This is a genomic window from Intrasporangium calvum (genome assembly GCF_028446585.1).
GTDB classification, from domain to species: Bacteria; Actinomycetota; Actinomycetes; order Actinomycetales; family Dermatophilaceae; genus Intrasporangium; species Intrasporangium calvum_A.
On record NZ_JAPFQL010000013.1, the window covers coordinates 1 to 43,245 of the forward strand.

The 43,245-nt window shown below is 71.2% G+C and carries 35 protein-coding genes and 3 tRNA genes; 20 read left to right on the top strand and 18 right to left on the bottom strand.

The features are described from left to right. Positions 1-30: 30 nt before the first annotated feature. The 3 genes from OO014_RS04845 to OO014_RS04855 all read right to left on the bottom strand — a co-directional run bounded on the left by OO014_RS04845 (position 31) and on the right by OO014_RS04855 (position 2,396). The gene (locus OO014_RS04845) at positions 31-1,146 is read right to left on the bottom strand and encodes a PP2C family protein-serine/threonine phosphatase (RefSeq protein WP_272461151.1); all 1,116 of its coding nucleotides are present in this window, start codon (positions 1,144-1,146) and stop codon (positions 31-33) included. 105 nt (positions 1,147-1,251) lie between these two features. Then, the gene (locus tag OO014_RS04850; protein WP_272461152.1) at positions 1,252-1,731 is read right to left on the bottom strand and encodes a ribose-5-phosphate isomerase; all 480 of its coding nucleotides are present in this window, start codon (positions 1,729-1,731) and stop codon (positions 1,252-1,254) included. 41 nt (positions 1,732-1,772) lie between these two features. Next, entirely contained in the window at positions 1,773-2,396 is a 624-nt protein-coding gene (locus tag OO014_RS04855) for a DsbA family protein (RefSeq protein ID WP_272461153.1), read from the bottom strand. Positions 2,397-2,546: 150 nt separating this feature from the next. Here OO014_RS04855 and pepN point away from each other — a divergent pair, with 150 nt between their 5' ends. From pepN to OO014_RS04885, 6 genes are all read left to right on the top strand, one after another. Further along, complete coding sequence (gene pepN, locus OO014_RS04860; RefSeq protein ID WP_272461182.1) at positions 2,547-5,111, top strand: aminopeptidase N; 2,565 nt, start codon at positions 2,547-2,549, stop codon at positions 5,109-5,111. 89 nt (positions 5,112-5,200) lie between these two features. Beyond that, positions 5,201-6,130: a mechanosensitive ion channel family protein gene (locus OO014_RS04865; RefSeq protein WP_272461183.1), complete on the top strand. Its 930-nt coding sequence runs from the start codon at positions 5,201-5,203 to the stop codon at positions 6,128-6,130. 30 nt (positions 6,131-6,160) lie between these two features. Further along, positions 6,161-6,547: a globin gene (locus OO014_RS04870; protein WP_272461154.1), complete on the top strand. Its 387-nt coding sequence runs from the start codon at positions 6,161-6,163 to the stop codon at positions 6,545-6,547. 133 nt (positions 6,548-6,680) lie between these two features. Next, positions 6,681-7,349 (top strand): hypothetical protein, encoded by a 669-nt coding sequence (locus OO014_RS04875; RefSeq protein ID WP_272461155.1) that lies wholly within the window; start codon positions 6,681-6,683, stop codon positions 7,347-7,349. A gap of 263 nt (positions 7,350-7,612) precedes the next feature. Beyond that, positions 7,613-9,394 carry a glycoside hydrolase family 13 protein gene (locus OO014_RS04880; protein WP_420485475.1) on the top strand — a complete coding sequence of 594 codons (1,782 nt, stop codon included), beginning with the start codon at positions 7,613-7,615 and terminating at the stop codon, positions 9,392-9,394. Positions 9,395-9,434: 40 nt separating this feature from the next. After that, positions 9,435-10,223, top strand: coding sequence for a glycerophosphodiester phosphodiesterase (locus OO014_RS04885; protein WP_272461156.1), 789 nt, complete (start codon positions 9,435-9,437; stop codon positions 10,221-10,223). A 40-nt stretch (positions 10,224-10,263) separates the two neighbouring features. Here the strand turns inward: OO014_RS04885 and OO014_RS04890 are convergent, their stop codons facing one another. Next, on the bottom strand, positions 10,264-10,902 hold the full coding sequence (locus tag OO014_RS04890; RefSeq protein ID WP_272461157.1) for a hypothetical protein: 639 nt from the start codon (positions 10,900-10,902) through the stop codon (positions 10,264-10,266). Between the two features lie 8 nt (positions 10,903-10,910). Next, positions 10,911-11,375 (bottom strand): acyl-CoA thioesterase, encoded by a 465-nt coding sequence (locus OO014_RS04895; protein WP_272461158.1) that lies wholly within the window; start codon positions 11,373-11,375, stop codon positions 10,911-10,913. Between the two features lie 107 nt (positions 11,376-11,482). On the opposite strand from OO014_RS04895, the gene OO014_RS04900 reads away from it, so the two are divergent. Further along, entirely contained in the window at positions 11,483-13,729 is a 2,247-nt protein-coding gene (locus OO014_RS04900) for a RecQ family ATP-dependent DNA helicase (protein WP_272461159.1), read from the top strand. A 163-nt stretch (positions 13,730-13,892) separates the two neighbouring features. Beyond that, positions 13,893-14,846, top strand: coding sequence for an acyl-CoA thioesterase (locus tag OO014_RS04905; RefSeq protein WP_272461160.1), 954 nt, complete (start codon positions 13,893-13,895; stop codon positions 14,844-14,846). 18 nt (positions 14,847-14,864) lie between these two features. Here OO014_RS04905 and treZ read toward each other — a convergent pair whose 3' ends face one another. From treZ to OO014_RS04925, 4 genes are all read right to left on the bottom strand, one after another. Next, the gene (treZ, locus tag OO014_RS04910; RefSeq protein ID WP_272461161.1) at positions 14,865-16,658 is read right to left on the bottom strand and encodes a malto-oligosyltrehalose trehalohydrolase; all 1,794 of its coding nucleotides are present in this window, start codon (positions 16,656-16,658) and stop codon (positions 14,865-14,867) included. A gap of 1 nt (position 16,659) precedes the next feature. Next, positions 16,660-19,107 (bottom strand): malto-oligosyltrehalose synthase, encoded by a 2,448-nt coding sequence (gene treY, locus OO014_RS04915; protein ID WP_272461162.1) that lies wholly within the window; start codon positions 19,105-19,107, stop codon positions 16,660-16,662. Then, positions 19,104-21,239: a glycogen debranching protein GlgX gene (gene glgX / locus OO014_RS04920; protein WP_272461163.1), complete on the bottom strand. Its 2,136-nt coding sequence runs from the start codon at positions 21,237-21,239 to the stop codon at positions 19,104-19,106. Before glgX ends, treY begins: the two co-directional genes overlap by 4 nt. A gap of 148 nt (positions 21,240-21,387) precedes the next feature. Beyond that, positions 21,388-22,092: a siderophore-interacting protein gene (locus OO014_RS04925; RefSeq protein ID WP_272461164.1), complete on the bottom strand. Its 705-nt coding sequence runs from the start codon at positions 22,090-22,092 to the stop codon at positions 21,388-21,390. 282 nt (positions 22,093-22,374) lie between these two features. Between OO014_RS04925 and OO014_RS04930 the strand changes: the two genes are divergently transcribed. After that, a complete protein-coding gene (locus OO014_RS04930; protein ID WP_272461165.1) occupies positions 22,375-23,526 on the top strand; it encodes a cell wall-binding repeat-containing protein in 1,152 nt (383 codons plus the stop codon). An 83-nt stretch (positions 23,527-23,609) separates the two neighbouring features. Here the strand turns inward: OO014_RS04930 and OO014_RS04935 are convergent, their stop codons facing one another. Both OO014_RS04935 and OO014_RS04940 read right to left on the bottom strand, forming a co-directional pair. Then, positions 23,610-24,368, bottom strand: a complete 759-nt coding sequence (locus tag OO014_RS04935) for an SDR family oxidoreductase (RefSeq protein ID WP_272461166.1) — start codon at positions 24,366-24,368, stop codon at positions 23,610-23,612. Beyond that, positions 24,368-25,513 carry an acyl-CoA dehydrogenase family protein gene (locus OO014_RS04940; RefSeq protein WP_272461167.1) on the bottom strand — a complete coding sequence of 382 codons (1,146 nt, stop codon included), beginning with the start codon at positions 25,511-25,513 and terminating at the stop codon, positions 24,368-24,370. The genes OO014_RS04935 and OO014_RS04940 overlap by 1 nt, the downstream gene beginning before the upstream one ends. A gap of 74 nt (positions 25,514-25,587) precedes the next feature. On the opposite strand from OO014_RS04940, the gene OO014_RS04945 reads away from it, so the two are divergent. Both OO014_RS04945 and OO014_RS04950 read left to right on the top strand, forming a co-directional pair. After that, the gene (locus OO014_RS04945; RefSeq protein WP_272461168.1) at positions 25,588-26,205 is read left to right on the top strand and encodes a TetR/AcrR family transcriptional regulator; all 618 of its coding nucleotides are present in this window, start codon (positions 25,588-25,590) and stop codon (positions 26,203-26,205) included. Beyond that, positions 26,202-26,741: a 2'-5' RNA ligase family protein gene (locus OO014_RS04950; protein ID WP_272461169.1), complete on the top strand. Its 540-nt coding sequence runs from the start codon at positions 26,202-26,204 to the stop codon at positions 26,739-26,741. The genes OO014_RS04945 and OO014_RS04950 overlap by 4 nt, the downstream gene beginning before the upstream one ends. A 30-nt stretch (positions 26,742-26,771) precedes the next feature. Here OO014_RS04950 and OO014_RS04955 read toward each other — a convergent pair whose 3' ends face one another. Continuing rightward, positions 26,772-27,470, bottom strand: a complete 699-nt coding sequence (locus OO014_RS04955) for a YczE/YyaS/YitT family protein (protein ID WP_272461170.1) — start codon at positions 27,468-27,470, stop codon at positions 26,772-26,774. Between the two features lie 61 nt (positions 27,471-27,531). On the opposite strand from OO014_RS04955, the gene OO014_RS04960 reads away from it, so the two are divergent. The 4 genes from OO014_RS04960 to OO014_RS04975 all read left to right on the top strand — a co-directional run bounded on the left by OO014_RS04960 (position 27,532) and on the right by OO014_RS04975 (position 33,560). Next, the gene (locus OO014_RS04960) at positions 27,532-28,965 is read left to right on the top strand and encodes a PLP-dependent aminotransferase family protein (protein WP_272461171.1); all 1,434 of its coding nucleotides are present in this window, start codon (positions 27,532-27,534) and stop codon (positions 28,963-28,965) included. A gap of 122 nt (positions 28,966-29,087) precedes the next feature. Next, complete coding sequence (locus tag OO014_RS04965; RefSeq protein WP_272461172.1) at positions 29,088-30,875, top strand: FAD-dependent oxidoreductase; 1,788 nt, start codon at positions 29,088-29,090, stop codon at positions 30,873-30,875. Continuing rightward, positions 30,868-32,259, top strand: coding sequence for an adenylate/guanylate cyclase domain-containing protein (locus tag OO014_RS04970; RefSeq protein WP_272461173.1), 1,392 nt, complete (start codon positions 30,868-30,870; stop codon positions 32,257-32,259). Before OO014_RS04965 ends, OO014_RS04970 begins: the two co-directional genes overlap by 8 nt. A gap of 167 nt (positions 32,260-32,426) precedes the next feature. After that, positions 32,427-33,560, top strand: coding sequence for an NAD(P)-binding domain-containing protein (locus OO014_RS04975; RefSeq protein ID WP_272461174.1), 1,134 nt, complete (start codon positions 32,427-32,429; stop codon positions 33,558-33,560). On the opposite strand, the gene ettA is transcribed toward OO014_RS04975, so the two are convergent. From ettA to OO014_RS04995, 4 genes are all read right to left on the bottom strand, one after another. Continuing rightward, positions 33,536-35,218 (bottom strand): energy-dependent translational throttle protein EttA, encoded by a 1,683-nt coding sequence (gene ettA / locus OO014_RS04980; protein ID WP_272461175.1) that lies wholly within the window; start codon positions 35,216-35,218, stop codon positions 33,536-33,538. The genes OO014_RS04975 and ettA overlap by 25 nt on opposite strands. Positions 35,219-35,336: 118 nt before the next feature. Next, complete coding sequence (locus OO014_RS04985; protein ID WP_272461176.1) at positions 35,337-35,966, bottom strand: single-stranded DNA-binding protein; 630 nt, start codon at positions 35,964-35,966, stop codon at positions 35,337-35,339. Positions 35,967-36,138: 172 nt separating this feature from the next. After that, positions 36,139-37,983 (bottom strand): dynamin family protein, encoded by a 1,845-nt coding sequence (locus tag OO014_RS04990; RefSeq protein WP_272461177.1) that lies wholly within the window; start codon positions 37,981-37,983, stop codon positions 36,139-36,141. After that, the gene (locus tag OO014_RS04995) at positions 37,980-39,695 is read right to left on the bottom strand and encodes a dynamin family protein (RefSeq protein WP_272461178.1); all 1,716 of its coding nucleotides are present in this window, start codon (positions 39,693-39,695) and stop codon (positions 37,980-37,982) included. Before OO014_RS04995 ends, OO014_RS04990 begins: the two co-directional genes overlap by 4 nt. 164 nt (positions 39,696-39,859) lie before the next feature. Between OO014_RS04995 and OO014_RS05000 the strand changes: the two genes are divergently transcribed. Continuing rightward, positions 39,860-39,935: transfer RNA gene (locus tag OO014_RS05000), tRNA-Arg, on the top strand. 11 nt (positions 39,936-39,946) lie between these two features. On the opposite strand, the gene OO014_RS05005 is transcribed toward OO014_RS05000, so the two are convergent. Next, entirely contained in the window at positions 39,947-41,125 is a 1,179-nt protein-coding gene (locus OO014_RS05005) for a PrsW family intramembrane metalloprotease (RefSeq protein ID WP_272461179.1), read from the bottom strand. A 120-nt stretch (positions 41,126-41,245) separates the two neighbouring features. Between OO014_RS05005 and orn the strand changes: the two genes are divergently transcribed. From orn to OO014_RS05025, 4 genes are all read left to right on the top strand, one after another. Continuing rightward, positions 41,246-41,812, top strand: coding sequence for an oligoribonuclease (gene orn / locus OO014_RS05010; protein ID WP_420485476.1), 567 nt, complete (start codon positions 41,246-41,248; stop codon positions 41,810-41,812). Positions 41,813-41,884: 72 nt separating this feature from the next. After that, positions 41,885-41,960 (top strand) — tRNA-His (locus OO014_RS05015). Positions 41,961-42,075: 115 nt separating this feature from the next. After that, positions 42,076-42,486, top strand: coding sequence for a hypothetical protein (locus OO014_RS05020; protein ID WP_272461181.1), 411 nt, complete (start codon positions 42,076-42,078; stop codon positions 42,484-42,486). 25 nt (positions 42,487-42,511) lie between these two features. Next, positions 42,512-42,584: transfer RNA gene (locus OO014_RS05025), tRNA-Lys, on the top strand. 336 nt (positions 42,585-42,920) lie between these two features. Here OO014_RS05025 and OO014_RS05030 read toward each other — a convergent pair. After that, positions 42,921-43,214, bottom strand: a complete 294-nt coding sequence (locus OO014_RS05030) for a co-chaperone GroES (protein ID WP_334685030.1) — start codon at positions 43,212-43,214, stop codon at positions 42,921-42,923. Positions 43,215-43,245 lie beyond the last annotated feature (31 nt).

Genomic DNA, 43,245 nt, shown 5'->3' on the forward strand with positions numbered 1-43,245 from the left:
CCCCGGCTCCGTTCGTTGGGACCGGGACGGTCAGCGACGCCAGATGGTGACCACGGCTCGGTCGTCGCCGTGGCCGGCGAGCGCGTGGTCGCAGAGCCGCTGGGCCAGGCCCTCGAAGCCCTTCGTGACGAACGACTCCGCCCGGCCGAGCATCCGGTCGATGCCGTCGACGAGGGTCTTGTCCCTGGCCTCGATGACCCCGTCGCTGTAGAGGACCAGAGCATCGCCCCGTCGCAGGGTGCCGACCTCTCGCGGGTAGTCGGCGTTCTCGATCACGCCGAGCAGTGGTCCTCGGCCGCCGGAGAGCATCCGCCACCGGCCTGACCCGGCTGCGAACTGGGCCGCGGCCGGATGACCGGCGTAGCCGATCGAGAACTCCCCCGTCTCGAGGTTGATCGCCACGTGGACAGCAGTGGCGAAACCCTCCGGCCAACGCAGTCGCAGCAGGTGGTTGTTGGCGGCGTGGAGGAAGCCGTGCTCGCTCATCTCGCCGAGCAGTCCCCCGAGCGCGCCGGACAGGAGCAGGGACCTGGTGCCCGCCTGACGGCCCTTCCCGGAGACGTCGACGAGCGCGATCTCGAGCGTCGCTCCGTCCGTGGACCGGCCCGCGACGACGAAGTCACCGGCGAAGCTGTCCCCGTAGGCCGACTCGAGCGCCACCTCGGCCGACCAGTCGGGCGGCAGCTCGGGGAGCTCGCCCTGGGCCCGGAGCCGGTCGCGCATGTCGACGAGCATCGACTCGCCGCTGACGCCGACGACACCAACCTGCGCGCGGGCGTGGGCGAGCCAGATCATCAGCAGCATCGTCGCCAGGGTGACGAGCTCGGTGCCCAGGGTCGCCCCCTTGCGCTCCCCCAGGGACGCACCGACGATGGCCATCGTCGAGAACAGCGCCACGTAGACGACGACGAGGTGACGCGGCTCGAGGAACAGCCCGCCGATCACGACGAGGAACGCGAACACGCCCCAGGGCACGTGCTGGGGCCAGTTGGCAATGGACCAGCCGGCCGCCAGGCCGAGCAGGACGAGGCCGAGGACGAGCAGCCACGGCGCACGTGACATCCACGGGACCATCATCCGGGCACGCCGGATCGGCCCGGCGGCAAAGGTCGGGCGGCGTGAGACGTACGTCTCGTTGAGGGCCACAGGCCTCCATCCCTGGATCGAAGGGGCCGTGGAGGGTCCGGCAGGCAGCGATCCTCGTAGCGTCAGTGAGGGGTCAGTCGGTGATGACGTCGTCGGGCGATGAAGTCAGCTGGCCGAGTCCGGCAGCGACGGCAGGGCGCGGTCGGACTCGTACGCCGAAACCATACCTATGCGACGGCTGTGTCGCTCATCATCGGAGAATTCCGTGACCAAGAAGGTATCGACGATCTGCTTGGCCAGGTCCTCGGAGGTGAAGCGGGCGCCGATCGAGACGATCTGCGCATCGTTGTGCTCCCGCGCGAGCGAGGCCAGCTCGGTCGAGTACGCCAGGGCGGCCCGGATGCCGGCGACCTTGTTGGCCGCCATCTGCTCGCCGTTGCCGGAGCCGCCGAGGACGACGCCGCGCGAGCCAGGCTCGGCCGCCACGGCCTCGGCGGCACGCAGGACGAAGACGGGGTAGTCGTCCTTGGCGTCGTAGGCGAAGGGACCGTGGTTGACGACGTCGTGGCCGGCGCCCTCGAGGTGCGCCATGAGGGCCTGCTGGAGCTCGTAGGAGGCGTGGTCGCCGCCGATGTGGATACGCATGTCCGTCCTTGTTGCGGTGGGTGGGGAGATGGGGGTGCAGCTCAGGTGAAGATGGGGTGCTCGGTGCGGGTGCGCTTCAGCTCGTAGAAGCCCGGCGTCCCGGCCACGAGGACGCAGCCGTCCCAGAGCCGGGCGGCGTCCTCGCCCTTGGGGGCCGGGGTGACGACGGGCCCGAAGAAGGCGACCCCCTCGACGGCGATGATGGGGGTGCCGACGTCGGTGCCCACGAGGGAGATGCCGCGCTTGTGGCTGCGGCGCAGGGCCGCGTCGTGGGTCTTGTGGTGCGCCGCACCAGCCAGTGTCGCCGGGAGGCCCACCTCGTCGAGTGCCTCACGGACCACCCGGTCGAGGTCCGTCATGCGGCCGGGGTGGATCCGGGTGCCCATCGCGTCGTAGAGCGGCTTGACGACCTCGGGCCCGTGCTCCTCGGCCGCCGCGACGATGACCCGCACGGGCCCCCAGGCGCTGTCCAGCAGGGAGCGGTACGCCGCGTCCAGGTCCCGGTGCTCGTTGAGGACCGCGAGGCTCATCACCGACCAGGTGACGTCGAGGTCGCGCAGACGCTCGGCCTCCATGAGCCAGCGCGAGGTCATCCAGGCCCAGGGACAGATGGGGTCGAACCACATCTCCACGGGCGTGCGTGCAGTCGTGCCGTCGGTCGCCATGGCCTCATCCTTGCATCCCGCGATCCCTGGCCCGCTCCGCCCGAGCGGTCCCTGGGCCTCTCCGCATCCGTGCGAGGATGTCCCGCGACGAGGCCGTCCCCACCCCTGGACAGGTCTCCCCACGAAACCTGTCCCATGAGGAGGACTTCCGTGCCCGGCAAGAACCTGACCCGCGACGAAGCGGCGCTGCGCGCCAGCCTGCTGCGGGTCGAGACGTACGACGTGACGCTCGACCTGACCACGGGCCCCGAGACCTTCCGCACCGTCTCCTCCGTCCGGTTCACCTGCTCGGAGCCCGGCGCCGAGAGCTTCATCGACCTCATCGCCGACTCCGTCGAGCGGGTCACCCTCAACGGGGTTGAGCTCGACCCGGCCGCGGTCTTCGCGGACTCCCGCGTCACGCTGCCGGGCCTGGCCGCGGACAACGAGCTGACCGTGGCTGCCACGGGCCGCTACACCAACACCGGCGAGGGCCTGCACCGCTTCGTCGACCCGGTGGACAACGAGGTCTACCTCTACACGCAGTTCGAGGTCCCGGACTCGCGGCGGATGTTCGCTGTGTTCGAGCAGCCCGACCTCAAGGCGTCGTTCCACTTCACGGTCACCGCCCCGGCGCACTGGAAGGTGATCTCCAACTCCCCCACGCCCCCGCCGGTCCCGGGCGGCGTCGTCGATCACACCGAGGTCGCCACGTGGGACTTCCCGCCGACGAAGCGCATCTCCTCCTACATCACGGCCCTCATCGCCGGCCCCTACGACGAGGTCCGCGACCAGGTCGCGACCCGCAACGGCGTCGTGCCGCTCGGGGTCTTCTGCCGCAAGTCGCTGACGCAGTACCTCGACGCGGACAACATCTTCGACTGCACCAAGCGCGGGTTCGCGTTCTTCGAGGAGCAGTTCGACCAGCCCTACCCGTTCGAGAAGTACGACCAGGTCTTCACCCCCGAGTACAACATGGGCGCGATGGAGAACGCCGGCGCCGTGACCTTCACCGAGGTCTACGTCTTCCGGTCCAAGGTCTCCGAGGCGAAGGTCGAGCGGCGCGCCCTGACGATCCTGCACGAGCTCGCCCACATGTGGTTCGGCAACCTCGTGACGATGAAGTGGTGGGACGACCTCTGGCTCAACGAGTCGTTCGCTGAGTGGGCGTCGACGACGTGCCAGGCCGAGGCGACGCAGTGGACGAGCGCGTGGACGACCTTCGGCACGGCGGAGAAGGCGTGGGCCTACGCCCAGGACCAGCTCACGTCGACGCACCCGATCGCCGCGGACATGCGCCACCTCGAGGACGTCGAGGTGAACTTCGACGGGATCACCTACGCCAAGGGTGCCTCCGTGCTCAAGCAGCTCGTCGCCTACGTCGGGCGCGAGCCGTTCGTCACCGCGCTGCGTGAGTACTTCGCCAAGCACGCCTGGGGCAACACGACCCTCGCCGACCTGCTCGGTGAGCTGGAGCGCGCCTCGGGCCGCGAGCTCACGTCGTGGTCGAAGCTGTGGCTCGAGACCGCGGGTGTCAACACCCTGCGGCCGGTCTTCGAGGTCGCGCCGGATGGCACGTACAGCTCCTTCGCCGTCGAGCAGACCGCCGCGGCCGACTACCCGACGCTGCGCCCCCACCGGCTCGGCATCGGCCTCTACAACCGCGAGGGCAGCTCGCTCGTCCGCGTCGGCTACCACGAGGTGGACGTGGACGGGGCACGCACCGAGCTCGCGGAGCTCGTCGGCGTCGCCCAGCCCGACCTGCTGCTCCTCAACGACGACGACCTCGCCTACGCGAAGATCCGCCTCGACCCGCGGTCGCTGCGCACGGCCCTCGACCTGCCGCGCGGCTTCCAGGACTCCCTGCCGCGCTCGCTCGTCCTCGGCGCGACGTGGGACATGACGCGCGACGCGGAGATGCCGGCGCGGGACTTCGTCCGCTTCGTCCTCGACTCCCTGCCCGGCGAGAGCGACTCCACGCTGCTGCGGGTCCTGCTCTCCCAGATCACCACGGCCGCGCGGCTCTACACCGCGCCCGGGCACCGCGCGGAGACGGCTGCCCTGCTCTCCTCGACCCTGCACGGGCTGGCCGAGACCGCCGAGCCCGGCAGCGACGCGCAGTTCCAGCTGCTGGAGGCCTGGGCCAACACGACCGTCGACCGCGCCGACGAGGAGCCGCTGCGAGCCCTGCTCAGCGGCACCGCCGCGCTGCCCGGCCTCACCATCGACACGGAGCTGCGCTGGACGCTGATCCGCGCCCTTGCAGCGCTCGGTGCCGCGGACGCGGCCGAGATCCAGGCCGAGCTCGACCGTGACCCGACCTCGACGGGCCGCGAGCGCGCCGCAGAGGCCCTGGCCGCCCGGCCGACCGCCGAGGCCAAGGCCGAGGCGTGGGCCAAGGCGGTCGAGCGCAACGACCTGTCCAACCAGATGGTCCAGGCCATCGGGAGCGGGTTCCGGCGCACCACCGACCTGTCGCTCCTCGAGCCCTACGTCGAGAAGTACCACGCGATGCTCCTCGAGGCCTGGGCGGCCCGGAGCGTCGCCATCGGCGAGCGGGTCGTCGGCGGCTTCTACCCGTTCGACCTCGCGGACTCGTCGCTCAAGGCGGCGTCCGACGCGTGGCTGGCCGCGCACCGCGACGCCCCGGCCGGGCTGGCCCGCACCGTCGCCGAGAACCGCGACACCATCACCCGTGCGCTCCTCGCGCAGGCCAGGGACGCCGAGCGCGACTGAGCCGTCGAGCGCCAGCGGGCTGAGCGGCATACGACAGCAACCAGAGGGGGGCCACCTGGCCTCCCGGAAGGATTGACAGGATGGACCGTATGCCGCTCAGCTCAGTTCCGCTCCTCACGTGGGCCCAGGTGGGTGACTGGCTCTTCGGAGTGCCGGTCCGGATCATCGTCACCATTGCCCTGGCGATCGTGGCCCGTTGGCTGCTCCTGCGGCTCATTGACCGAGTGGTCACCACCGCGACCAGCCGGCACGCCCAGCGGCTGGCCGAGCTGCCCGGGGGCGGCCGCTCGCTGGCCCAGGCCATCGGCCTGGCGCACGAGCGCCACGTCCAACGGACCCGGACGATGGGCTCACTCCTGCGCAGCGTCGTCACCGTCGTCGTCGCCACGGTGGCCGTCCTCACCGTCATGGCCCTGCTCGAGATCCCGCTCGCCCCGCTCCTCGCCTCGGCCGGCGTGGGGGGTGTCGCGCTCGGGTTCGGCGCCCAGAGCCTGGTCAAGGACTTCCTCTCCGGCATCTTCATGATCATCGAGGACCAGTACGGCGTCGGCGACGTCATCGACACGGGCGAGGCGGTCGGGACGGTGGAGAACGTCTCCCTGCGCGTCACGCAGCTGCGCGACGCGAGCGGCGTGACCTGGTATGTGCGCAACGGCGAGATCATCCGGATCGGCAACCGGTCCCAGGGGTGGTCCACCGCGATGGTCGACATCCCCGTCGCCTACGACGAGGACATCGAGCGGGCCCAGCGCGTCATCCGCGAGGTCGTCGAGACCATGGACCAGCACGCGCCCTGGGACGAGAAGCTGCTCGGGGCCCCCGAGGTCGTCGGCGTCGAGTCCATCGCCGGGGGGGCGGTCACGATCCGCATCCTCGCCAAGACCGTCGCGCAGGAGCACTTCGGCGTGCAGCGCGAGATCCGCGAGCGGGTCAAGGTCGCGTTCGACCGCGAGGGCATCCGCTCGCCCGTCCTGCTGCCCCCGGTTCCGCCCTTCAGCGGCAAGCCGTCAGGTGCCTGAGGTGTCGTGCAGGTCTGGGAGAATTCCCCGGTGACGTACTACGACGACTTCGGCGGCCACGAGACCTTCGCGCAGCTCGTGCGCGAGTTCTACCGAGGTGTCGCCCAGGACGAGGAGCTCCGGGCGCTCTACCCGGAAGAGGACCTCGGCCCCGCGGAGGACCGGCTGCGCATGTTCTTCGAGCAGTACTGGGGCGGCCCGACGACCTACTCCGACCAGCGCGGCCACCCACGTCTGCGGATGCGGCACGTGCCGTTCGCCGTCACGCCGGACATGCGGGACCGCTGGCTGCTGCACATGATGAACGCCGTCGACACCCTGGACCTCGAGCCGGAGCTCGAGGACCGGCTGCGTGACTACCTCACCCGGGCGGCCTACTCGCTCGTCAACGCGCCGGGCCCGGACGGCGCCTACTGAGACCCTGCCTCACAGGGAGTCACAGGTGGTTCAGAGGCTCCTGCTGGGTGGGGGGTGTTGTGTGGAGTCAAGAGAAACACACACCCCCCGATGCTCGCCGACACGGCGGGTCGCAGAAAGGACAAGGATCGCCATGATGCCGATCAACAAGAGAATGGCCGGGATCGCGACCGTGGGCGTGGCCGCCCTCGCGCTCGGACTCGGTTTCTCCAGCGTCGCCCAGGCGGAGGAGACCCCGGCGCCGACCACCACCCAGAGCGAGGACTCCACCGGCTTCGGTCGGATGGGCCACGGGATGGGCAACGGGATGGGCAACGGCGCTCGCGGCATGCACGCCGACCTGTCCGACCTCGCGACCGAGCTCGGCGTGGACGAGTCGAAGCTCAGCGACGCCATGGACGCCGCCCGCGATGGCCTGCGCGACCAGATGACGGACCTGCGGGACTCGGTCCAGAGTGGTGACCTCGACCGCGACGCCGTGCGGGAGCAGATGCACGACGCCATGGCCAAGGCCCTCGCCGACGCGCTCGACCTCGACGCCGCCAAGGTCGAGGCTGCGCTGGACAAGGTCCAGGCTGCCCACCAGGCCGAGCGCGAGCAGGCCCTCACGGACCGGCTCGACCAGGCCGTCAAGGACGGCAAGCTCACCCAGGCCGAGGCGGACGCCGTCAAGAAGGCCATCGACGCCGGTGCCATCGGCGGCGGCATGGGTGGCGGGATGCGCGGCGGCATGGGCCACATGGGTGGCGCCGGCATGGGCGCGGGCATGGGCGCCGGCATGGGCGCCGCCTCGAACACCTGACCGTTTCCCTTCCGCAGCACTCGGGCCCGCACGTCCCCGCCGGACGTGCGGGCCTTCTGCTACCGCTTAGAGCGCCTCCCAGGTGAGGACTCCGTCCCGACCCCGCCGCTCTCCCAGCTGAGCGAGATCGACGAAACTCAGCTCAGCGGCATACGGAACGACGACCCGCAGCAGCCCCCGACACCACCCCCAAACGCGTCGTCATGCAAGAAATTGCAGATCTTGCTTGGGTTTTCAGCGATCATGGTCAATCATTGACCCTCGTGACTCTGATCTCCCCCACCACCCGCATCGCCGACCTCGCCCGACCCAGCCTGCGGGTCGCCCCGAGCCCCGTGCATCCGGCCGAGCAGCCGGACTCGGCGTGGTGGCGCCATGCCGTCATCTACCAGGTCTACCCGCGGTCGTGGGCCGACTCGGACGGCGATGGGATCGGTGACCTCCCCGGCATCACGGCGCGCCTCGATCACCTGCGCGACCTCGGCGTCGACGCCCTGTGGCTCTCCCCCTTCTACACGAGCCCCCAGGCTGACGCGGGCTACGACGTCGCCGACTACCGCGACGTCGACCCGACCTTCGGCACCCTGGCCGACGCGGACGCGCTCGTCGGTCGCGCCCACGACCTCGGCCTGCGCGTCATCGTCGACCTCGTGCCCAACCACAGCTCGGACGCCCACCCCTGGTTCCAGGAGGCCCTCGCCGCGGGACCCGGCTCGCCGGAGCGCAACCGCTACCTCTTCCGCGACGGCCGCGGCGACCGTGGAGACCTGCCCCCGAACAACTGGGAGTCCGTCTTCGGCGGACCCGCCTGGACCCGCGTCAGCGAGCCCGACGGCACGCCCGGCCAGTGGTACCTGCACCTGTTCGACTCCCGGCAGCCCGACTTCAACTGGGAGAACCCCCTCGTGCGCGAGGAGTTCGAGTCGGTCCTGCGGTTCTGGCTCGACCGCGGCGTCGACGGCTTCCGGGTGGACGTGGCGCATGGGCTGATCAAGCGCGACGGGCTGCCGGACCACCAGGCGCGCACGCACATGCTCGGCGACACCGAGGAGGCCGCGGCCCACGTGCTCGACGGCGCCGAGCCGGAGCCGACCCACCACACGCCCTACTGGGACCAGGACGCCGTGCACGACGTCTACCGGGCCTGGCGTGCCGTGCTCGACTCCTACGGCACCCCCGACCGCATCCTCTGCGCGGAGGCATGGGTCGAGCCACAGGAGCGCGCGGTCCGCTACGTGCGACCCGACGAGATGCACCAGGCCTTCAACTTCGACTTCCTCGGCACCCCCTGGATCGCGGAGGACCTCGTCGCCGTCATCGAGCGGTCGCTGCGGGCCGCCGACTCGGTGGGCGCCCCGTCCACGTGGGTGCTCTCGAACCACGACGTCGTGCGGCACGCCACGCGCCTGGGCTACGCACCCGGCACCAAGCGGCCCAACGGCATCGGCGCCGAGGACCCCCAGCCCGACCGCGAGCTCGGCCTGCGCCGCGCCCGTGCCGCCACGACCCTGATGCTGGCTCTCCCCGGCAGCGCCTACCTCTACCAGGGCGAGGAGCTCGGCCTCCCCGACTCGACGGAACTGCCCGACGAGGTCCGCCAGGACCCGACGTTCCTGCGCAGCGCCGGCACGGAGAAGGGCCGCGACGGCTGCCGTGTCCCGATGCCCTGGGCCGCCGGTCAGGACGGCCTCGGCTTCGGCCCGTCCGAGCGCACGTGGCTGCCCCAGCCGGCCGTCTACTCCTCCTACGCCGTGGACCAGCAGGTCGGGGTGGACGGCTCGACGCTCGAGCTCTACCGCACGCTCCTCCGGCTGCGGCGCGCACACTCTGCCGGGAGTGGCTCGCTCTCCTTCGTCGAGGGATACGGCGCCGACGTCGTCGCGCTCGTCAACGACAGCGCCTCGGGTGAGCGACTGCTGGTCGTCGCGAACCTCGGCGCCGAGCCGGTGGCACTGCCCGAGGGGGCGCGCCTGCTCGTGTCGTCCAGTCCCCTCGAGGACGGTCTCGTGCCGACCGACACGTGCGCCTGGGCGCTGTGGTCCTGAGCCGTCGGGTGGCGGCGCCGATGGGGCTAGCCTCAGCCCCATGACCACGAGGCCATACCTCGCCCAGACGCCGATCGCCCTGGCGCACCGGGGCGGCGCGCTCTACGGGCCCAACCTGGGGCTCGAGAACACCATGACGGCGTTCCGGCACGCCGTCGCCCTGGGTTACACGCACATCGAGACGGACGTCCACGCCACGCGGGACGGCCGGCTCGTGGCGTTCCACGACGACCACCTGGACCGGGTGTCCGACATGCAGGGGCGGATCCGGACCCTGGACTGGGACCAGGTCAGGTGGGCGCGGGTCGGTCACGGCGAGCACGTGCCGCTCCTCACCGAGGTGATCGACACCTTCCCCGGGATCCGGCTCAACATCGACCTCAAGGGGCCCCGGACGGCCGAGCTGCTCTGGGAGCTCATCGAGGAGCGCGGGCTGCACGACGCGATCTGCGTCGGCTCCTTCTTCCAGCGGGAGATCAGCACGTTCCGCAAGGTGTCGGCCGGTCGGGTGGCGACCGCGGCGTCCCAGGCGGGCACGATCCTCATGCGGTTCGGTCCGCGAGCAGTCTCCCGGCTGCTCCGCACCCCCGCCGACGTCTTCCAGGTGCCGCCGACGCACGTGCTCGGCGGCCGGGAGGTCACGGTCGTCACCCGCAAGCTCCTCGAGGCCGCGCACCACTTCGGCAAGCAGGTCCACGTGTGGACCGTCGACGACGCGGCGGAGATGCACCGCCTGCTCGACCTCGGTGTCGACGGCCTCGTCAGCGACCGGATCGACGTCCTCAAGGACGTGCTGACCGAGCGTGGCCTCTGGACGGGCGTGCACTGAGGACGGGCGAACCAGCCCTCCCGGAGCGGCCCTGCGGACCTCAGCGCACGAGGACGTGACCGCGCGTCGTGCTGAGCCGGGTCCACCGCCCGCACGTCGCGACGGTTGCCGTCTCTCCGGACCGCAGGAAGCCGAGGACGTGGGCCCCGAACGCGAGCCCGGCCGCGATCGGGGGGGCCGTGTCGCTCATGGCTCCCCACACGCGACGGCGCAGCTCGGCGACGGCCGCGCCCCCGCCACCCTGGTGCGGCTGCTGCGCGACCTCGGCGATGCCCGCCTCGGCGACGCGCCGCACGGCGGCGCCATCCAGGAGCCCGACGCGCTCCCACCCCTGCCGGGGTGGCGTCAGTCCCGCCCACGAGGGGGACACGGTGGTGGCGGGCACGCTGAAGGTCGTGCCCTCGGAGCCGAGCCGCGCGAGCCGATCGGCGACCGACCTGAAGCTGACCGTCGCGTCCAGCCCGTGGTTCCGGTCGGGGATCGAGACGACACGCATCCCGAGGACCGTGCCCGCACCCATGAGGCCCGTGCCCTCGAGGACCGCCACCGTTGCGACGAGCAGGCCGGGGGCCGGCACCTGCAGTCGGACGGCGCCGTCTGGCACCGCCACCTTGGCCCGGCCGACGAAGGTCGCCAGGTCAGTCACGCCGCGCGGGTCGCCGAGCTCGATCTGCTCCATGGCGGCACTCACCGGCGTCGCCGGCGGAAGGGAGCCACCGCGCCGAGTTGTCGCTCGAGCGACGTCCGCTCGGAGGGCCGCATGCGTCGGGGCCTCGACCCCTCGAAGTCGTAGAGGGCCAGCTCGGTCTCGGCGACGGCGTAGACGGTCTCCCCTTCGCTGTCGCCCAGCGGCTTCGGGTCGGTGACGATGTAGGCGACGTCGAAGCCGGCGCCACCGATCCGGGAGACCCAGATGCGGATCTCCACCGGCTCGTGGCGGAAGCCGAGCGGCCGGCGGTACTCGATCTCGTGGCGGGACACGAGCACACCTTCGTCGAGGAGGCTGCGCCCGCCGTCCGGATTGTCGAACCAGTCCCGGAAGGCGATGACGCGCGCGTCCTCGAGCAGCCGGAGGAACTGGACGTTGTTGATGTGGGCGTAGGCGTCCATGTCGGACCAGCGCAGGGACACGTGAGCGGCGTACGGCTCCATGGCAGCATCCTTGCAGGGCCGTCCACATCCCCTCGCCCGGGTCTCACGTCGTCCACAGGTGCCGTATGCCGCTGAGCGCGGTCGGCGGGTCCACGTAGGTTGGGCACATGCCGAGCTCACCCGCCGCCCTCACCGGACTTGACCTTCGCGAGCGCGCGACCGCTGCGCTGCGGCGGCTCGTCGGGCGAGACGGGGCCGACTTCCGCGACGGTCAGTTCGAGGCGATCGAGGCGCTCGTGTCCGGGCGTCGCCGGGTGCTCGTCGTGCAGCGGACCGGGTGGGGCAAGTCGGCGGTCTACTTCGTCGCGACCGCGCTGCGGCGAGCGGAGGGGGCCGGCCCGACGGTCATCGTCTCGCCGCTCCTCGCGCTCATGCGCGACCAGATCGCCGCGGCGGAGCGCGCCGGTATCAGGGCCGTGACGCTCAACTCCACCAACGCCGACGAGTGGGCGGCGGTGACCGCGGCTCTGGCCCGCGGAGAGGTCGACGTGCTGCTCGTCAGCCCGGAGCGGCTCAACAACCCGCGGTTCCGTGAGGAGCAGCTGCCCGGCCTGGCACAGTCGTGTGGACTGCTCGTCGTCGACGAGGCCCACTGCATCAGCGACTGGGGGCACGACTTCCGGCCGGACTACCGCCGGATCCGGGACCTGCTCACGACGTTGCCCGACTCGACGCCCGTGCTCGCGACGACGGCGACCGCCAACGCGAGGGTCGTGACGGACGTGGTGGAGCAGCTGGGCGCCGGCGGGCGGGACGTGCTGACGCTGCGCGGTCCCCTGGCGCGCGAGTCACTGCGGCTCGGCGTGCTGCCCCTGGCCGCTCCTGAGCAGCGGCTGGCCTGGCTCATCGCCCACCTCGGCGAGCTGCCCGGGTCCGGGATCGTCTACGCGCTGACCGTCTCGGCCGCTGAGGACGTCGCCGTCGCGCTGCGCGACGCCGGGTTCGAGGTCGCTGCCTACACCGGCCGCACCGAGCCCAGCGAGCGGGTGCGGCTGGAGGAGGCCCTGCGCGACAACCGGCTCAAGGCTCTCGTCGCCACCTCGGCACTCGGCATGGGCTTCGACAAGCCGGACCTCGGCTTCGTGCTCCACCTGGGGGCCCCATCGTCGCCGGTGGCCTACTACCAGCAGGTGGGCCGGGCCGGCCGGGCCACCGAGCGGGCTGATGTCCTCCTCATGCCCGGTCCGGAGGACAAGGACATCTGGCGCTACTTCGCGTCGGCCTCGATGCCACGACAAGAGCAGGCAGATGCCGTGCTGCGCGCCCTCGCGCAGAGCGGTCGGCCGCTCTCGACCGTCGCCCTGGAGTCGATCGTTGACGTCCGTCGGACCCGGCTGGAGCTGCTCCTCAAGGTGCTCGATGTCGACGGGGCAGTGCAACGTGTCCAGGGCGGCTGGGCTGCGACCGGAGTCCCCTGGACCTATGACGCGGAGCGCTACGAGCGCGTGTCCCAGGCCCGGGACCGGGAGCAGCAGCTGATGGTGGACTACGAGCGGGGCGACGGATGTCGGATGGCCTTCCTGCAACGGTGCCTCGACGACGACACCGCGCGGGACTGCGGCCGGTGTGACCGGTGCGCCGGCGACTGGTTCGCCTCCGAGATCCCCGAGGCGGCGGTTCTCACCGCGCGGTCACGCCTCGAGCGACCCGGAGTGGTCCTGGAGCCGCGGGCGCAGTGGCCGTCCGGCATGGACCGGCTCGGCGTGCCCCTGAAGGGCAGGATCGCGCCGGCGGTGGCGCTGTCGGAGGGCCGCGCCGTCGCGCGGCTCAGCGACCTCGGCTGGGGGCAGCGGCTCCGTCAGCTGCTCCGGTCGGAGTCACCTGCCTCCGCGGGCTCGGCCGCCGCCTCCGCCGACGCGGCGCCGCCGGCTGCTGATCCAGCCGCCTTCGAGCAGTCACCCGACCTGATCGCCTCGAACCACGCGGCACCCTCGGACCGGCCCGCCCCGCCGGAGCTGCTCCGCGCGGTCGTCGACGTCCTCCGCGACTGGGACTGGGCCGAGCGGCCCGCGGCGATCGTGGCGGTGCCCTCGCGGCGCCGTCCACAGCTCGTGACGTCACTGGCCGCCGGACTCGGGGAGCTGGGACGACTCCCCTACCTCGGCACGCTGGATCTCGTCGACGGTGGACCCGTCGGTGAGCCGGGCGGCAACAGCGCTTTCCGACTGGCGAACATCTGGGGCCGCTTCGCCGTGGGCGCGGATCTCCGGGCGCGGCTCGAGGGCGTCCCCGGCCCGGTGCTGCTCGTGGACGATGTCGCCGACTCGCGGTGGACCCTCACCGTGGCTGGCGCCCTGCTGCGCGAGGCCGGGGCACCGGCCGTCCTGCCGCTCACCCTTGCCGTGGAGGGCTGAGCGCCACGACGGCGCACCGCCGCCGCTGCGCAGTCCACGTTCCCGCACGCGCGGGAAAGTGACGACCTTCCCCAACGCCCGCCGATCCCACGGACAGCCCGGGGCCGATCCGGGAACCGCGGTGGTGCTTGCCCTGCAGCGCGGGGGCACTAGGGTCGACGCTGTGACCGACGACGTCAAGCCGACCCTCACCCCGATCGAGGACCTCATCGACGTCCTCACCCTCGAGGAGCTGGGCACCGCCAAGATCTCCGTCACCGGCATCGAGGGCCAGGACGCCGCCTCGTCCATCGGGGCGACGGAGGCACGGGTCTTCGAGGGACGCAGCCAGCGGATGCCCCACAACCGCGTCTTCGGTGGCCAGGTCCTCGCCCAGTGCGTCATGGCGGCCGGACTGACGCTCCGTGCGGTCGAGGAGCGCGAAGGGCCCCGGCCGATCCACTCCCTGCACGGCTACTTCATGCGACCGGGTGACGACACCCTCCCCATCCGGTTCGCCGTCGAGGAGATGCGCGACGGCCGGTCCTTCTCCACGCGGCGGGTCCATGCCATCCAGAAAGGGGCGCCGATCATGTCGTTCACGGCGTCGTTCCAGGAGCAAGCGGCGGGCCTCGACCACCAGCTCACGATGCCGGACCTGCCCGGGCCCGACGGTCTCCGGTCGCTCGCCGACCTCCTGGGCCACATCGACCACCCGGCCGCCCGGCACATCGCGACGCAGCGCCCCATCGAGCAGCGGCCCATCGAAGAGGCCACCTTCCTGACGCCGGCCCCGGATTCCCCGGCGGAGCAGCAGGTCTGGATGCGCGCTGTCGACAGCCTGCCGGCGGACCCCCTGATCCACGCCGCCGTCCTGGCCTACGCGAGCGACTACTCGCTCCTCGACCCAGTGCTGCGCCGCCACGGACTGACCTGGGCGGACCCGCGCCTTCGCGTCGCCAGCCTCGACCACTCGATGTGGTTCCACCGCCCCGTGTCCGGTGACGACTGGTTCCTCTACACCCAGGAGTCTCCGTCCGCGTCGAGCGGTCGGGGCCTCGGGATCGGCCAGATGTTCCAGGGCGGCCAGCTCGTCGCCACCGTCGCCCAGGAGGGGATGGTCCGCGTCAAGGAGTGACGGCTCGCCGCGCTCGGGTCACCCGGCATCGCGGACGCACCGGACGACTGCCACGTCGTGACCGTCGAGATGCACCCCGTGCTCGTCGACGATGGGCGCCCGGCCCCAGGACACGAGGACCTTGTCGATGAGCCCGGCATCGAGCGGCACGGTGCGCGCCCTCTGTCCCAGGTTGCACACCACGTGCACCAGCCCCCGGTGCATGACGAGCCAGCCGTCGTCCTCGTCGAACTCGACCGTGGTCGCGCTCAGGTCGCCGGAGGAGAGATCCGGCTCGCGGCGGCGGGTCCCGATCAGCTCCCGATAGAAGTCGAGCATCGCGGTGTGGCCGGGCGTGTTGCACTCGGGCCAGTTGAGCACGCTGGCTCCCCGCGTCGCAGGGTCCTGGGGATCGGGAACGTCGTCGGCGGCCCACCCGTGTGACGCGAACTCCTGCCGGCGTCCCTGCCGCACCGCGTCGGCGAGCCACTGGTCGTCGAACGAGGTGAAGAACTGGAAGGGCGTGCTCGCCCGCCACTCCTCGCCCATGAAGATCATCGGGGTGAAGGGCGAGAGGAGGTAGAGCGCGGCGCCGATCGCTTGCTGTCCCGGCGAGATGGTCTCGCTGATCCGGTCGCCGAGAGCACGGTTGCCGACCTGGTCGTGGTTCTGCAGGTAGGCGAGGAAACGGTGTCCAGAGACTTCCCGGCGGTCGACCGGCGCGCCCCACGGTGCGCCCCGGAACGTCGACATCCGGCCATCGTGCAGGAACACTTCGGTCAGGGTCTTGGCCAGCACGCGTAGCGGCGTCCCGTCGGGCCACGCCTCGGTGCCGCCGGCGAAGTCGGCGTAGTAGCCCTGCCGCTCGCCCGTGAGGGTGACGTGGAGGGCGTGGTGCACGTCGTCGGCCCACTGCGCCGTCATGCCCCGGCCGCCCTCTGCGGTCGGGGTCACCATGACAGGGTCGTTGAGGTCGCTCTCCGCGATGAGCTCGAGCGGCCGCCCGAGCCGCACCGACAGGTCAGCCGTCTCGTCGCTCAGCTCGGCCAGGATGTGCCGACCCGAGTGGTCGTGGAGCGCGTGGACCGCGTCGAGGCGCAGCGCGTCGACGTGGAAGTCCCGGAACCAGCGCAGAGCGTTGTCCAGCACCCACCGGCGCACCTCCTCGCTGCCGGGACCGTCGAGGTTGACCGCCGGACCCCACGGCGTCGGGTGCTGGGTGGTGAAGTACGGCCCGAAGGTGGAGAGATAGTTGCCGACCGGCCCGAGGTGGTTGTAGACGACGTCGAGGCAGACCCCGAGCCCCCGGGCGTGGCAGGCGTCGACGAAGACCTGGAACGCCAACGGGCCGCCATAGGCCTGATGGACCGCGTAGGGCTGCACCCCGTCGTAGCCCCAGCCGTGGATGCCGCCGAACGCCGCCACCGGCATCACCTCGACGACGTCGACGCCGAGGTCGACGAGGTGGTCGAGGTGGGCGATCGCACTGACGAGCGTGCCCGGGCGGGTGAAGGTGCCCAGGTGCAGCTCGTAGAACACCCCACCGAGCGCGCCGCGCCCGTCCCGGGGACCGCGCCAGTCGTGGTCGGTCCAGTCGAAGGCCTGTGTGTCGAAGGTGCGGCTCGGGCCGTGCACCCCTCGGGGAAGCCAGGCGCTGCGCGGATCGGGCACCCCGTCGCCTCCGTCGACCGAGAAGAGGTAGTCGACCCGCCCATCGCCGTCGGGCGTCCACGACCACCACCCGGCCGGCTCCTGCTCCATGGGGTGACGCGCCGCTCCGACGACACACTCGACGACCCGTGCGTTGGGTGCCCACACCCTGATCGGTGCCATGTCAGCCGTTCCTTCCCTCGTCGCGAACGAGCAGCGCCACCGGCAGAGCCGAGAGCGGGACGAGCTGGTCCAGCGGCACGTCGCCGCCACGAACCACCTTGCCGTCCAACACGTCCCGCCAAGCCCCGGGGGGCAGCGACACGGTCGCCTCACCCCAGCCACCCCGGTCGCTGAGCTGGCCGGCCAGACGGGTCGCGACAACACAGACGTCCCCCTCGCCACCGTCGCCGCGGCGGAAGCCGACGGCATGCTCGCTCGTCGCCTCGAGCGACGCGTATCCGGCACGATCGCCCACGAAGGTCTCGGGCCGCTCGCGCCGCAGTCGCAGCGCGGCCGCAGTCACCAGGAGCTTCTCGTCGTTGAGGTCGGCCGGCGCAGCGCCGTCGTCGAGCCGGCCCAGGCGCCGAACCCGCTCGTGGATGTCCACCGGGCGGCGGTTGTCCGGGTCGACGAGGGAGAGGTCCACCAGCTCGGTGCCCTGGTAGACGTCTGGAACACCTGGCATGAGCAATTGGATCACCTTCTGCCCCAACGTCGCACAGCGAGTTTCGAGCCTGGTGGTCTCGAGCCACGCCACGACGTGCGCCCGCACCGTATCGTCCGACGTGAGCCCCGCCGCGAACCGTCGGACGGCGTCTTCGTAGGCGGGGTCACCGTCGACCCACGCCGTGTGGAGCTTGGCCTCGCGGACCGCCTTGGTCGCGTAGGCGGTGAGACGCTCGGCATCGAGCGGCCAGGCACCGACGACGTTCTGCCAGAGGAAGTACTCCGTCAAGGGGTCGACCGACTCCTGCCGGTGTGCAGCCCCCAGCTCCCGGGCCCGGCGCACCCAGTCCGCCCAGGCCCCCGGCCGCTCAGCGAGGACGGCGAGACGCGCCCGGACGTCCTCGGAGCGCTTGGTGTCGTGCGTCGACAGGGTCGTCATAGTCAGTGGCCACTCCTCGGCCAGCCGCGCGCAGAAGATGTGGAACTGCACGACCGGCACCCCGAAGTGCCCCGGGTCGCCACCGACCTCGTTGAGGGCCACGAGACGCACGAACCGGTAGAAGGTCGTGTCCTCCACGGCCTTGGCCATGACGGGCCCGCAGGTCTGCTGGAACCGCGTGACGAAGTCAGCCTCCGCTTCACGGGAGACCACCCCGAGGGCCCGGCCGAGCGCGAGGTCGACCACCTCGTCCAGCGTGGCACGGTCGACCCCGCCCAGCTCCGCCGCGCCCCGCCGCGCAGCCGCCTCGAGGACCTCGGCCCCTGCCGCCTCGGCCGGCTCGCCCGCCCGGACGTAGACGCGATAGCGGTCCATCCCGACCAGCAGCGCCTCCACCGCGCTCCGGGCCCGGGCGGCGTCCGCGTGCGGCAGCGCTCGAAGCAGCACGCGCAGCAGCCGTTCGACCTCGGCTGCGAGGACGGAGGCGACGACGTGCCGCTTCGCCGACAGACTCATCACCCCGAGGTCCTGGCGTTCACCGAGCAGCTCGGCCGCGAGGGCAGCGAGCGGCTCGGCCCCACTCGGATCGACGAACAGACCGCCGACTCGGGCGAGCGCGTCATAGCCGGTCGTCCCGGCGCAGGCCCAGTCCGCAGGTAGGCGCTCGTCGCCCTCGAGGATCTTCTCGACGACGGTCCAGGCCCCGCCCGTGACCGACGCCAGCCGGTCGAGGTAGCCGGCCGGGTCGGCCAACCCGTCGGGGTGGTCGATCCGCAGGCCGTCCACCTGCCCGCGGCGCACCGCCTCGACGATGACCTCGTGCGTCGCGTCGAACACCTCGGGGTCCTCGACGCGGACGCCGATGAGCGAGGTGACGTCGAAGAACCGGCGGTAGTTGAGCGCCGTGGCGCCCTCGCGCCAGGAGGCCAAGCGGTAGTGCTGCTGCTCGAGGAGCGAGCCCAGCGGCATACGGCCAAGATCGTCGGCGGACGCGGACGACGCCGTCAGCGGGAAGACGTGGTCGTAGTAGCGCACCACGTCCTCACCGCCCACGCGGTCGAGCGCCAGCTCGCCCGCGGCGAGCACCTCCTCCAACGAGTCGCCGAGAACCGGCCAGAGGATCCTGCCGTTCTCGGCGTCCCAGTCGACGTCGAACCAGCGGGCACAGGGCGACGACGGGCCGTCGCGCAGCAGCGACCAGAGGGGCGGAGCCAGCGTGAGCGGCACCGGGGTGGTCATGTGGTTGGGGACGACGTCGACGACGAGGCCCAGCCCGGCGTCGTGAGCGGCGGTCACGAGCCGGCCAAACCCGGTCTCGCCGCCCAACCCCTCCGCGATCCGGGTGTGGTCCACCACGTCGTAGCCGTGGGTCGAGCCTTCCGACGCCTGGAGGATCGGGGACAGGTAGAGGTGGGAGACGCCCAGGTCGGCGAGGAGGGGCACCTGCGCCGCCGCATCGTCGAACGAGAGGTCGGGCCCGAGCTGGAGCCGATAGGTCGAGACGATGCGGCGGTCGGCGGTCACTCGTCGGTCTCCCGGGGGGACCGCAGCACGACGATGCTCCGCGCGTCGACCTCGATCTGCCAGCCTGGCTCGAGCTCCTCGTCACTGACCTCCCGGGCGGCCGTGTCGACCTCGGGAATCCAGACGCGGCCGTACTCCTCGTCCGGCAGCGTGAAGGTGATCGGCTCGGAGTGCGCGTTGAACATCACGAGGAACGAGTCGTCAAGGATCTTCTCGCCCCGGCGGTCGGGCTCGGGGATCGCCGAGCCGTTGAGGAAGACCATCACCGACTTGGCCAGGGCGTTGTGCCAGGCCTGCTCGTCCATGTGCTCGGCGTTGGGCATGAACCACGCGATGTCGCCGAGGTCGCTCTCCCCGCCGTGGTCGGCACTGCCGGCGAAGAACCGCCGGCGCCGGAAGACGGGGTGGTCCTGACGCAGCCGGATGATCGACTGCGTGAACTCGAGCAGCCGTTGCTGGTCGCCCTCGAGGTCCCAGTGGACCCAGGTGACCTCGTTGTCCTGGCAGTAGCCGTTGTTGTTGCCGAGCTGGGTGCGCCCGATCTCGTCGCCGTGGCTGATCATCGGCACCCCCTGCGAGAGGAGCACGGTGGCGATGAAGTTGCGCTGCTGGCGGGCCCGCAGGTCGAGCACCTTGCGGTCCGTCGTCGGCCCCTCGACGCCGCAGTTCCACGACCGGTTGTGGCTCTCGCCGTCGAAGCCCCCTTCGCCGTTGGCCTCATTGTGCTTGTCGTTGTAGGAGACGAGGTCGCGCAGGGTGAAGCCGTCGTGGCAGGTGACGAAGTTGATCGAGGCGATCGGCTTGCGGCCGGAGTGTTCGTAGAGGTCGCTCGAGCCGGTGAACCGCGAGGCGAACTCGGCGAGGGCGCCGCCGGCGCCGCGCCAGTAGTCGCGCACCGTGTCGCGGTACTTGCCGTTCCACTCCGTCCACAGGGGTGGGAAGCCGCCGACCTGGTAGCCACCCTCTCCCACGTCCCACGGCTCCGCGATGAGCTTGACCTGGCTGACGACCGGGTCCTGCTGGATGAGGTCGAAGAAGGCCGAGAGCTTGTCGACCTCGTGGAACTGCCGGGCGAGGGTCGCGGCGAGGTCGAAGCGGAAACCGTCGACGTGCATCTCGGTCACCCAGTAGCGCAGCGAGTCCATGATCAGCTGGAGGACGTGCGGGCTGCGCATGAGGAGGGAGTTCCCCGTGCCGGTCGTGTCGTAGTAGTGCGCGAGGTCGTCGCTGACGAGCCGGTAGTAGCTGTTGTTGTCGAGACCGCGGAAGGCGAGCGTCGGGCCGAGGTGGTTCCCCTCGGCCGTGTGGTTGTAGACGACGTCGAGGATGACCTCGATGTTCGCCTCGTGCAGCGACTTGACCATCGCCTTGAACTCGAGGACCTGCTGCCCGCGCTGACCCCCGGCGGCGTAGCCGTTGTGCGGCGCGAGGAAGCCGATCGTGTTGTAGCCCCAGTAGTTCGAGAGCCCGCGGTCGAGCAGGTGCGCGTCCTGGACGAACTGGTGCACCGGCATCAGCTCGATGGCGGTCACCCCGAGGTTCGTCAGGTGGGCGATCATCGCGGGGTGGGCGATGCCGGCGTAGGTGCCGCGGATCGCCTCCGGGATGTCGGGGTGCAGCTCGGTCAGCCCCTTGACGTGCGCCTCGTAGATGACGGTGTCGTGGTACTCGTGCCGCGGCGGGCGGTCGTTGGCCCAGTCGAAGAAGGGGTTGGTGACGACCGAGAGCATGGTGTGGCCCAGGCTGTCCTGGGTGTTGAGGTCGGTCGTCGTCGCGGCCTCGGGGTCCCCGAAGGTGTAGGAGAAGAGCGACGGGTGGTTGTCGGTCTGTCCGTCGATCGCCTTGGCGTAGGGGTCGAGCAGCAGCTTGCTCGGGTTGCACCGGTGGCCGTTGGCCGGGTCGTAGGGCCCGTGGACCCGGAAGCCGTAGCGCTGGCCGGGCTGGATGTAGGGGATGTAGCCGTGCCAGACGAAGCCGTCGACCTCGGGCAGGTCGATCCGGGTCTCGACGAGGTCGTCGTCGATGAGACAGAGCTCGACCCGCTCCGCCACCTCGGAGAAGACGGCGAAGTTGACGCCCGTCCCGTCGTAGGTCGCCCCCAGCGGGTAGGACTGTCCGGGCCAGATCTCCATGGACCTTCTCTCGTCGAGCGTACGGGCGAGCGCCATTGTCCCCGGTCGGCCGGGTGGCCGCGCAAGGCGGGGTGTCGCGCCGGGAACCCATGGATCGTATGCCGCCGGGCTGGCTCCCAGCACGGCGGACCGTCCCGTGGCGTGTTCCTCAGGTGGACGCGCCGACCTTCCAGTAACCCATGAAGGCGACATGGTGTCGGGCCAGGCCGACCTCGCCGACGAGGATCCGGCGGATCGCCTTGACGGTGTCCGAGTCGCCGGCCACCCAAGCGTAGGTCTCGTCCGGGCCCACCTGGGGCGCGGCGGCCCGGTCCGGGAGGACGTGCTCCCCGGACGAGCTGTGGACGGCGGTCTCCCACACCTCGGCCTCGACCCGGTTGGCGGTGACGTCCGCGAGCGCCGCAGCGACCACCGTCGGGGCCAGCCCCCAGTGCGCGCGCACGGCGTCGATGGTGGCGCGGCCGCGGGGCTGGTTGCCCCGGACGAACCACTCGATGGTCATGCCGGCCGGGGCCCGGAGGTCGAGGATGTCGCCAGCCTCCGGGACCTCGGCGACGGCCTGTCCGCGTGCGCTGGACGGCAGCGCCTCGAGGATCGACGCGAGGGCGGGCACTGCAGTCTCGTCGGCGGTCAGGACGAGGCGCTGGGCCGCTCCCGGACAGAACTCGATGCCACCGTAGGCGGACTCCGCGTCGAAGCGGGTCGGTGCCGCTCCCCCGAACGTCGCGAGCTGCGCGTCGAGCCAGTCGGTCGACTGGTTCGCGTTGCCGCCCCAAGAGATCTTCGGCGCGTCCAACGGTGCCACGCCGAGCGCCGCCACGTGGTCGACGTCGGACCAGCCGAGGGTGACCACCCGCTGGCCGGCGGGGCCGGTCGTGCAGCCGGAGAGGAGCAGCGCGGCCGAGACGGCAGCGAATAGGGCAGTGCGCAGACGGGACGCTCAGCCTCCTTGAGCAGTATTAGGTGCGCCTCACCTTATTAAGGTGAACCTAACTGTCAACGTCGAGGTTGGGTGCACTGCGTCACATGGCAGGTGTAACCCAATCGCATCCAAAAGCCGCATCTCGCGCGCGACCAGCGTTCTAGGGTGAGGCCTGCACGGTGCCGCCGGCACCCCGCCCAAGGAAAGACTCACATGAAGAGGACCTTCGCCGTGGCCGCCGCAGCCACCGCCCTCGCCACGGCCTGCGCGGCGATCCCCGCCCAGGCCGCAGATGACGACCCATTCGACAAGGTCGCTCCGCGCCAGGCCCCCAGCCAGCTCAGTGAACGCCTCGGCTCGGAAGCCGGCACGTCTGCTGGCACAGCCGTCTACCGGTTGGCCGGCGACACCCGCATCACCACGGCCATCGCTGCCTCGCAGGACCGCTGGGGTGACTTCGGCACCGAGTTCGCCGCCGGTGCGGTCGTCCTCTCGCGCAGTGACGCCTACGCAGACGCTCTGGGGGGTTCGGCCCTCGCCGGTGCCGCGCAGGCCCCGCTCCTGCTGACGCCGGGCGCTTCCTTGGCCCCGGAGGTCGAAGCCGAGATCGTGCGGCTCCTCGGTCCTGCTGAGAGCGCCGGCCCGGTCTACGTCCTCGGCGGCCCCACAGCCGTCTCGACCCAGGTCACCGATCGCCTCGGGACGGGGAGCGACACCATCGAGGGCCTCGGCTACCAGGTCGTGCGCCTCCAGGGCCTCGACCGCTTCGAGACCTCCGTCGCCATCGCGAAGCAGACTGCGGCACTCATCCCGGACGGCGTCCCCCAGCTCGTCTTCGCGACGACAGGCCGCAACTTCCCGGACGGGCTCACCGCTGGGGCCACGGCCGGCGGCTACTGGAGCACCTTGGTGCTGACGCGCGACACGAGCGTCCCCCCGTCCGTCGCGACCTACGTCAACGAGATGCGGGGCCTCGACATTCCGCTCTTCACGGTCGGAGGCCAGGCGGCCGCCGCATTCACCGGCGACTACGAGCTCGTGGGGACCGACCGGTACCACACCGCACGCAAGGTCGCGAACCTCTTCTGGGGAGATCCCGCAACGCGTGGAGGTGAGCCGATCATCGTGGGGCTCGCGACCGGCGTCAACTGGCCGGACGCCCTCTCCGGCGGCGCCCATGTTGCTGGCGGAGGCCCGTTGCTCCTGACGCAGACGGACTCCATTCCCACAGCCACCGCGACCGCCGTCTCGACCATGGTGAGCGCGGTCGACACCAATCCGATCGAGTGGGGAGTCGTCTTCGGTGGCCAGGTCGCGGTGACGGACAAGGTTGTGGGGGAGTTCGACGCCCTGCTCAACCAGTGAGCCTGGCCTGAGACCCTGCTGGGCCGGGTGCGCGCGCGTCGCGCGGACCCGGCCCAGCGGCATACGGCCTGGGGTGAGACGTCCTAGAAGGCGCCGCCGAGCGTGACCCCGCCGTCAATCGTGAGCGTCTGGCCGGTGATCCAGGCCGCGTCGGCGCTGAGCAGGAAGCTCACCGCCCCGGCGACGTCCTCGGGCGTGCCGAGTCGCTTCATCGGGTAGGCGCGGCTCACCTTCTCCTCGCGACCCTCATAGAGGGCCTCCGCGAACCGGGTCTTCACCACGGCCGGCGCGACCGCGTTGACCCGGGTGTCGGGGCCCAGCTGGTAGCCCAGCTCCGTCGTCAGGTGGATGAGCGCAGCCTTGGAGACGCCGTACCAGCCGATGACCCCCGACGCGCCCTGCCCCGCAATGGAGGCGAGGTTGACGACCGCGCCCGGGTGCGCGGCGTCACCGAGACCGGCGGCGACCGCCTTCTTGATCCACGAGAAGGCAGCGACGACGTTGACGTCGAGGATCTTGCGGGCCACGTCGACGTCCGCGTCGAGCATCGGCCCGTAGACCGGGTTGATGCCCGTGTTGTTGACGAGGTAGTGCAGCCCACCGAAGGTCGACCGGGCCGCGGCGATGACCTCGTCCTGATGCGCCTCGTCAGCGGCGTTGCCGGCGATGCCGAGAGCATGGTCGGGGCCGCCCAGGGACTGCACCGCCTCCGCGAGCGCCTCCGGCTTGCGGGCCGTGATGACGACCCTGGCGCCCTCCGCGACGAGACGCTCGGCGATGCCGAGCCCGATGCCGCGACTCGCCCCGGTGACGATGGCGACCGCGCCGTCGTGCACGCCCATCAGAAGCCGAGGTCCCGGCCGATGAGCTCCTTCATGATCTCGTTGGAGCCGGCCCAGATCTTCGTCACGCGGGCGTCACGCCAGGCCCGCGCCACGCGGTACTCGTTCATGAAGCCGTAGCCGCCGTGCAGCTGGACACAGGAGTCGAGGACGTCGTTCTGGACCTGCGAGCTCCACCACTTCGCCTTGGCCGCGTCGATCGCGGTCAGCTCGCCCTTGGAGTGCGCGATGACGCAGTCGTCGATGTAGGCCTCGGCGACCTCGATCTGCGTCACGAGCTCGGCGAGCAGGAACTTGTTGTGCTGGAAGGCCCCGATGGACTGGCCGAAGGCCTTGCGGTCCTTCGCGTACTGGATCGTCTCCTCGAGGATCGCCTTGGCATGAGCGACGTTGGCGATGCCCGAGCCGATCCGCTCCTGCGGCAGGCGCTGCATCATCGCGATGAAGCCCATCCCCTCGGCGCCGAGGCGGTTCTCGTCGGGGACCCGGACGTTGTCGAAGAAGAGCTCGGCCGTGTCCGACTCGTCCATCCCGACCTTGTCGAGCTTGCGGCCGTTGACGAAGCCGTCCATGCCGCGCTCGACCATGAAGAGGGTGATGCCCTTGGCGCCCTTGGAGAGGTCGGTGCGCGCGGCGACGATGACGAGGTCGGCCTGGTAGCCGTTGGTGATGAAGGTCTTGGACCCGTTGAGGATCCAGTGGTCACCCTCACGAACCGCGGTCGTCTTGAGGGCGGCGAGGTCGGAGCCGCCCGACGGCTCGGTCATGCCGATGCCGATGATGAGGTCGCCGCTCGCGATGCCGGGGAGCCAGCGCTGCTTCTGCTCCTCCGTCCCGAGGTCGACGATGTAGGGCGGGCAGACGTCCGCGTGGATGCCGAAGCACGAGCTGGTCGCCATGTTGAAGTGGGCCCACTCCTCGGCGACGACGGCGTTGAAGCGGTAGTCGTCGACGCCGGCGCCGCCGTACTCCTCGGGGATGTCGAAGCCGAAGAAGCCCTGCTTGCCGGCCTCCTGCCAGATGTCGCGGGGGATGACCTTGTCGCGGATCATCTCCTCTGCCCGGGGTCGCATGACCCGGTCGATGAACTCGCGAGCCGAGGCGCGCAGTGCCTCGTGGTCGTCGTCGTAGATGTTGCGCGGCATGCGGGGCCTCCCAGGCTGACTCACGGGTAACTAAGCGCTTGCTTAGTGTTGCCCTTCTCGGGCATGCTGTCAACGTGCTGCCCCCGACCCCACCGCGCTATCCCGCCCGGGACGCGACCACCGTCGACCGGTTGATGCGCGCCGCCGCCCAGGCCTTCGCGGAGAAGGGCTTCCACGCGACGACGACCCGGGACATCGCGTCCGGGGCCGGCCTCTCGCCGGCCGGGGTCTACGTGCACTTCGGGTCCAAGGAGGAGCTGCTCTTCAACCTCAGCCGGAGCGGGCACCAGTCGGCGCTGCAGATGCTGCGGGCAGCGGTGGAGGGACTCGAGGCACCGACGGAACGGCTCGCCGCGGCGATGCAGCAGTTCTCCGCCTGGCATGCCGAGCAGCACCAGCTGGCCAAGGTCGTCCAGTACGAGCACCAGCACCTGACGCCCGAGCACCGGGCTGAGGTCCTGGGACTGCGCAAGGACATCGACGCGCTCGTCCGGCAGGTCCTCGAGTCCGGTGTGGCGGAGGGTGCGTTCGACGTGGAGGACATCGGCGACACCGCGTTGGCCCTGCTGTCGATGGCCGTCGACGTCGCCCGGTGGTACTCCCCCACCATCAAGCGGACCCCTCGGCAGATCGGCGCCACCAACGCGGCCCTGGCGCTCCGTCTGGTCGGCGCCCGACCAACCCCCGCGTGAGGTCCGGCCACACCGTCCTGCAGGTCCCGGTGCCGGCGCTGGAGCCCTTCGTCGTCGAGCGCCACCGGCACTACGACCTCGACTTCGTCTCGAGCGACCCCCGCTTCGTGCACGCCCACATCACGGCGCTCGGCCCCTTCCTGCCGCCCGAGCTCCTCGACGCGAGTGCCCTACGACAGATCAGCGACATCGCCTCTGCCGCCGGGCCCTTCACCTTCCGGCTCGCCGAGCTGGACACCTTCCCCAACGGGATCATCCATCTGGTCCCCGAGCCGGCGGATCCCTTCCGAGCGCTCACGGCGGCCCTGGTCGCAGCCTTCCCACAGACCCCGCCGTATGCCGCTGAGTTTCCTTCCGTCGCACCGCACCTGACGCTCGACGCCGTCTCAGACGTCGTGAGCGTCGAGTCCACGCGTGAGCTGCTCGGCGACATCGTCCCGGTCACCTGCCGCGCCGAGCGACTGGACCTCGCCTGGTGGGGCAACAGCACGTGCCGCGTGCTCGATTCATGGCCGCTGGGCATGGCCGCTGGGTGACGAGCCCGTCCACCGATCACGCCCAAGACGTCAGGGCGCGGTCGATGAGGTTGCCGCCTCGGTGGGGACGCCACGGTCGGGAGTCGAGGGGTGGGCCAGCCGGACCGTCACCCTGGGGAGGAAGAACTGGACGAGCGGGCCGATCGCCAGCGCATAGAGCACCGTCCCCAGCCCCACCGCGCCGCCGAGGAGCCAACCCACGGCGAGCACCGTCAGCTCGAGGGCGGTGCGGACGAGGCGCAGGCTGATCCCGGTGCGCCGAGCCAGGCCGGTCATGAGTCCGTCGCGCGGCCCCGGGCCGAGCTGGCTGCCGATGTAGAGACCGCCGGCCAGTCCGTTGAGCACGACGCCACTGACGAGAAGGGCCAGCTGGGCTCCCAGGTCGGGCGGGGTGGCGATGACCGCGAGCCCGGCGTCAGCCGCGAGGCCGATGACGACGACGTTGGCCACGGTTCCCAACCCCGGCCACTGCCGCAGCGGGATCCAGAGGAGGAGAACGAGCGCGCCGACCACGATGGTGACCTGGCCGAACGTCAGCGGCACCCGAAGCGCGAGGCCGGCGTGGAAGACGTCCCACGGGTCGAGACCGAGCGTGGCCCGCAGCAGCATCGCCATGGAGAGTCCATAGAGCGTGAGTCCGAAGAGCAGCTGCGCGACGCGTCGCGGGAGCCGCCCGGCCCGCAGCTGGTCACGGGTCGAGAGGTCGAGCAGGGGCACGGAACGGCGCATGACCCGACTCTCAGCCAAATTGGACTCTCTTTCCAGATCCAGTTGCGACAGACTGGACCGCATGCGCACCGTCTCCGCCCGCACCGTCGCCACCCTCCTCGGGCCGGAGCCGCTCGGGCGACCGGCCTACCGGAGCCTCGCGGCGGCCCTTCGTCGGCTCATCGCCGACGGGCGCATCCTCGTGGACACCCGTCTCCCGAGCGAGCGCGCGTTGATGTCGCAGCTGGGCCTGAGCCGCACCACGGTGGGCGGGGCGCTCGACCTGCTCCGCGACGAGGGCTTCATCGTGACCCGACGCGGCTCGGGCAGCGTCACCGCGTTGCCCGAGGGCGGCTCCGGGCTCGCCCTCTCGGGTGCGGGCGTCCTGCCCACCGACCTGCCGGAGGACGTCATCGACCTGACCTACGCGGCCCTGCCGGCTGCCGCGGGTCTGACGGCGGCGTACGAGCGAGCGCTGCACCACCTGCCCCGTCACCTCGCCACCTCCGGCTACCACCCCAGGGGACTCCCGGAGCTCCGTGAGGCGCTCGCCGGCTGGTATGCCACCCGGGGCCTGCCCACCGACCCGGGCGACATCGTGGTCACCGGTGGCGCCCATGCCGCGTTGTCCGCAGTGCTGCGTGCCCTCCTCGACCCGGGAGACCGGGTGCTGCTCGAGACGCCGACCTATCCCAACGCCATCGTGGGCGTGCGGCGCTCGAGCCTGCGCCCGATCGCCCTGCCGATCGACCCGTTGGGCTGGGAGCCCGAGCAGCTCGAGCTCGCCATCCGCCAGGGCGGCGCGCGACTGGCCTACTTGGTGCCCGACTTCCAGAACCCCACGGGCCGGCTGATGACCGGCGACGAACGCCGGGCAGTGTCCGGGGTGCTCCGCAGGACCAGGACCGTCCCGGTCATCGACGAGACGTTCGTCGAGCTCGGGCTCGACGCCACTCCCCCGGCACCGTTCGCCGCCAGCTCCCCCGACGCGATCACGCTCGGCAGTTCCGGGAAGGCCTGGTGGGGTGGCCTACGCGTGGGGTGGGTGCGCGCACCCCATGCCGTGGCCGGCCGGATCCTCGAAGCCCGGCACAGCCTGGACCTCGGCACCGCCGTGCTCGAGCAGCTTGTCCTCGTCGAGCTCCTGCGGGCCGGGCCGTCCCTCCTGGACGAGCGACGAGACGAGGCGCGACGCCGGAGGGACGCCATGGTGACGGCCCTCCGAACCCACGTCCCTGACTGGCGGTTCGGCGTGCCACCCGGCGGCCTCAACCTCTGGTGCGAGCTGCCGGTCGACCCCGGCGACGGACTGGTCCGCGCCGCTGAGGCGAGCGGGCTGCGCCTCGCTCGAGGCGCGCAGTTCGCGTCGCACGGGGGCATGGACCGGTTCGTCCGCATCCCGTTCAGCGTCCCGGCAGACGAGGCCGACGAGGTCGGTCGACGACTCGCCTCGGCCTGGGCGGGCGCGTTCGCCAGCCGGTCCGAGCGGGAGCTGTCGCAGCCACTCATCGCCTGAGGCCGGCTTGGTCAAAACCGGTCCCGCGTCGCGTGAGCGGGCGTACCGTCGGCGGAGAGGCGTGGTGATCTGGGCCACACACGCCCGCCCGACCCCGTCACCTCCACACCGCAGGAGTCGACATGAAGCGACCCCTTCTCCTGGCCGTCGACGCCGACCCGGGGAGCCTGGCCAGGATCGAGCACGAGCTGACCCGGCGGTTCGGCAGCGACTACCTCGTCCGCGGTGAGTCGAGCGGCGCCGCCGCCCAGGCCACGCTGGAGCAGGCCGCCACCCGAGGCGAGCCGGTCGCCCTCGTGCTCGCCGACCCGTGGCTCGACGACGTGCCCGGCACCGAGCTGCTGGCCGAGGTGCGCCTCCTCCACCCGGAGGCGGGCCGCGCCTTCCTCGTCCCCTGGGGTGCCTGGGCGCACCGCCAGACAGCGGAGGCGATCCTCCGGGCGATGTCCCGGGGCGAGATCAACTACTACGTCCTCAAGCCCTGGACCACCCCGGACGAGCTGTTTCTCCGGACGGTCTCGGAGTTCGTCCAGGCCTGGACGCGGACCGTGGTCGACGGCCGCCGCGAGGTCGTCGTCATCGGCGCCGCGCGGGACGGGCGAGGACACGAGGTACGAAGCCTGTTGAGCCGCAATGGGATTCCCCACGCCTACCTCGACCGCGGCACCGCCGAGGCCGTTCGCGTACTGCACGCCGTCGACGGTCCGGCCCCGGACGGGGCCAGCGGGCCACTCGTCGTGTGGCTCGCGGCACTGGGTGGCCAGGTCCTCGTCGATCCCACCGACACCGAGGTCCTCACGGCATGGGGCATCCGGACCTCCCTGGAGCCGGAGGACCGCGACGTCGACCTGCTCGTCATCGGTGCCGGACCAGCCGGCCTCGCGGCCTCCGTCTACGGGTCGTCGGAGGGTCTCAAGGTCCTCTGCCTGGAGGAGCACGCCCTGGGCGGACAGGCGGGCACCAGCTCGCTGATCCGCAACTACCTCGGCTTCTCCCGCGGCCTGAGCGGAGCCGATCTGGCCCAGCGGGGCTTCCAGCAGGCCTGGGTGTTCGGGGCGCGCTTCGTCCTGGGCCGGAAGGTGACCGGGCTCATGGCACACCACCCCGCCGGAAGCGGCTTCCGCGCTGAGATCGAGGGTGCCGGCTGGGTCGACGCGAAGGCCGTGGTCCTCGCCTCCGGAGTCGCCTACCGCCGGCTCGGCGTCCCGGCGCTGGAGGCCTTGACCGGCTCGGGCGTCTACTACGGCGCGAACGTGTCCGAGGCGCACGGACTCGCGGGGTCCCATGTCGTCATCGTCGGGGGTGGCAACTCGGCGGGTCAGGCGGCCCTGCACCTGCAGCGGTACGCCGCCGACGTCACCATCGTGATCCGGACACCGGACCTGTCCGAGACCATGTCGCAGTACCTGATCGACGAGATCGGAGCGAGCCCCCGCATCACCGTGGTCCCGAACGCCGAGGTCGTGGGCGGCGAGGGCGACGGCTGGCTCAGCCAGGTCGTGGTGGCCGATCGCGACAGCGGCAAGCAGACGACGCTGGACGCGGACGGCCTCTTCGTCATGATCGGGGCAGCGCCCCACACGCAGTGGCTGCCGGAGCCGGTGCTGCGCGACAAGTGGGGGTTCGTCGTCACGGGCGCCGACGTGGCCGAGGCAGGACCACCGGCCGCCACCTGGCCCCTCCCGCGACCACCATTGCCGCACGAGACGTCCGTACCAGGCCTCTTCGCCGTGGGCGACGTCCGGAGCGGCTCGGTGAAACGGGTCGCATCAGCAGTCGGCGAGGGATCGGTCGTCGTCTCCGAGGTGCACCGTTACCTCTCGCTGTCCCCCGCTCCCAGCCCCGGTCCGGCTCCCGCACCGACCCCCGCCCCAGGTCCCGGCCCGGCCCGGAGCCGGTCCGATGGCTGAGTCCCTCCCGGCCGCCGGCGCTCCACCACGCCCGACGGTCGGGCCTGTCGTCGGGGCCCTGCTGCTCGCGGCACCAATGGCGGGGCTGGGGCTGCTCCGGGCCAAGCCGGAGCTGGACTCGACCTTCCAGCACGACCCCGCCCACTTCTGGCTCGTTCTCGGCGCCGCCGCCCTGAGCGCGGTGACCGCCTACGGAACGGCCTCGGCGGCCGGCCGCCGGGGTGACGCGCGGGTGATGTTCCTGTCCTTGGCCTTCCTCTCGGCCGCAGGGTTCCTCGGACTCCACGCCTTGGCGACCCCGCATGTGCTGCTCCCGTCGGCAACGGCCGGATTCAACATCGCCACACCGGTGGGGATGATCATCGGGTCGGTCCTGGCCGCCGCCTCGGTCCTCGAAGTGCCGGCGGCGCGACACGTGGCTGCCCTCCGCACGGCCCGGTGGTCGCGCGTCGGACTCATCCTCCTCATGGCCGTCTGGGCCGTCGTCTCGCTCCGGCAGCTGCCGCCCTTCGACCAGGGCACCGGTCCGGAGCGCGCCAGCGGGGTCATGCTCGTGGCCGCGGTCGCCGCCACGACCTTGTACCTCGGCGCCGGGCTCGGCTACCTCCTGCTCTGGCGGCGCCGCGGCGGCATCCTCCCAGTCGCGATGACCGCGGCCATGGTTCTCCTCGCCGAGGCCATGATCGCGGTGACGGTCGCACCCAACTGGCGCTACAGCTGGTGGGAGTGGCACGTGCTCCTGCTGGTCGCCTTCGTCCTCGTCGCCTGGGGCGCCGATCGGTCGTGGCACGAGGAGCGGTTCGCCGGGGTCTACGCCGAGGACACCATCGCCGGACGGCGCATCATGACCATCCTCTTCGCCGACCTCAAGGGGTTCACGAGCTTCTCGGAGACCCACAGTCCTGCAGCCGTCACCGCGATGCTCAACGAGTACTTCCACGTCGCCGTGCCCGCCGTGGCGACCAAGCACGGGGGTCAGGTCGACCGAATCATCGGCGACGCCCTGATGGTGACCTTCAACCGCCTCGGAACCCAACCGGACCACGCGATGCGCGCCGCTCGGGCCGGTCTCGAGCTCCAGGAAGTCACCGGCCGGATCGCCGCCCGGCACCCCGGCTGGCCGCGCTTCCGGGTCGGCATCAACACTGGCGAGGTCCTGGTGAGCGTCCTCGGCGCGGAGGGCGGTCGGACGCACACCGTCATCGGCGACGCGGTCAACGTCGCCTCTCGGGTCGAGGGCCAGGCGCCCGTCGGAGGCGTCGCCGTCACCGCCGACACCCTGGCCCAGCTTCGAGGAGCCGTCATCGAACCGCTCGGACCACTCGAGCTCAAGGGCAAGCAGGCACCCGTCCAGGCGTTCGCGCTGACCGGCCTGACGCCCTGAACGCTCGAGGGGCCGGCGAGCGGCCGGTCGGGCGGACGGACGAGGGGACGGCCGGTGGATCAGGCCCTCGGACCCCGCCACGGCGGCGGCCCGGCTGACCGCGGGAGCCGGCCCAGCGGCATACGCCCGGAATCCCCCGCGCCCGCCGCACCTGTCAGACTGCTGTCGTGCCAGCGGAGCCAGTCGACGTCCTCGTCATCGGCGCGGGGCAGGCCGGTCTGTCCGCGGCCTACCACCTGCGCCGCAGGGGCTTCCGCGCCGCCGGCACTGACCAGGCGAGGCCCCACTACGTCGTCCTCGACGCCGAGGCCGGGCCGGGCGGAGCGTGGCGGCACCGCTGGCAATCGCTGCGCATGGCCACCGTCAACGGGATCAGTGACCTCCCCGGCATGGCCCAGCCCGAGGTCGACCCCTGCGAGCCGAGCTCCGAGTTCCTCACGCGCTACTTCAGCGACTACGAGCGCGATCTGGAGCTCCACGTCCGCCGGCCGGTGCACGTGAGCGCCGTCCGGCGCGAGGACACGGACCCCAGGGGACGCCTGCGCGTCGAGACGGACGAAGGCACGTGGCAGGCCAGAGGACTCATCAACGCCACGGGCACCTGGACGAAGCCCTTCTGGCCCATCTATCCGGGCCGGGACAGCTTCCGCGGACGGCAGCTGCACGTGGCCGACTACGTCTCGGCTGACGAGTTCCGCGACCAGCACGTCGTCGTGGTCGGTGGGGGCATCTCGGCCGTGCAGCTGCTCGATGAGATCTCCCAGGTGACGACGACCTCGTGGTTCACGCGTCGCGAACCGGTCTGGCGCGACGACGAGTTCACGCCCCAGGCGGGACACGACGCAGTCGCGCTCGTCGAGGAACGGGTGCGCCGCGGACTGCCCCCGCAGAGCGTCGTCTCCGTGACCGGCCTGATCTGGACGCCCGCGCTGCGCGCGGCAGGCGAGCGAGGTGTCCTCGAACGGCGGCCGATGTTCACCGCGATCGAACCGGAGGGCGTGCGCCTGGCCGGCGGCGGCTTCCAGAAGGCCGACGTCATCCTCTGGGCCACCGGCTTCCGCGCCGCCCTCGACCATCTCGCCCCGCTCCACCTGCGCGGCCCCGGAGGGGGCATCGTCATGGACGGGACGCAGGTGGCAGCTGAGCCGCGGGTGCACCTCATCGGCTACGGCCCCTCGTCGAGCACGATCGGGGCGAACCGAGCCGGCCGGGCAGCAGTCGCCTCGCTCGCGAAGTGGCTCGCGAGCGAGGCCGAACAGACCGCCGCGTCGGACGATCAGTCGCGCGTCAGCTTGCGGTAGGTGACCCGGTGCGGCCGCGCCGCGTCGGCACCCAGCCGCTCCACCTTGTTGGCCTCGTAGGACTCGAAGTTGCCCTCGAACCAGTACCACTTCGCCGGGTTCTCGGCGTCACCCTCATAGGCGAGGATGTGCGTGGCCACGCGGTCGAGGAACCACCGGTCGTGCGAGATCACCACGGCACAGCCGGGGAACTCGAGCAGCGCGTTCTCCAGCGAGCCCAGCGTCTCGACGTCGAGGTCGTTGGTCGGCTCGTCGAGCAGGAGCAGGTTGCCGCCCTGCTTGAGCGTCAGGGCGAGGTTGAGCCGGTTGCGCTCGCCACCGGACAGCACACCCGCCGGCTTCTGCTGGTCGGGGCCCTTGAAGCCGAACTGCGACACGTAGGCACGCGAGGGGATCTCGACGTTGCCGACCTTGATGTGGTCCAGCCCGTCGGAGACGACCTCCCACAAGGTCTTCTTCGGGTCGATGCCGGCCCGCGCCTGGTCGACATAGGAGATCTGGACCGTCTCTCCGACCTTCACCTCACCGGCGTCCGGCGCCTCCAGGCCGACGATGGTCTTGAAGAGCGTCGTCTTGCCGACACCGTTGGGCCCGATGACGCCGACGATGCCGTTGCGCGGGAGCGTGAAGGACAGGTCATCGATGAGCACCCGGTCGCCGAAGCCCTTGCGGAGGTTCTTGACGTCGATGACCACCGAGCCGAGCCGGGGGCCGGGCGGGATCTGGATCTCCTCGAAGTCGAGCTTGCGGGTGCGCTCCGCCTCCGCAGCCATCTCCTCGTAGCGGGCCAGCCGCGCCTTGGACTTGGCCTGGCGGCCCTTCGCGTTGGAGCGGACCCACTCGAGCTCGCTCTTGAGCCGCTTGGCGAGCTTGGCGTCCTTCTTGCCCTGGATCTGGAGCCGCTCCGACTTCTTCTCCAGGTAGGTCGAGTAGTTGCCCTCGTAGGGGTAGAGCCGGCCGCGGTCGACCTCGGCGATCCACTGGGCGACGTTGTCGAGGAAGTAACGGTCGTGGGTGACGGCGATGACCGCACCGGGGTAGCTCTCGAGGTGCTGCTCGAGCCACTGGACCGACTCCGCGTCGAGGTGGTTGGTGGGCTCGTCGAGGAGCAGGAGGTCCGGCTTCTGGAGGAGCAGCTTGCACAGGGCCACGCGTCGGCGCTCACCGCCGGACAGGTTGGTCACCGGCAGGTCCGGAGGCGGACAGCGCAGGGCGTCCATCGCCTGCTCGAGCTGGTTGTCGAGGTCCCACGCGTCGGCGTGGTCGATGTCCTCCTGGAGCTTGCCCATCTCGGCGAGGAGTGCGTCGTAGTCCGCGTCCGGGTTGGCCATCTCGGCGCTGATCTCGTTGTAGCGGTCGAGCTTCGCCTTGATCTCGCCGGCGCCCTCCTCGACGTTGCCGAGGACGGTCTTGTCCTCGTTGAGCGGCGGCTCCTGGAGGAGGATGCCCACCGTCGCGCCGGCAGCCAGACGGGCCTCGCCGTTGGAGGGGTGGTCGAGTCCCGCCATGATCTTGAGGATCGTCGACTTGCCGGCGCCGTTGGGGCCGACCATCCCGATCTTCGCGCCCGGGTAGAACGACATCGAGACGTCGTCGAGGATGACCTTCTCGTTGTGCGCCTTGCGCGCCCGGGTCATGGTGTAGATGTACTCGGCCATGCGCAGAAGGCTATCTGCGATCTGCTCACGCACCGAATCCGCCGGACCCGCCCGCCACGTCGTCAGCGCGACGCGGCGGGCGTCGGCCGGCCGGGCTCAGTGAGCCGATCGCGGGTGCTCAAGCGGCCGGGTGCTCCACGGTGTAGTCGTCCGAGCGTGGATCTCCCGGGAAGGCCCCGGCCGCGGCGGCCTCTGCGCCGGCCTCTGCGGTGGCTTCCCCGTGCTCCGCGGCGAAGTCTCCGATCACCTCGCCATTGGCATCGACGTTGCGCGGCCGGTCCTCGCCGTACTCAGCAGGTCCGGGCACCCGTCCCAAGGCGCCGTTCAGCTCTGCCATCGCGTTGCGGACATCGACGTCCGAGGTGCGGTCGAGGCCCAGTGCGGCGGCCCTGCTGACCCGGGCGAAGGAGGCGCGCCCGAACGTGAGGTCGTGACCGATGTGGTCCGCCTCGATCTCCGGGGAGTTCCGGCTGACGCCCTCGCTGGACACGTAGGACCGGTTGGAGAAGTTCCCCTCGACGATGACCGGCTGCCCCTTCTTCAGCGAGGCTGCCGCGTTGGCGGCCAGCGCGTTGAAGGCGATGACGCCGAGGAAGCTGGTCTCGAGGTCAAGGAACTTGCCGTCGGCCGTCTTCCGGTAGGGCGTCGTGCCGATCCGGAACGTGATGAACACGTTGCCGTTGCGGTCGGTCCGTTCGACCGGGTCGTTCACGACGTTGCCGTGGACGGTGATGCGGGTCTCGTTCATCCTGGCCTCCTCTGCCGCCAACGGCGGGTGGGTGTCTGGCGGCGGACTCGCCGCTCGGCACCACGGTGCCCCGCTCCGGGTGGCTCCGGCAGGGCCCGCCTTCCGGCTGTGGACGACGACCACGCTGGCAAGGGGATGTGGATGGCAACCCAGCCGTGTCGCGCTGACGGCCTCAGCGCAGGACGGTCTCCAGGTCCTCGCGGGTCTGCCGGTGCCGCTCGAGGACCTCGTCGATCGGGATGAGAATGCGCTGGTCCGCGACGTCGGCCACCGCGGTGGTGAGGCGTCGGCCGACAACCGCCTTGCGGCGGCGCGCACCGATCTTGGCCCACCACCGCGACAGCATCCCGAGCAGGATTCCGAGCACCAGGCCCCCCGCGAGCATGAGGAGCGGCACGGGCAGGATGCCCACGGCCGGTGTCTCTGGTGCCGGGATCTGGAGCAGGCCCAGGGCCCAGAGGGCGGCGAGCCACAGCCCGCCGAGGGCCGCGGTCAGACCAAGGATCCACTGGACGACGTTGACGACGAACCACCAGACGGGACGCCTGGCGCGCAGGGACGTGCCGACGACGGCCTGGTCGAGGGCGTCGGCGAGAGAGCCGTCCCCCTGGTCGACCACGTCCTCGACGGCCTGAGCCCACCGCACGGGTAGGCCCGCAGACGCTTCGCGCACGAAACTGCGGGTCGCCAGCTCGACACCAGATGCCGCTGCCGGGGTCGGGGCCGGAATCGACGAGCGACCGAGCACGGCGCGAACGTCCGAGCCGTCGATGTCCACCGGGATCGGGGGTCGGCCTCCGGTGCGGTCGAGCCGCAGCCGCCGGAGCGGGTCGGCCGCGAACCCGCGAGTCCACCTCGCATAGAGCCAACCGGTGTGCGCGAAGGCCTCGCGGCGGTAGTCGCGCGCCACCGCGTCGAGGACGATGGGCACGCCGGCTGCGCGCGCCAGGGACTCGTCGAGCTGCTTGCGGTCGAGGCGTCCCACGTAGGGCTCCTCATCCGCCACCCCTCGACGCAGCCGGCGGGCCGCCGCGACGACGTCGGCATTGAGGCGCTGCCGCGAAGCGGCCTGCCCGGCAACAGCATTGGCCAAGCGCTGCCTCAGCTCGGGAACGCCGGTGCCGGAGATCGCGGAGGTCGCCAGCACCGACGCACTGCGGACCCCGTCGGCCTCGAGCAACTTCGTGAAGTCCTTGCTGAGGACCTTCACGGTGTCCACATCGAGGCGGTCGCTCTGGTTGAGGACCGCCAGCGTCACGGCATCGTGGTGCGCCATCAGCGACACGAACTCGTCGTGGAGACGCGCATCGGCGTACTTCTGGGGGTCCGTGACCCAGATGAACATGTCGACGAGCTCGAGGATGCGTTCGGCCTCGCGCCGGTGGGCAAGCTCTCGTGAGTCGAAGTCGGGCAGGTCGAGCAGGACCAGGCCGTCGAGGCCGGCCCCCGCTTCCGACCGCCGTGGCTCGGAGCCCTTCGCAGAGCCCTTCTCAGAGCCCTTCTCAGAGCCCTTCTCAGAGCCCTTCTCAGAGCCCTTCGCAGAGCCCTTCGCAGAGCCCTTCTCGGAGCCCTTCTCAGAGCCCTTCTCAGAGCCCTTCTCAGAGCCCTTCTCAGAGCCCTTCTCAGAGCCCTTCTCAGAGCCGACGAGGTGGCGGGCGTCCACGTGCAGCCAGTCGAGCAGCTCGGCGGCGTCGGACGATCCCCACACGGCGGCAGTCGGCTTCGAGGTGGTGGGGCGCCGCGCGCCGATCCTCGCGACCGGCTCACCGACGATCGCGTTGAAGAGGGACGACTTGCCGCTGCCGGTGGCCCCGGCCAGCGCGACCACCGTGTGGTCGCCGGCGATGGTCAGCCGTTCGTGCGCCCGGTCGAGCACGCGCCGGGCCTCGTCGACCGCGGCGGGCTCGAGGTCCTCGGCGCCGGACAGCAGGGCCATCGAGAGCGCCGTCGTCCGGTCACCGAGCTCGGCTGCGGTGGGCGCTGTGACCTTGGCCTTGCCCTTCCTGATCGGGCTCATCGGGCCGACCTCACCTCCGCGACAGCGTTCTTGAGCTCGGTGCCCTGGCCGGGACGGGTCCCGACACTGGACACCGCATCCTGGTAGCGCGCCCGTTCCTCGTCGTAGAGCGCCCCGACCCTCTCGAGCAGACGCTCTCGCGCCTGCCTGGCCAGCTCGCGCACGGCCTGGTCGCCGAACACCGCCTCGAGGAGCTTCTGCCCGACGACGGCGGTCCCGCCGGCGATGCCGACCTCGGCACCGGTGATGCCGGCCGTGGCGGCGAAGGTCACGAGCATGAGGACGACCCCGAGCCCGTTGACGCCGTAGGCCATGATTCGCGCGGTCGTCCGTCGGTCCCGCCCCTCGTTGCGGACCATCTCGAGGATGTCGCCCTGCCAGTCGCGGACGAGCCGGGCGGTGCGGGCCGGGAGGTCGGGACTCGACTGGGTCAGCTCGGGCGCGGCGGTGAGCAGCGGCGCTCCTCCGGCGAGGGTGCGCCACGCGCGGGCCGTGGCGCCGGCGGCGAGGTCCGCGCGGTTGGTGATCAGCGCCTCGACGCCGCTCTGGAGGGCCTCGCCGAGATGCTCCGCCTTGGCCGGTTCGCCCTTGATGAAGGCGGAGACCCGATCGCGGACGCGCGAGACCGTCGACTCGACCTGCCGGAAGAACTCGCCGGTGCCGACGAACTCCTGCCAGCGGGCGAGGACCTCGCCGCGGAGCAGCGACCCGTCGTGCATCCCGCTCTCGATGTGGGACAGCGCCTCGGCGTAGGCGTCGGCCGCGGCTGCCTCGAGGGCCGCGGCTGCCTCGACCTGGGCGGTGGAGGCGACAGCGAGCCCCGTCGCCCTGGCGTCGAGCGAGGCGAGGGCGCCGGTCAGCGTCTGGCGCACGACCTCGGAGCGCGCCTGTGCGTCCCCTGCGAGGGCGCTGAGCCAGTCACGCAGCCGTTGCGTCTGCGGGCCCGGCAGGAGCCCGTTCTCGAGGTGCGACTCGAGGACGGTGAAGATCGGGGCATGCTCGAGCTGCTGCTCTCGCAGCATTGCGGCGAGGTGGGTGCGGATCTCCTCGAGGCTCTCCGGCGGAACCCGGTCGAGGACCACGGCAACTGCCGTGCCTCGTTCGGAGGCCTGGCGCAGCAGGTCCCAGGGCACCGCGTCGGCGTAGCGAGCGGCCGTCGTCACGAAGATCCACAGGTCCGCGGCGGCGAGCAGCTGCGCCGCCAGGTCGCGGTTGGCCGCGACGACGCTGTCGATGTCGGGGGCGTCGAGCAGCGCGAGCCCAGCGGCGACCGCGTCGGTCTGGACGAGGCGGACGGCGCCGGGTCCGTCTGACGACGAGTGCTTGCCGGTGATGCGCGCAAGCCGCGGGAGGATCCGTTGGTCGGCGAACCACCTTGCGTCGTCGGGGTGGTGGATCAGCACGGGCGAGCGGGTCGTGGGACGCAGGACGCCGGGGAGCGTCACTTCGCGCCCGACGAGGGAGTTGACCAGAGTGGACTTGCCGGCGCCGGTCGAGCCACCCACGACGGCGAGCAGCGGTGCGTCGAGGGAGGTGAGCCGTGGGATCACGTAGTCGTCGAGCTGGTCCAGGAGGCGCTCACGCGCGAGGCGCGCGTCGTCGACGCCGGGCACGTCGATCGGGAGCGCGGATGCCTCGACGGCGTCACGGAGCCGCGTGACGGCGGGCAGCAACGGAGTGCTGCCCTCCCCTGAACTAGACACGCGCCACATCCTCTCGTGTCCCCTTGGACCAATCAAAACCCATCAGTACTTCGGTCGTGGAGGGACACGCGGGCCGTATGCCGCTGGGCTCGTTGTCGTCGCCGCCTGAGGGAGTGGGTGGCGGGGAGTCCCAACGTGCTCCCGCCTATCATAGGAGCGCCCGACGCGGGCGAGCCCCTGTAGCTCAGCGGATAGAGCAAGAGCCTTCTAATCTCTTGGTCGCAGGTTCGAGTCCTGCCGGGGGCGCCAGGCGGCCCCCTTCACATCACGGGTGTGCCGATGAAGTCCTTGCGATGCGCCGTGATCGCTTGCAGCAGAACCGTCTCCCGCTGGGCGGCGTCGCGCTCTGCAGTGCCGTGGACGAGTCTGGATCGCAGCAGGGCCAGGTCGCTGGCGCTGTCCTGGAAGGCGTCCATGGAGCGTTGAGCGGCGACTCCGCCGCGCCGCCGCGCCCACGCCCGCGCGGCCCGCCGCGTCCCGAGGTGCGAGAGCATGCCGACCTCGGAGTGGGTCAGCCAGCCGGCGTCGGCATACGCGGAGAGGTACTGGCCGATGAGTCGCCCCTCCCGCCTCCGGAGCCAGACGAGGAAGCCGATGAAGCCGAGGAAGAGGGGCACCTGGTAGGTGATGTAGGCGCTGAGGAAGCCCTCGATGCCCGCGATCGCGGAGAGGTTCCACCCGCCGTGCAGCAGCACCGCGCAGGCCCAGCCACCCAGGGTGGCCAGCGTCCGCGCGGTCGAGCTGCGGGTGGAGACGGCGATCCCGATGCCGATCCCGATGAGCGAGGTGAACAGGGGGTGGCCGAACGGGCCCATGAGGCCACGGACGATGAAGGTGGCCGTCAGCCCCTCGTTGCCCATCTCGGTGTAGGCCTGGCCGAGGTAGAGGATGTTCTCGCTGAAGGCGAAGCCGGCGCCGATGAGACCGGCGTAGACGATGCCGTCGATGATCCCGTCGAACTCGTGCCGGCGCAGCAGGTAGATGAGGAAGATCCCCAGCCCCTTGAGCGTCTCCTCGGTGACCGGCGCGAGGTAGACCGCCCCCGTGGCGAACGGGTCGACCCAGTGTGCCTCGACGAGCAGCGCCAGCCCCAGGGTGTTGAGGAAGAAGGCGCCCACGACGGCGATGAGGGCGCCCCACAGGAAGGCGGCCACGAGGTAGCGCACCGGCTCGGCCTCGTAGCGGTCGAGCCAGAGGTAGGTGGGCACGATGATGACGAGGGGGATCAGCGCCATCAGTGCGGCGAGCACCGCGACGCGCGTCTCGAGCTGGCCGCCGATGATGGCGAGCAGGACGAGCAGGGAGCCGAGGACGAGCGTGACGGCCACCCCGAGGGTGAGGATCCGGCGGAGCACCGGTCGCCACGTGGGGTTCGGCTCGCGGCTCCACTCGCGGGCTTCCAGCCGCTCGAGCTCTTCTGCGGGGTCCCCTGGCGTCATGACGGCAGGCTAGTGCAGGACCGGATCTGGCCGCGCCTCTATGGTGGTCCGGTGACGACGACGAACGACTCGACGAACCAGCGCGCCACCTCCGACCGGATCATCTGGATCGACTGCGAGATGACTGGCCTGTCCCTGCGCACCGATGCCCTCGTCGAGGTCGCTGCCCTCGTCACCGACTTCGAGCTGACGGTCCTCGGAGAGGGCGTCGACGTCGTGGTCAAGCCGCCGGCCGAGGCCCTCGCGCAGATGGACGAGTTCGTCCGCGACATGCACACGACGTCAGGGTTGCTCGAGGAGCTCGACGGTGGCGTCTCGCTGGAGGAGGCGCAGGGGCTCGTCCTCGACTACGTGCGCAGCTTCGTGCCGGAGCCGCGCAAGGCCCCCTTGGGCGGCAACAGCGTGGCGACCGACCGTGGCTTCCTCGCCCGCGACATGCCCGACCTCGAGGCCCACCTGCACTACCGGATCATCGACGTCTCCTCGATCAAGGAGCTGTCCCGGCGCTGGTACCCGCGGGTGTACTTCAACGCACCGAAGAAGTCGGGCGGCCACCGGGCCCTGGCCGACATCAAGGAGTCCATCGCCGAGCTCCGCTACTACCGGGAGGCGGTCTTCGTGCCGCAGCCGGGCCCGGACAGCGCCACGGCCCGGGCGCTGGCGGAGGGCCACGTCGTCGAGCACTGACCGGCGCCCGGGGGCGTGTCACGAGCACTCCTCCGAAGCCTGTACGATTGGCGTCGCTGTCGCAGCATCTTGGTGGGTGTAGCTCAGCTGGTAGAGCACCTGGTTGTGGTCCAGGTGGTCGCGGGTTCGAGTCCCGTCACTCACCCCAAGTGATCCCCGCACGTGGCCTCACGTGCGGGGATCGTTGCTTTCCGGACCGTATGCCGCTGAGCCGGCTGCCGCTGAGCGCCCCGGTCGGGTGCCCTCCCGGGCTCGAGTGCTCCATGGGCGACAATGAGCCCGTGACACCCGGCAAGAAGCGCATGCAGCAGATCACCGTCGGCATCCTCGTCGGTCTGGTCATCGTGAGCCTCGCACTCACCCTCGTGGGCGGCGCGCTCGCCGCCGCACCCGAGGGAGCGAGCCCAGCGGCGAAGGCAGTGGCCCTCGCAGCGGACGAGCCGTCGACGACTCCGAGCGTCCCGGCGATCGGCAGCACCGGTGATCCGAAGCCCGTGACGAAGACGCCCCAGGGCACCTCGACCCAGGTGACCGACGACGAGCACGTCGGGGGCCTGATCGGCTACCTCGTCCTCATGCTGGGTGGGGTCCTTCTGCTCGTCCGGACGAAGCGTCGGGAGCGCCGCGAACGGGCCGCCGCGGGCCGGTCGGAGGCGATTTTGTCGCGTCCCTGACCGCCTGCTAATGTTTCCCCTCGTTGCGCCGCTAGCTCAATTGGCAGAGCAAGTGACTCTTAATCACTGGGTTCGGGGTTCGAGTCCCTGGCGGCGCACTTTCGAAGAGGCCTCCCGCACTGCGGGAGGCCTCTTCCGCTTTCCGGACGCGGCATCCGCGATCCGCGCGCCGACCGACGGGCAACGACCAACGGGCAACGGCTGACCCCCGGGTTCGCCCCGTTCGCCCCCCCAACGAAAAACCTGGATGCGGCCCCTTGACCGGACGCATCCAGGTGGACCGGACGCACGACATCGACGCATCGAGGTCAACGCGGCGCATCGACGGCAATGGGACGCGCCGTTGTGCACCCCCATCAGCTTCGCCGGGGCGGTCCGTCCGCGAGGGACTGGCCCTCGGCGAGCCGGGAAGCCAACCAGAGCAGCCCGGCTGGCTAGAGGTAGAGCCCGGTCTGGCCGTCCTCGACACGGGTGGCCGCAACGGCGTGGATGTCCCGCTCGCGCAGCAGCGCGTAGTCGTGGCCCTGCAGCTCCACCTCGGCTCGCTCCTCCGGGTCGAACAGGACCCGGTCGCCGAGCTTGACCTGGCGGACGGTCGGCCCGGCGGCGACGACCTGCGCCCACACGAGGCGCTTGCCGACCGTGGCCGTGGCGGGGATGAGGATGCCGCCCCCGCTGCGGCGCTCGCCCTCGTGCTCGAGGCTGACGAGGATGCGGTCATGGAGCATGCGGATCGGCAGCCGCCCGGCTGCCGATCCG

What these genes read in the sequence shown, in the direction of transcription:
- OO014_RS04850 (WP_272461152.1), bottom strand. Translation starts at nt 1,731, where the DNA reads ATGCGTATCCACATCGGCGGCGACCACGCCTCCTACGAGCTCCAGCAG.
- OO014_RS04855 (WP_272461153.1), bottom strand. Translation starts at nt 2,396, where the DNA reads ATGGCGACCGACGGCACGACTGCACGCACGCCCGTGGAGATGTGGTTC.
- OO014_RS04865 (WP_272461183.1), top strand. Translation starts at nt 5,201, where the DNA reads ATGCCGCTCAGCTCAGTTCCGCTCCTCACGTGGGCCCAGGTGGGTGAC.
- OO014_RS04875 (WP_272461155.1), top strand. Translation starts at nt 6,681, where the DNA reads ATGATGCCGATCAACAAGAGAATGGCCGGGATCGCGACCGTGGGCGTG.
- OO014_RS04885 (WP_272461156.1), top strand. Translation starts at nt 9,435, where the DNA reads ATGACCACGAGGCCATACCTCGCCCAGACGCCGATCGCCCTGGCGCAC.
- OO014_RS04890 (WP_272461157.1), bottom strand. Translation starts at nt 10,902, where the DNA reads ATGGAGCAGATCGAGCTCGGCGACCCGCGCGGCGTGACTGACCTGGCG.
- OO014_RS04895 (WP_272461158.1), bottom strand. Translation starts at nt 11,375, where the DNA reads ATGGAGCCGTACGCCGCTCACGTGTCCCTGCGCTGGTCCGACATGGAC.
- OO014_RS04900 (WP_272461159.1), top strand. Translation starts at nt 11,483, where the DNA reads ATGCCGAGCTCACCCGCCGCCCTCACCGGACTTGACCTTCGCGAGCGC.
- treZ (WP_272461161.1), bottom strand. Translation starts at nt 16,658, where the DNA reads ATGGCACCGATCAGGGTGTGGGCACCCAACGCACGGGTCGTCGAGTGT.
- glgX (WP_272461163.1), bottom strand. Translation starts at nt 21,239, where the DNA reads ATGGAGATCTGGCCCGGACAGTCCTACCCGCTGGGGGCGACCTACGAC.
- OO014_RS04930 (WP_272461165.1), top strand. Translation starts at nt 22,375, where the DNA reads ATGAAGAGGACCTTCGCCGTGGCCGCCGCAGCCACCGCCCTCGCCACG.
- OO014_RS04935 (WP_272461166.1), bottom strand. Translation starts at nt 24,368, where the DNA reads ATGGGCGTGCACGACGGCGCGGTCGCCATCGTCACCGGGGCGAGTCGC.
- OO014_RS04940 (WP_272461167.1), bottom strand. Translation starts at nt 25,513, where the DNA reads ATGCCGCGCAACATCTACGACGACGACCACGAGGCACTGCGCGCCTCG.
- OO014_RS04955 (WP_272461170.1), bottom strand. Translation starts at nt 27,470, where the DNA reads ATGCGCCGTTCCGTGCCCCTGCTCGACCTCTCGACCCGTGACCAGCTG.
- OO014_RS04960 (WP_272461171.1), top strand. Translation starts at nt 27,532, where the DNA reads ATGCGCACCGTCTCCGCCCGCACCGTCGCCACCCTCCTCGGGCCGGAG.
- OO014_RS04965 (WP_272461172.1), top strand. Translation starts at nt 29,088, where the DNA reads ATGAAGCGACCCCTTCTCCTGGCCGTCGACGCCGACCCGGGGAGCCTG.
- OO014_RS04970 (WP_272461173.1), top strand. Translation starts at nt 30,868, where the DNA reads ATGGCTGAGTCCCTCCCGGCCGCCGGCGCTCCACCACGCCCGACGGTC.
- ettA (WP_272461175.1), bottom strand. Translation starts at nt 35,218, where the DNA reads ATGGCCGAGTACATCTACACCATGACCCGGGCGCGCAAGGCGCACAAC.
- OO014_RS04985 (WP_272461176.1), bottom strand. Translation starts at nt 35,966, where the DNA reads ATGAACGAGACCCGCATCACCGTCCACGGCAACGTCGTGAACGACCCG.
- OO014_RS04990 (WP_272461177.1), bottom strand. Translation starts at nt 37,983, where the DNA reads ATGAGCCCGATCAGGAAGGGCAAGGCCAAGGTCACAGCGCCCACCGCA.
- OO014_RS04995 (WP_272461178.1), bottom strand. Translation starts at nt 39,695, where the DNA reads ATGTGGCGCGTGTCTAGTTCAGGGGAGGGCAGCACTCCGTTGCTGCCC.
- OO014_RS05005 (WP_272461179.1), bottom strand. Translation starts at nt 41,125, where the DNA reads ATGACGCCAGGGGACCCCGCAGAAGAGCTCGAGCGGCTGGAAGCCCGC.
- orn (WP_420485476.1), top strand. Translation starts at nt 41,246, where the DNA reads ATGACTGGCCTGTCCCTGCGCACCGATGCCCTCGTCGAGGTCGCTGCC.
- OO014_RS05020 (WP_272461181.1), top strand. Translation starts at nt 42,076, where the DNA reads ATGGGCGACAATGAGCCCGTGACACCCGGCAAGAAGCGCATGCAGCAG.
- OO014_RS05030 (WP_334685030.1), bottom strand. Translation starts at nt 43,214, where the DNA reads ATGCTCCATGACCGCATCCTCGTCAGCCTCGAGCACGAGGGCGAGCGC.